The 57,500-nt window shown below is 45.3% G+C and carries 58 protein-coding genes and 1 tRNA gene (2 of these 59 only partly in view); 18 read left to right on the forward strand and 41 right to left on the reverse strand.

Annotated features, from left to right (window positions below):
- Positions 1-430, forward strand: partial view of a GntR family transcriptional regulator gene (locus tag B5066_RS15045; RefSeq protein WP_342351587.1) — the end only. 680 nt of this gene lie to the left of the window's left edge; 430 of the gene's 1,110 nt are visible here — the last part of the coding sequence; its start codon lies beyond the left edge, outside the window; the stop codon is at positions 428-430.
- Between the two features lie 87 nt (positions 431-517).
- Here B5066_RS15045 and B5066_RS15050 read toward each other — a convergent pair whose 3' ends face one another.
- Positions 518-1,900, reverse strand: coding sequence for a sugar porter family MFS transporter (locus B5066_RS15050; RefSeq protein ID WP_079476717.1), 1,383 nt, complete (start codon positions 1,898-1,900; stop codon positions 518-520).
- A gap of 304 nt (positions 1,901-2,204) precedes the next feature.
- On the opposite strand from B5066_RS15050, the gene B5066_RS15055 reads away from it, so the two are divergent.
- From B5066_RS15055 to B5066_RS15075, 5 genes are all read left to right on the forward strand, one after another.
- Positions 2,205-3,842 carry a xylulokinase gene (locus B5066_RS15055; protein WP_079476718.1) on the forward strand — a complete coding sequence of 546 codons (1,638 nt, stop codon included), beginning with the start codon at positions 2,205-2,207 and terminating at the stop codon, positions 3,840-3,842.
- 26 nt (positions 3,843-3,868) lie between these two features.
- Complete coding sequence (gene araA / locus B5066_RS15060; protein ID WP_079476719.1) at positions 3,869-5,293, forward strand: L-arabinose isomerase; 1,425 nt, start codon at positions 3,869-3,871, stop codon at positions 5,291-5,293.
- Between the two features lie 87 nt (positions 5,294-5,380).
- The gene (locus B5066_RS15065; protein WP_079476720.1) at positions 5,381-6,382 is read left to right on the forward strand and encodes a glycoside hydrolase family 43 protein; all 1,002 of its coding nucleotides are present in this window, start codon (positions 5,381-5,383) and stop codon (positions 6,380-6,382) included.
- Positions 6,375-7,625, forward strand: a complete 1,251-nt coding sequence (locus B5066_RS15070; protein WP_079476721.1) for an oligosaccharide MFS transporter — start codon at positions 6,375-6,377, stop codon at positions 7,623-7,625. The genes B5066_RS15065 and B5066_RS15070 overlap by 8 nt, the downstream gene beginning before the upstream one ends.
- 72 nt (positions 7,626-7,697) lie before the next feature.
- Positions 7,698-8,387, forward strand: coding sequence for an L-ribulose-5-phosphate 4-epimerase (locus B5066_RS15075; RefSeq protein WP_079476722.1), 690 nt, complete (start codon positions 7,698-7,700; stop codon positions 8,385-8,387).
- 225 nt (positions 8,388-8,612) lie between these two features.
- On the opposite strand, the gene B5066_RS15080 is transcribed toward B5066_RS15075, so the two are convergent.
- The 4 genes from B5066_RS15080 to B5066_RS15100 all read right to left on the reverse strand — a co-directional run bounded on the left by B5066_RS15080 (position 8,613) and on the right by B5066_RS15100 (position 12,092).
- Positions 8,613-9,356 (reverse strand): amidohydrolase family protein, encoded by a 744-nt coding sequence (locus tag B5066_RS15080; protein WP_079476723.1) that lies wholly within the window; start codon positions 9,354-9,356, stop codon positions 8,613-8,615.
- 24 nt (positions 9,357-9,380) lie between these two features.
- Positions 9,381-10,337 (reverse strand): arsenic resistance protein, encoded by a 957-nt coding sequence (locus B5066_RS15085; RefSeq protein ID WP_079476724.1) that lies wholly within the window; start codon positions 10,335-10,337, stop codon positions 9,381-9,383.
- 1,093 nt (positions 10,338-11,430) lie between these two features.
- Complete coding sequence (locus tag B5066_RS15095) at positions 11,431-11,745, reverse strand: DMT family transporter (protein ID WP_079476725.1); 315 nt, start codon at positions 11,743-11,745, stop codon at positions 11,431-11,433.
- Positions 11,745-12,092, reverse strand: coding sequence for a DMT family transporter (locus B5066_RS15100; RefSeq protein WP_079476726.1), 348 nt, complete (start codon positions 12,090-12,092; stop codon positions 11,745-11,747). The genes B5066_RS15095 and B5066_RS15100 overlap by 1 nt, the downstream gene beginning before the upstream one ends.
- Positions 12,093-12,128: 36 nt before the next feature.
- Between B5066_RS15100 and B5066_RS15105 the strand changes: the two genes are divergently transcribed.
- A complete protein-coding gene (locus B5066_RS15105; protein WP_079476727.1) occupies positions 12,129-12,962 on the forward strand; it encodes a LysR family transcriptional regulator in 834 nt (277 codons plus the stop codon).
- Between the two features lie 177 nt (positions 12,963-13,139).
- Here B5066_RS15105 and B5066_RS15110 read toward each other — a convergent pair whose 3' ends face one another.
- The 9 genes from B5066_RS15110 to B5066_RS15150 all read right to left on the reverse strand — a co-directional run bounded on the left by B5066_RS15110 (position 13,140) and on the right by B5066_RS15150 (position 21,244).
- Positions 13,140-13,361, reverse strand: a complete 222-nt coding sequence (locus B5066_RS15110) for a helix-turn-helix domain-containing protein (RefSeq protein ID WP_079476728.1) — start codon at positions 13,359-13,361, stop codon at positions 13,140-13,142.
- 10 nt (positions 13,362-13,371) lie between these two features.
- Positions 13,372-13,854, reverse strand: a complete 483-nt coding sequence (locus B5066_RS15115) for a DUF2975 domain-containing protein (RefSeq protein ID WP_079476729.1) — start codon at positions 13,852-13,854, stop codon at positions 13,372-13,374.
- 165 nt (positions 13,855-14,019) lie between these two features.
- The gene (locus B5066_RS15120; RefSeq protein WP_079476730.1) at positions 14,020-14,298 is read right to left on the reverse strand and encodes a hypothetical protein; all 279 of its coding nucleotides are present in this window, start codon (positions 14,296-14,298) and stop codon (positions 14,020-14,022) included.
- Positions 14,299-14,470: 172 nt separating this feature from the next.
- A complete protein-coding gene (locus B5066_RS15125; protein ID WP_079476731.1) occupies positions 14,471-15,076 on the reverse strand; it encodes a class I SAM-dependent methyltransferase in 606 nt (201 codons plus the stop codon).
- Positions 15,077-15,199: 123 nt separating this feature from the next.
- A complete protein-coding gene (locus B5066_RS15130) occupies positions 15,200-16,072 on the reverse strand; it encodes a DMT family transporter (RefSeq protein ID WP_079476732.1) in 873 nt (290 codons plus the stop codon).
- Positions 16,073-16,780: 708 nt separating this feature from the next.
- Positions 16,781-18,283 carry a malate dehydrogenase (quinone) gene (gene mqo, locus B5066_RS15135; RefSeq protein WP_079476733.1) on the reverse strand — a complete coding sequence of 501 codons (1,503 nt, stop codon included), beginning with the start codon at positions 18,281-18,283 and terminating at the stop codon, positions 16,781-16,783.
- 285 nt (positions 18,284-18,568) lie between these two features.
- Positions 18,569-19,231: a 3D domain-containing protein gene (locus tag B5066_RS15140; protein ID WP_158219216.1), complete on the reverse strand. Its 663-nt coding sequence runs from the start codon at positions 19,229-19,231 to the stop codon at positions 18,569-18,571.
- A 537-nt stretch (positions 19,232-19,768) separates the two neighbouring features.
- Positions 19,769-20,422 carry a hypothetical protein gene (locus B5066_RS15145; RefSeq protein WP_079476735.1) on the reverse strand — a complete coding sequence of 218 codons (654 nt, stop codon included), beginning with the start codon at positions 20,420-20,422 and terminating at the stop codon, positions 19,769-19,771.
- Between the two features lie 51 nt (positions 20,423-20,473).
- Positions 20,474-21,244, reverse strand: coding sequence for a hypothetical protein (locus tag B5066_RS15150; RefSeq protein WP_079476736.1), 771 nt, complete (start codon positions 21,242-21,244; stop codon positions 20,474-20,476).
- A gap of 419 nt (positions 21,245-21,663) precedes the next feature.
- Between B5066_RS15150 and B5066_RS15160 the strand changes: the two genes are divergently transcribed.
- A complete protein-coding gene (locus B5066_RS15160; protein WP_079476738.1) occupies positions 21,664-21,996 on the forward strand; it encodes a hypothetical protein in 333 nt (110 codons plus the stop codon).
- Positions 21,997-22,084: 88 nt separating this feature from the next.
- On the opposite strand, the gene B5066_RS15165 is transcribed toward B5066_RS15160, so the two are convergent.
- The 6 genes from B5066_RS15165 to B5066_RS15190 form a co-directional block, all read right to left on the reverse strand.
- On the reverse strand, positions 22,085-23,113 hold the full coding sequence (locus tag B5066_RS15165; RefSeq protein ID WP_079476739.1) for a LacI family DNA-binding transcriptional regulator: 1,029 nt from the start codon (positions 23,111-23,113) through the stop codon (positions 22,085-22,087).
- 250 nt (positions 23,114-23,363) lie between these two features.
- Positions 23,364-24,803, reverse strand: coding sequence for a sugar porter family MFS transporter (locus B5066_RS15170; protein WP_079476740.1), 1,440 nt, complete (start codon positions 24,801-24,803; stop codon positions 23,364-23,366).
- A 162-nt stretch (positions 24,804-24,965) separates the two neighbouring features.
- Positions 24,966-25,793: a sugar phosphate isomerase/epimerase family protein gene (locus B5066_RS15175; RefSeq protein WP_079476741.1), complete on the reverse strand. Its 828-nt coding sequence runs from the start codon at positions 25,791-25,793 to the stop codon at positions 24,966-24,968.
- A gap of 24 nt (positions 25,794-25,817) precedes the next feature.
- Positions 25,818-26,858 carry a Gfo/Idh/MocA family oxidoreductase gene (locus tag B5066_RS15180; RefSeq protein ID WP_079476742.1) on the reverse strand — a complete coding sequence of 347 codons (1,041 nt, stop codon included), beginning with the start codon at positions 26,856-26,858 and terminating at the stop codon, positions 25,818-25,820.
- A 13-nt stretch (positions 26,859-26,871) separates the two neighbouring features.
- Complete coding sequence (locus B5066_RS15185) at positions 26,872-28,068, reverse strand: Gfo/Idh/MocA family protein (RefSeq protein ID WP_425320083.1); 1,197 nt, start codon at positions 28,066-28,068, stop codon at positions 26,872-26,874.
- A gap of 99 nt (positions 28,069-28,167) precedes the next feature.
- Positions 28,168-29,184, reverse strand: a complete 1,017-nt coding sequence (locus B5066_RS15190) for a Gfo/Idh/MocA family protein (protein WP_079476743.1) — start codon at positions 29,182-29,184, stop codon at positions 28,168-28,170.
- 304 nt (positions 29,185-29,488) lie between these two features.
- On the opposite strand from B5066_RS15190, the gene B5066_RS15195 reads away from it, so the two are divergent.
- From B5066_RS15195 to B5066_RS16855, 3 genes are all read left to right on the forward strand, one after another.
- Positions 29,489-29,863 (forward strand): hypothetical protein, encoded by a 375-nt coding sequence (locus tag B5066_RS15195; protein WP_079476744.1) that lies wholly within the window; start codon positions 29,489-29,491, stop codon positions 29,861-29,863.
- 232 nt (positions 29,864-30,095) lie between these two features.
- Positions 30,096-31,739 carry a Na/Pi cotransporter family protein gene (locus tag B5066_RS15200; protein WP_425320084.1) on the forward strand — a complete coding sequence of 548 codons (1,644 nt, stop codon included), beginning with the start codon at positions 30,096-30,098 and terminating at the stop codon, positions 31,737-31,739.
- A gap of 244 nt (positions 31,740-31,983) precedes the next feature.
- A complete protein-coding gene (locus B5066_RS16855; protein ID WP_158219059.1) occupies positions 31,984-32,145 on the forward strand; it encodes a hypothetical protein in 162 nt (53 codons plus the stop codon).
- Between the two features lie 463 nt (positions 32,146-32,608).
- On the opposite strand, the gene B5066_RS15205 is transcribed toward B5066_RS16855, so the two are convergent.
- Positions 32,609-33,145 (reverse strand): YceI family protein, encoded by a 537-nt coding sequence (locus tag B5066_RS15205; RefSeq protein WP_079476746.1) that lies wholly within the window; start codon positions 33,143-33,145, stop codon positions 32,609-32,611.
- Between the two features lie 279 nt (positions 33,146-33,424).
- On the opposite strand from B5066_RS15205, the gene B5066_RS15210 reads away from it, so the two are divergent.
- Entirely contained in the window at positions 33,425-33,793 is a 369-nt protein-coding gene (locus B5066_RS15210) for a cupredoxin domain-containing protein (RefSeq protein ID WP_079476747.1), read from the forward strand.
- A gap of 85 nt (positions 33,794-33,878) precedes the next feature.
- Here the strand turns inward: B5066_RS15210 and B5066_RS15215 are convergent, their stop codons facing one another.
- Positions 33,879-34,865, reverse strand: a complete 987-nt coding sequence (locus tag B5066_RS15215) for an aldo/keto reductase (protein ID WP_079476748.1) — start codon at positions 34,863-34,865, stop codon at positions 33,879-33,881.
- 268 nt (positions 34,866-35,133) lie between these two features.
- Between B5066_RS15215 and B5066_RS15220 the strand changes: the two genes are divergently transcribed.
- Both B5066_RS15220 and B5066_RS15225 read left to right on the forward strand, forming a co-directional pair.
- A complete protein-coding gene (locus B5066_RS15220) occupies positions 35,134-36,186 on the forward strand; it encodes an EAL domain-containing protein (RefSeq protein WP_079476749.1) in 1,053 nt (350 codons plus the stop codon).
- A gap of 142 nt (positions 36,187-36,328) precedes the next feature.
- Positions 36,329-37,099, forward strand: coding sequence for an SDR family NAD(P)-dependent oxidoreductase (locus B5066_RS15225; RefSeq protein ID WP_079476750.1), 771 nt, complete (start codon positions 36,329-36,331; stop codon positions 37,097-37,099).
- A gap of 64 nt (positions 37,100-37,163) precedes the next feature.
- Here B5066_RS15225 and B5066_RS15230 read toward each other — a convergent pair whose 3' ends face one another.
- Together B5066_RS15230 and B5066_RS15235 are read right to left on the reverse strand one after the other, a co-directional pair.
- Positions 37,164-37,385, reverse strand: a complete 222-nt coding sequence (locus B5066_RS15230; protein ID WP_079476751.1) for a hypothetical protein — start codon at positions 37,383-37,385, stop codon at positions 37,164-37,166.
- Positions 37,386-37,437: 52 nt separating this feature from the next.
- Entirely contained in the window at positions 37,438-37,812 is a 375-nt protein-coding gene (locus B5066_RS15235) for a PilZ domain-containing protein (RefSeq protein ID WP_079476752.1), read from the reverse strand.
- Positions 37,813-38,166: 354 nt separating this feature from the next.
- Here B5066_RS15235 and B5066_RS15240 point away from each other — a divergent pair, with 354 nt between their 5' ends.
- On the forward strand, positions 38,167-38,949 hold the full coding sequence (locus tag B5066_RS15240) for a TerC family protein (protein WP_079476753.1): 783 nt from the start codon (positions 38,167-38,169) through the stop codon (positions 38,947-38,949).
- 986 nt (positions 38,950-39,935) lie between these two features.
- Positions 39,936-40,535: a hypothetical protein gene (locus tag B5066_RS15250; RefSeq protein WP_079476755.1), complete on the forward strand. Its 600-nt coding sequence runs from the start codon at positions 39,936-39,938 to the stop codon at positions 40,533-40,535.
- A 386-nt stretch (positions 40,536-40,921) separates the two neighbouring features.
- On the opposite strand, the gene B5066_RS15255 is transcribed toward B5066_RS15250, so the two are convergent.
- The 7 genes from B5066_RS15255 to B5066_RS15285 form a co-directional block, all read right to left on the reverse strand.
- A complete protein-coding gene (locus B5066_RS15255) occupies positions 40,922-41,764 on the reverse strand; it encodes a phytoene/squalene synthase family protein (protein ID WP_233133212.1) in 843 nt (280 codons plus the stop codon).
- 64 nt (positions 41,765-41,828) lie between these two features.
- A complete protein-coding gene (locus B5066_RS15260; RefSeq protein WP_079476757.1) occupies positions 41,829-43,277 on the reverse strand; it encodes a phytoene desaturase family protein in 1,449 nt (482 codons plus the stop codon).
- Positions 43,274-44,770 (reverse strand): phytoene desaturase family protein, encoded by a 1,497-nt coding sequence (locus tag B5066_RS15265; RefSeq protein ID WP_079476758.1) that lies wholly within the window; start codon positions 44,768-44,770, stop codon positions 43,274-43,276. Before B5066_RS15265 ends, B5066_RS15260 begins: the two co-directional genes overlap by 4 nt.
- Positions 44,771-44,913: 143 nt before the next feature.
- The gene (locus tag B5066_RS15270) at positions 44,914-45,768 is read right to left on the reverse strand and encodes a fructosamine kinase family protein (protein ID WP_079476759.1); all 855 of its coding nucleotides are present in this window, start codon (positions 45,766-45,768) and stop codon (positions 44,914-44,916) included.
- Positions 45,768-46,235 (reverse strand): low molecular weight protein-tyrosine-phosphatase, encoded by a 468-nt coding sequence (locus B5066_RS15275; protein ID WP_079476760.1) that lies wholly within the window; start codon positions 46,233-46,235, stop codon positions 45,768-45,770. Before B5066_RS15275 ends, B5066_RS15270 begins: the two co-directional genes overlap by 1 nt.
- Before the next feature lie 12 nt (positions 46,236-46,247).
- The gene (locus tag B5066_RS15280) at positions 46,248-46,685 is read right to left on the reverse strand and encodes a YaaR family protein (protein WP_079476761.1); all 438 of its coding nucleotides are present in this window, start codon (positions 46,683-46,685) and stop codon (positions 46,248-46,250) included.
- Between the two features lie 17 nt (positions 46,686-46,702).
- Positions 46,703-47,827 (reverse strand): M20/M25/M40 family metallo-hydrolase, encoded by a 1,125-nt coding sequence (locus tag B5066_RS15285; RefSeq protein ID WP_079476762.1) that lies wholly within the window; start codon positions 47,825-47,827, stop codon positions 46,703-46,705.
- Positions 47,828-47,929: 102 nt separating this feature from the next.
- On the opposite strand from B5066_RS15285, the gene prli42 reads away from it, so the two are divergent.
- Positions 47,930-48,010, forward strand: a complete 81-nt coding sequence (gene prli42 / locus B5066_RS16860; protein WP_156847924.1) for a stressosome-associated protein Prli42 — start codon at positions 47,930-47,932, stop codon at positions 48,008-48,010.
- A 75-nt stretch (positions 48,011-48,085) separates the two neighbouring features.
- Here the strand turns inward: prli42 and B5066_RS15290 are convergent, their stop codons facing one another.
- The 3 genes from B5066_RS15290 to B5066_RS15300 all read right to left on the reverse strand — a co-directional run bounded on the left by B5066_RS15290 (position 48,086) and on the right by B5066_RS15300 (position 49,782).
- Positions 48,086-49,102, reverse strand: a complete 1,017-nt coding sequence (locus tag B5066_RS15290; protein WP_079476763.1) for an aromatic acid exporter family protein — start codon at positions 49,100-49,102, stop codon at positions 48,086-48,088.
- A gap of 169 nt (positions 49,103-49,271) precedes the next feature.
- Positions 49,272-49,346: transfer RNA gene (locus B5066_RS15295), tRNA-Arg, on the reverse strand.
- Positions 49,347-49,419: 73 nt separating this feature from the next.
- The gene (locus tag B5066_RS15300; protein ID WP_244897377.1) at positions 49,420-49,782 is read right to left on the reverse strand and encodes a hypothetical protein; all 363 of its coding nucleotides are present in this window, start codon (positions 49,780-49,782) and stop codon (positions 49,420-49,422) included.
- Between the two features lie 170 nt (positions 49,783-49,952).
- Here B5066_RS15300 and B5066_RS15305 point away from each other — a divergent pair, with 170 nt between their 5' ends.
- Positions 49,953-50,189: a hypothetical protein gene (locus tag B5066_RS15305; protein ID WP_079476764.1), complete on the forward strand. Its 237-nt coding sequence runs from the start codon at positions 49,953-49,955 to the stop codon at positions 50,187-50,189.
- A 68-nt stretch (positions 50,190-50,257) separates the two neighbouring features.
- Here the strand turns inward: B5066_RS15305 and B5066_RS15310 are convergent, their stop codons facing one another.
- The 7 genes from B5066_RS15310 to B5066_RS15340 form a co-directional block, all read right to left on the reverse strand.
- On the reverse strand, positions 50,258-50,686 hold the full coding sequence (locus B5066_RS15310) for a BrxA/BrxB family bacilliredoxin (RefSeq protein ID WP_079476765.1): 429 nt from the start codon (positions 50,684-50,686) through the stop codon (positions 50,258-50,260).
- Positions 50,687-50,766: 80 nt separating this feature from the next.
- Positions 50,767-51,780 (reverse strand): metal ABC transporter solute-binding protein, Zn/Mn family, encoded by a 1,014-nt coding sequence (locus tag B5066_RS15315; protein WP_079476766.1) that lies wholly within the window; start codon positions 51,778-51,780, stop codon positions 50,767-50,769.
- 131 nt (positions 51,781-51,911) lie between these two features.
- Positions 51,912-53,150, reverse strand: a complete 1,239-nt coding sequence (locus B5066_RS15320; protein WP_079476767.1) for a dihydrolipoamide acetyltransferase family protein — start codon at positions 53,148-53,150, stop codon at positions 51,912-51,914.
- Between the two features lie 13 nt (positions 53,151-53,163).
- Positions 53,164-54,147, reverse strand: a complete 984-nt coding sequence (locus B5066_RS15325) for an alpha-ketoacid dehydrogenase subunit beta (RefSeq protein WP_079476768.1) — start codon at positions 54,145-54,147, stop codon at positions 53,164-53,166.
- A 1-nt stretch (position 54,148) separates the two neighbouring features.
- Positions 54,149-55,156, reverse strand: a complete 1,008-nt coding sequence (locus B5066_RS15330; RefSeq protein WP_079476769.1) for a thiamine pyrophosphate-dependent dehydrogenase E1 component subunit alpha — start codon at positions 55,154-55,156, stop codon at positions 54,149-54,151.
- 20 nt (positions 55,157-55,176) lie between these two features.
- Positions 55,177-56,592, reverse strand: a complete 1,416-nt coding sequence (gene lpdA / locus B5066_RS15335) for a dihydrolipoyl dehydrogenase (RefSeq protein WP_079476770.1) — start codon at positions 56,590-56,592, stop codon at positions 55,177-55,179.
- 204 nt (positions 56,593-56,796) lie between these two features.
- Positions 56,797-57,500 carry the 3' portion of a Leu/Phe/Val dehydrogenase gene (locus B5066_RS15340; protein WP_079476771.1) on the reverse strand. Its footprint extends 397 nt past the window's final position, so 704 of the gene's 1,101 nt are visible here — the last part of the coding sequence; the start codon falls outside the window, past its right edge; the stop codon is at positions 56,797-56,799.

Here is a 57,500-nt window from a genome sequence, read left to right on the forward strand (position 1 = left end):
TCGGCACTACGGCTTCCCGGTAGACCCCTCCCTGTTGATTACTTATTCCACCGACGAGAAGTTTTCCAAGCCTGCCCAGGCTATAGAACAAGTTTTAACGAACCAGACTGACCAGCCTACGGCGATCGTAAGCTATAATGATGAACTGCTTTTGCAGCTTCTTGATGTACTCCGTTATAAAAACCTGCAAATACCCGAAAATATTTCTGTCGTGAGCTTTGATGACTCTCACTTCGCACAGGTCTCCGAAGTGAAATTTTCTTCTATCGTTCATCCCAAAGAACGCATGGGAGAGGACGCAGCAAAATATATAACTACACTCATCGAACAGCCGGATGCTGCGCTCTCTTCTATTGTATATGAGCCGCACTTTGTCGACCGGCATTCTACCCGAAGCCTTTCAACCACGCCGGCCATAAAAACGGAATAGATACACTTTTTACTAAAGCTTGTCCGCACAGAAAGCCGCTCCCAACAACAGGGGCGGCTTTTTTTGAATAACAAATGCTTGTACATTCTATTTTTCAACTCGATACGCTTTTTTGGCCGGCTTCCATATGGTTTCAATTTCTTCCAAGGATTTATTTTTTGTTTCGGGGACGATAGTCATCACAAAAGCAAAACAAATAACATTTATGATCGCAAACATCCAGAAAGTAACCGCTCCCCCGGCATTATTGATAAGTACCGGAGTAAACTGCCCGATCGCCCAGTTAGCTCCCCATAAAAACATAGTTGCAATTCCTACCGCTTTGGCACGCATGTAATTTGGAAAAATCTCCGGAATCATGATCCAGGGAATCGGTCCCATAGATATGCAAAAAGCCGCTGTAAATCCCATGATGAATAACAGTGCCCATATTCCGTTACCAACGTCAAAATAGAAAACGCTTCCAATAAGCACCATAAAAACAGCCATTAAACTCGAACCTACAGCCATTAATCGCTTGCGTCCGGCCTTATCAATTAATAATATCGCAACTACCGTAAATATTACCTGCACTGTGCCGATCAAACTGGTAGCCAGAAATTCTGTATTATTCTCAAATCCCACCAATCGAAAGATAGTCGGCCCATAATAAGTCACCGCATTCATGCCAATCACCTGGTTGAACAGCGCCAGAAATATTCCTACAGCCATCGCTTTCCGAAGGCCTGGTTTTAACAGTTCCCGAACGGAAGTGCTTGATTCATTTTGTATCGATGTTTTAATTGCATCCAATTCCAGCTCAGCTGTGCGGGCGCCGTTGATTTTTTCTAATGTACGAAACGCTTCTGAATGCTGGCGTTTTTTCACTAAGTACCTTGGACTTTCTGGAATAAAAATAAGCATGAGGAAAAAGAGCACCCCAGGTATCACCCCGTATCCGAGCATCCACCTCCATCCTGTTTCTACTCCCCATCCATAGCTGCCGGAATTTGCCACCGCAAGGTTGATGTAAAATGTAGCAGAAATGCCGATAATGGTAAATAATTGATACATCGATGCCAGCCGTCCTCTTATCGCAGGCGGTGCACACTCTGCAATGTACGTAACGGATAAGGCAGAAGCAAAGCCTATTCCCAGGCCGCCAAGTACTCTTGCCAGAATAAGAGATGTTACGCTCATTGCAAGCGCTGACCATAATGCCGAAACCGCGAACATTACTCCGGAAAGCATTAATATCTTTTTCCTGCCGAAACGGTCACTCAAATAACCGGATAGTCCGACCCCGGCAACCCCTCCTACCATAACACTGGAAATAATAAATCCTTCCATCGCAGGGCTTAAATTATACAATTCCTGCAAAAAGCCGATGGCCCCTGAAATTACTGCAGTATCAAAACCGTATAGAAAGCCTGCCATTCCTGCAGCGCATGCTATCAACAAGACATACCAGACTGACTGCTTCTCCTTCATGATGTTCAATGTCCCCTTTCAATTTTTAACATGATAGCGATTACAAAAAAATTACCACATGTACGTATATGTTTCAATAAAATAAATAAATTAATTTTAAAAAACATACAAGCTGGCTCTGTTTCGCTATATTTTCTTCATTTTCGGCGAATAAAAAACAGAAAGCGGTTGCATTAGGCTTCATACCGTGTTTAAATAATACCTAACTTATACGTACAAGTTGAGTTGTATTCTTGAATTACTACTCAGGAGGTTGAAGTTCAATCACCTTGTTGATCATGATTTTACAAAGGAATGATGCTAAATGAACAAAGTGGGAAGGAAACAGGCTATTTTACAAGGAGAAACATCGCTTGGAATTGAATTTGGTTCCACCCGTATTAAGGCCGTGTTGATCGATAACCATGCAAACACTATCGCGACCGGCAGCTACGAATGGGAAAATCAACTAGTGAACGGCTATTGGACGTACAACCAGGTAGATATCATTACCGGTTTGCAGGCAGCCTACAGTGACATGAAATTCGAGGTTGAAAGCACCTATGGGATTACGATCCGCACGATTGGTGCCATTGGCGTTTCTGCGATGATGCATGGCTATATGCCCTTTGACCATACCGGCGAACTGCTCGTTCCGTTCCGTACATGGCGAAATACAACAACTGGAACGGCAGCGAGCGAACTGACCAGTCTTTTTCAACACAACATACCGGAACGCTGGAGCATCGCGCACCTCTACCAGGCCATGTTGAATGAGGAACCACACCTGCCTCGCGTTCATTTAATCACGACATTAAGCGGTTACATTCACTGGCTTTTGACCGAGGAAGAGGCTATTGGAGCTGGGGATGCTTCCGGCATGTTTCCATACGATGACATCGCCCAGGATTACAATGCATCCATGCTTCAGCAGTTCGATAAACTCGTTCAGCCAAAAGGATATCCCTGGAGGATCATAGACATCCTTCCGAAAGTTTTCCGTGCGGGGGAGCAGGCAGGTGCGTTAACCAGTGCCGGCATTAAGATCCTGGACCGCTCCCAAAACCTACAGCCGGGTATCCCCTTTTGTCCCCCGGAGGGCGATGCCGGAACTGGAATGGTAGCCACTAACAGCGTTCGAAAACGTATTGGAAATGTGTCTGTAGGCACCTCTGTCTTTGCGATGATCGTGTTAGATCAAAAACTTTCCAGAATACATCCGGAGGTTGATTTGGTGACTACTCCAAATGGTCATCCGGTAGCGATGGTCCACGCGAATAACTGCTCCAGCGATTTGAACGCCTGGCTTGAATTGTTCCGGGAATTCTCAGCGGCTGTAGGACAGGAAATCGAGTCCCATCAATTGTTTGAAGTGATGCTCCAAAAAGCGCTTGAAGCCGACCCCGACGGCGGCGGCCTGCTCAGCTACGGATATCTCTCTGGTGAAAATATTACGGGTCTTGAGCATGGGCGCCCATTATTTGTCCGCTCTCCGGAGAGTAGTTTTACCCTGGCTAACTTTATGCGGACACATCTTTTCTCGGCTTTTGGTGCATTGAAAATTGGCATGGATCTTTTAACCAATGAAGAGAATGTAGCAATCGATACAATATTCGCTCACGGAGGGTTATTCAAAACTCCTGTCGTCGGACAGAAAATTGTAGCAGCCGCCATGGATGCCCCTGTTTCTGTAATGAATACAGCTGGCGAGGGCGGTGCCTGGGGAATCGCTATCCTTGCCTCTTACATGAAAAATAAAAACCAGGAAGAGGATTTAGAAGATTATCTGCACAATCACGTTTTTCAAGAAATTGAAATGCAGGAAATTCACCCTGACCGGTTTGACGTAGAAGGCTTTGAAACTTTCATGGAACGGTATAAGCAAGGGCTGGTTATCGAACAGAAGGCTGTCGATTATTTACCCATGGCCGATGTCCAGGATGAAAAGGTAACCGTAGACTAAAATTTTAATAAGAATAGAGGGTTATGATGTCAATTATGGAAAAAAAAGAATTCTGGTTTATTGTGGGCTCCCAGCAGCTTTACGGAGAAGATACGCTAAAGGAAGTGAAAACCCAGGCCGAACATATCACGAATGCATTAAATGAAAGCGGTATTTTGCCCTACCCGCTTGTGTTAAAAGAGTTAGCTGTTAATACTGATGAGATTACGCGTTTGATGAAAGAAGTAAACTATCACGATGAGGTGGCCGGGATCATCACATGGATGCACACCTTCTCACCTGCCAAAATGTGGATCCGCGGCACCAAGCTGCTACAGAAACCATTACTTCATTTAGCAACGCAATTTCATGAAAGTATCCCTTGGAATACTATCAATATGGATTTTATGAACCTGAATCAGTCAGCGCACGGCGACCGCGAATACGGTTTTATCAATGCACGTTTAAACAAACAGAACAAAATTGTTACCGGACATTGGAATCATGCGGATGTCCAGCGGCAGATTGCCCAGTGGATGGATACAGCTGCCGCTTATAACGAAAGCTTTAACATAAAAGTGGCCCGCTTTGGGGACAATATGCGCAATGTGGCGGTGACAGAGGGTGACAAAATTGAGGCCCAAATCCAATTTGGCTGGTTTGTCGACTACTACGGGATCGGAGACCTGGTTCAGTATGTTCAACGCGTGACAGAGGAAGAAATCGAAGCGCTGTTTTCCAAATATGCGGAGCTTTATGACTTTGAATATGGAAATTACTCTAAAGACCAATGGGAAAACAGTGTCAAAACGCAGGCAAGTTATGAAATAGCCATAAAACGCTTCCTCGATGACGGCGGGTACGATGCTTTCACTACCAACTTTGAAGATTTGCACGGAATGAAACAGCTGCCTGGTATGGCCGTTCAGCGTTTAATGGCGCAAGGGTACGGCTTTGCCGCTGAGGGAGACTGGAAAACGGCGGCACTCGACCGTCTCATCAAAGTGATGAGCCATAACCAATCGACGGGATTTATGGAAGATTATATTTACGAATTAGCACCTGGACAAGAAGCCATTCTTCAGTCCCATATGCTTGAAGTGGACCCCACACTGGCAAACCATAAGCCAAAAATCGTAGTAGCGCCGCTTGATATCGGCGACGGGGACGATCCCGCACGCCTTGTTTTCGACGGCAAATCCGGAGATGGCGTGGTAGTGTCCATGGCAGATTTTGGTACGCACTACAAGCTGCTGATTAACGAAGTATCTGCCTCTGAACCTCCTGCGTCCGCACCGCATCTTCCAGTGGCACGGGTGCTTTGGGAAGTTAAACCGAACCTGCAGGAAGGCATGAAAACATGGATTGAAAACGGCGGCGGCCATCATACTGTTGTTTCTTTAAATGTGACCACAGATCAAATTATTAACTACGCAAAACTTGTAAACCTGGACTATGTAGTTATCAATTGAAGATTGGAAACTACATTTACATGAACATTTGAAATTCTTTTTGCTATCGCTCCCTGTTAATATCCTACTGTTTAAGGAGTGTGCTTTATGGAAAATTTGTATAACCCTATTGTGTTACAAAGAGCTGATCCTTTTGTATATAAGCATCATGATAGCTTCTATTACTTCACGGGCTCGCATCCTTCCTATGACCGGATTATTTTGAGACGGGCAAAGCATTTAAACGATTTATATGAGGCAAAAGAACATACCGTCTGGAAAAAACACAGCCAGGGGCCTCAAAGCCATTTAATATGGGCTCCTGAAATTCACCAGATAAACGAAAAATGGTACATCTATTATGCTGCCGCTCCAGACGATAACATTGACAACGATACATTCAATCATAGAATGTTTGTCATCGAAAACGAAGCAGACAACCCAATCGAAGGGGAATGGAAAGAAAAAGGTGAAGTAGACACAGGCTGGAGCACTTTTGCGCTGGATGCCACTACCTTTGTGCATAATGGAACCCAATACTACGTATGGGCGCAGCAGGATATGGATATCACGGGCCACTCCAACATCTACATTGCTGAAATGGAAAATCCCTGGACGTTAAAAACTCCCCCTGTTCTGCTCACAAAGCCGGAGCTTCCGTGGGAGATAAAAGGGTTCTGGGTGAACGAAGGCCCGGCTGTTTTGATTAGAAATGGAAAAGTTTTTATCACATACTCAGCAAGTGCCACAGGGATCGATTACTGCATGGGCATGCTGACTAGCAGCTCCAATGCGGATTTACTGGATCCGCGTTCATGGACTAAAAACTCGCAGCCTGTCTTTGAAAGCTATGCCCCAAATAAACAATACGGGCCGGGCCATAACTCGTTTACCGTCTCTGAAGATGGCAGCAGTGACATTTTGATTTATCATGCCCGTAATTACACGGAGATCGCCGGGGACCCCCTTTACGATCCAAATCGTCACGCTCGCGCGCAAGAAATTGCGTGGGACGAGTATGGCAATCCATCGTTTGGCACTCCAGCTCCGGATAACCGCTGGACACCGGATTCAGTGGAGGTCCTGATGGACGGGGGCCGCTATGAATAATTTAAAAAAAGGTAATTTTTGGAATTTCGGAGGCTTAAATTTTTTCTATTTTACAGTTTGGACTTTGATCATCACCTTTTTGCCCCTATGGTTAAATAATGAAGCAAACCTGAACACAGCCCAGGCAGGCATCGTTTTTGCCACTATGTCTGTAGTAGCCATATTTCTTGAACCAATTTATGGTGTCATTCAAGACAAGTTGGGATTAAAAAAGTACTTATTTGCATTTGTGGTCTTGTGTTTATTAATGATCGGTCCTTTTTTCGAATTTGCATTTCTTCCGCTTCTTGGTTTTAACGTAGCGTTTGGAAGTATTGTCGGTGGTGCTTTTTTAAGCTTATGCTTATACAGCGGTGTTGGCGTTGTGGAAGCTTATACAGAAAGGTCCAGCCGGGCCAATGACTTTGAATACGGCCATGCCCGTTTATTTGGATCACTGGCGGGTGGAGTTTTTGCTTTTGTCGGTGGAATAATGTTTGTCCGTGATCCGTTCAGTATTTTTTGGATATGTACTTTCTCCGCTGTTCTTTTGGGCGTGCTGCTTTGGATGGTGCGAGTGAAGAAATTGGATTATCAAAAAGATGAAACGGTCAAGGACGAGACCGCTTATGTGAACAAAGAAAGTATCCTCCAGGTTTTTAAAAGGAAGAGTTTTTGGGGACTTTGTTTACTGATCATCGGCAGTGCCAGTTTATACGATGTATTTGACCAGCAATTCCCTAATTACTTCGTAAGCTTCTTTTCAGAACCTTCGAATGGGGAGTCCATTTTTAGCAGGTTAGCTTCTGTTCAAATATTTTTAGAGGCTGGCTTCATGGTTTTAGCGCCCTGGTTCATTAATAAAATAGGAGCTAAAAACGGATTGATTTTGTATGGAGTAATTCTGTTCATACGAATTATAGGAACTGCTTTTTCCACCACTCCTTTGCTGCTCGCTTTTTGGAAACTGCTGGCAGCGATAGAAATGCCGCTCATGTTGGTGTCTATTATGAAATATATTGTAGGCGTCTTTGATGCACGTCTTTCAGCCACTGTTTACATGCTGGGCTTTAACGTAGCAAAGCAGCTTGGGGTCGCCTTCTTTTCTCTTTTCATGGGAAGCCTTTATGTTAGCTTAGGGTTTCAAAACGCTTATTTCATCATGTCAGCAATCGTTCTGGCATTCATCATCCCTGGCGCTCTGTTAATGAAAAGCGACCAAGCAAAATTAAAGAAAGAGTATCAGGCGCAAAAAGTTTCCTGAGTAGTTTTTAACTAGCTCAAGTAATAATATCATTTCAAATATACTTGTACGTACATTTAAGGAGGTTTTCTCTTGCTGGAACAATTGAAACAGGAAGTGTGCAAGGCGAATCAGGGGCTTGTTGATCATGACCTCGTTACGTTCACCTGGGGGAATGTCAGTGGATTTGATCCCGAGACAGAATTACTCGCTATCAAGCCTTCCGGGGTGCCTTATGAAGAACTCTCCCCCGCGGATATTGTATTGGTGGATTTAAAAGGAAATGTTGTCGAGGGCGATTTAAAGCCCTCCTCTGATACCCCTACCCACATCGAGCTGTATAAAGCTTTTCCAGGAGTCCGGGGTATTGTTCATACGCATTCCGACTGGGGCACGGCCTGGGCCCAGGCCGGTAAAAGCATCCCATGCTCGGGAACCACTCAGGCGGATTATTTTTACGGGGACATTCCCTGCACACGTCAACTAACAAAAGAAGAAGTGCAGAATGGTTATGAAAAAGAAACAGGAACAGTCATTATAGAAGCCATGCAGGGAAAAAATCCTGTGGAAGTACCAGGGATTGTTGTACATGGACATGCACCGTTTGCCTGGGGCGGTTCTCCCGAAGATGCGCTCCATAATGCCGTTGTACTTGAAAAAGTAGCAAAAATGACGTTTCTTTCCTACCAGCTTTCGGGTGAACTTCCTCTTGACGACTATGTGCTTCAAAAGCATTATGAAAGAAAACACGGGGAAAATGCTTATTATGGGCAGTCTAAATAAAAGTAATTAAATTAGTTTAACCGTCACCGTTTTTCGCTCTGCAGATATAAAAGGCCTCCGGATTTCATTTCCGGAGGCCTTTGTCTACAATCTAGAAGAAAAGTATGCTTTATCCAATGTAACGAATTGCGATAAATTAGTACATTGCGGTTCATTATCATCATGTTTCAAGCTGGTACAGAACTTAGAAGCAAAGGCAAAGCTTTCTTTAAATTAAGGTCTGGTTTATTTCAAATACCATTGCCGTGCGTTCGAATACAGAATTTTATCGGCTGCCTTCTCATCAAACAGTTCCTGAATCATTTTCACATCGGCGTACTTAAACGGCCTCTCCGCTCTCGTGGAGGGGAGATCCGTGCCAAACATGAGCGCATCCGGATTCGTATTGTAAATGGATGCTAATGCGTTCCCAAGGTTTAAATCCACACGCCCAAATCCAGTTGCTTTTACCCGCATTCCTTTATCCACCAATTTCAACAAATAAGGCAGTCCCTCCTCTGACAGCCCTAAATGATCAATTGATACCGCAGGAAGCTTGGCAATCGTCGATTCAATCTCCGGAAGTCTGGCGGCATCCATATAAAGTTCGCAATGCCATCCTGCTATTTCATACACTCTTCGGGCAAAGTAGTCCAGGCGGGAAATGTCTTCGGGCCCGCCCCTTCGGATATTAAACCGAACTGCCCTTACTCCGTGATGGTGCAGTCGAACAATCTCCTCATCGGTGACGTTAAATGGCAGCTGCGTCACCCCGTAAAAGGCCGGGCCCATTTGTTGAAGGGTTTTTACCAAATAACCCTGGTCGAGTCCCTGGAAGGATCCGGAAACTATCGCCCCTCCCAACACGTTGAGCGCTCCCGTGTCCTTTTCATAGTCAACTACTAGATATTCCGGCGGCAGATAACCCTGATTTTTCGCTACAGGAAAATCAAAATCAATAATATGGAAATGTGCATCAAACGTTCTCACCGCCTCCCTCCTTTTCCTCTAGTGTTAATTTAACAGGCGTTTACGAGAAGAAAGAAGAAGCTGTGCCACCATCGCAAGCACCAGCAGCTCGATCAGCGGGCCAATCACCAGAGCCAGAGCCGCCAGAGGCTGTCCTGGAAACGCTGTGACGGCGATCGCCAGAGCTACTGGCGAATTTCGTGCTACCGTAGTCAATGTGAGGCTGACCGTATCTGCATACGAAAACCGGAACAACCGCCCTGCCGTCTGGGCTACCGTTACATTAATCACAAAAAATAGAAGAACCGGAAGCACCAGTACAGTAATCACGCTCAAATTATTCAAGAGCGCTGCTCCCTGCGCAGCAAACATCGCAGCCACTGCCAGGGATAAAAAAATTATCTGTGCGTGGGAAAAGAACGGAAGCAGCTTCTGCTCCAGGACATCCGGGCGTTTTCTCCATATGTACTTCGTTCCCTGTGCCAGGAGAAACGGCAGAAGCAGCACTAACAGCACGCTTTCGATGATCGTCGCAAGTGCTACTGTTTCAATTGTTCCCGCAAAAAGGAAAAGATACAGCGGCAAAAGCAGAAACTGTAGAATCATATTCAAAGGAAGAATGGATGTCGACAGTGAAAGATTTCCTTTCGCTATAGATGTAAAAACAAGATACCAATCGGTACAGGGAGTTACCATCAACATGATAAACCCGAGCCATAAAGCCGGATGTCCGTCCAGAAACAACGCACCGAGCCCCCAGGCAAGCAGCGGGGTCCACACAAAATTAATCCCTAGGCTAACACCTAGAAAAGTCCGGTGGGTAAAAGCCTGCCGAAGATCCTTGAGCGGGATGGCCAAAAACAAGCCGTACAGCATCACCAGCAGAAAAGGCACAACCAGCACTTCCGCATAGGCAGCAAGCACAGCTGCCTGCCCGAGGACGAGGCCTGCAATTACCGCCGCCAATATCAATAGAGTCTGAAACTTCTCGATGATATTCATAGACTTTTCCCCTACATAATAAAATCAGTCCGGCACTATATTTTCACATAGCCAGTATATCAAAAAATGGCAGCGCACTTTTCCGGAATTATGATTTTTCACTCCATGCTTATTTTTATCTTTAGAAAAATTTACTAACAATAAACCGCAGGCAAAAAACCGAAAAGACCATACTGTCAGCTTGGAATTATCTTTATTTTCAATATTTTATGATTTTTAAACTGTTTTTCTGAATTGTTAAAGGGTGCCCCGATTTGTATGGCCCGCATAACAATCCGCCGTACCATATGGATAACAAAGGTTGGCAGCGGTATAAAAAAACAAATACCACATGTGAACCTCATTAGTAGAACATCTACTTGTTTTTCCTCTTTTTAGAACCATTGATAGCTAAAAATATTACCACAAACAATGCAATCCATGAGCCTATCCCCATAATCTAAACCTCCTTAACACTCGATTAAGTATCTTATAAAATCTAGATTATACGTAATTTCTATTACTGCCCCTCCTAATTTAATTTTCTTTCCGCCAAACGGGGAACATTCTGCTTTACCGGCACCATTGAATTCGATCATGCTTTTAAATAATTCATAGTCCGCTGGTTGTTCCCATGGAATACACACCAGCTGTTTCGTTTACTCATAGCCCGCAGCGGTTATTTCATCTGAAAAATGGGTGATTGCCGTTTTCTCCGGCGCCGCTGCTAAATGATGTTTAGAAGTGCTGAAGGCAATAATAAAGATCCCGTGATCGGTAAATATCAGCTGATTCCATGCAGTTTTCGAATTCAGCTGTGGAAATTGCTCCTATGGCTACTCCAGAACTTTCTTCGTCCGTCTACGGTGCTCTGAATTTTCTATTTTCTTCAGGTGTTCTGAAAAATTCTCTATGTGTACCCCTCCAGTTAAAATTTTTTTGCTACTCAAGCTTTTTAAAACAGTTTCTATTTATATTTTACCATTAGATAATTAAAAAGAATCCACGACGCGCTTATCAGCGGGCTGGCTAATATTATCTCTAACCTTTAGGATATAAATAAGAGCAGAGGTGAAATACACCCTTGCTTTTTATTGCCTTTTGTCCGGTTTATTTAACTTTGAAGATGCAGCATTAAAACGCCAGCAGCAATCAATACTAAAGATACGAGTTTTTTTCTCGTAAGCGGCTCGTGGAAATAAAGAGCACCAAGTGTTGCCGTTGCTGCGACCATCGCCCCCGACCAGATCGCATACGCGATACTGATGTCCATATATTGAATACTCAACGTCAAAAAATAGATGCATCCAAGAAAGAACAAATAGGCGGCAGCGCTTGGCAGTTTTTTCTGAAACCCTCTGGATAATTTCACCGCCACGTTAGCGATAACAGCAAACACTAAGCTTGTGATTAATAATAATGCGCCCATCACCAAGCTCCTTTATTATAATTTTGCCGTTCAGGAATGTTCAGGCCTACCGTTCCCGCCACTACACATACTACTCCAGCGGCTTTGATAATAGACATGCTTTCCCCAAGAAAAACGGAACCGATCAAAACAACCAGCACCGTACCGCCTCCTGCCCATAAGGCATTGACAATTCCTAACTCATAGTTTTTAGTAAGAATAATGTAGCAGCTGAGCGCGACAATATAACAAAAGGCGACCATCAGCGTCCCTTCCAGATTGGCAAAACCATTAGCCACCTTCATGTAGGCGGCGCCTATCACTTCTAAAATAATAGCAAAACTCAGTAAAGTATAGTATTTTAGCATGGAAACTCCTTTTACTTTCAGAATGGATGTGGACAGATGAATATACGCATGCTGGATTATTTCCTGGCTGTCGCCCAGGAAAAAAACATTTCCAGAGCTTCTAAAAAATTATTTATTTCCCAGCCAGCCTTAAGCAAACAAATTAAACAATTAGAATATATGCTGGGATTCACCCTTTTCGTGCGTTCCTCTCACGGCATGACGTTAACCCACAAAGGAGAAAAGCTATATGAAGATATCGAACCTCTCGTAAGCCAGCTGCAGTCCCGTATGAAAAAACATACAGAAAGCAGAATTATTCACATTGGAGCTGATCCTTTACTGGCTTCGCATTACTTTCCTCAGCATATGGAAACCTTCATGCCTTTTCGCATACAGCTTACACACATCAAGGAAGATACGGTCGATCTGCTGCCACTCCTTCGTGCAGGCAGCATCGACGCGGCTATTGTTCAGGACCGCCCCTATTACCAGGGCTTATCGTCTGCTTTATTATTTCATGATGAATTTTTTGCAGCAATCCCTGCCAATCATCCGTTGGCTCAGTTTGACCGTCTTTCTATGACTCAATGCTTTCAATACGCGCAAATCCTTACCCCATTCACCCCTTTATATCAGCGAATAACCCGCTTGATGGGGGACTTGAATGTTCAGGCTCCTTCTATTATTGAAGTTCCTTATAACGCTATCGTAGGATTTGTAGCCCAGGGGTACGGCATTTCCTATCTTCCTTCTATGATCGTCCAGAAAGTTGACTATCGAGGAGTGGTCTTTATCCCTTTGGAGGACGCCCCTCTCCACCGTGACATGTATCTTTTTGCTACCGACCGGTCCTATCTGGAAATACTGCAGAAAGGCCTCGATCTATAAACAGCGTAATGGTAAATTCGAAACACGCATAATGCTTATCCTTCATATAGATATAACCAAAAGTTATACCTGCCCAAAGACTCTCTTTCCTTATTAAATATAAGGAGCCCTGCACAAAAGCAATACAACACAAAGAACGCCTGCGGGTAAAGCTGCAGCCGTTCTTTATATTCGAAATTAATTTCTCGACTCCCCATCTTCCCGGTACTCTAAAATATCTCCCGGCTGGCACTCCAATGCCCGGCAAATGGCTTCCAGGGTCGAAAAACGTATAGCTTTTGCCTTGCCATTTTTAAGTATAGAAAGATTTGCCATCGTAATGCCGACCTTCTCTGAAAGTTCGGTTACGCTCATTTTCCTTTTCGCAAGCATCACGTCGATATTAATGATCACTGCCAATTCATTCACCTCAGACCGTTAAATCATTTTCATATTGTATATCTATAGCGTGCTGAAATAATTTTTGAAGAACAGCAGCAAAGACTGCTACTACGGCAGGAGCAAATACAAACCCTGCTCCAATAAGGATAACTCCCGGGGCGTCATCTAATTCCGCGAAGATGTAAAATAACGGCATCCCCGCTACATACAGACCGCTGATAACTACCGCGCAGTACTTAATCATTTTCAACGCATTGAGAGCTAATTCCGAAAACGCTTTGTTATTGTCAATGTAATTCAGCAGCTTGAATGCCTGATACAGAGCGATAAAAAAAGGAATTGCTGCCGCATACATTACAGCTAAAATTCCGTACATCACGTAAGCAAACCCTGTTTCGCTTCCCGCTGCTTCTCTCGCAATCACAGGCAGGCCAAACAAACATAAAGCAAGTACCGGAAGTCCAATACAAATTACAGCTATTTTTAAAAAAAGCGTAGAGCCTTTTTTCATGACAAGCACCTCCTTGTTAATGATTTTATTTTATCATTGTTTTTATTGATAATCGATAAATTTTTATTCCTAATCGAATATAAAACACAAATAAAGCAGGACTCGTTTTCATCCAGCCCTGCTTTACTGCAATAAATATTCTTTATCATTTATTCTAGAAGTCAACTATAAATGCTCTTTAATTTTTTGGATAACCTGGTTCGTAGCATCTTCCCCGTCCTCTGCCCGGATCGGGTCTACTTCAATGTAATTGCTGCGGTTAGTTAACTCTTCTGCCCAGCCAATGAAAAGATCTTCTTCATCATCCTTGTCCACAATGGAAATTTCCCAGTGAACGTTTTTGTCCTGCTGCTTCAACTCAAAATAATACTTTGCAATCGGCATTAATTCTGCCCTTGCTTCACCGTCAAACTGTTCTTCTAAACTTTTTGGCTGTTCAGCCATTAAAAATACTCCTCCCATTTGAATGCTTAACTGCGTGCAAAATACTTTGAAACAGCCCAAATATGCCTGCTTCTATTCCTTTATTTCCGTTTATACTTATTATTAATCGTTAAATATGGAAAACAAAACGACAAGCGATTCATTTAAAATTAATCAATACTGCTTTCTTAGATCACTCAGCCGGTTTAGCCCAAACCAAATACAAATATCCCCACTGAGCCTGTTCATATTTTACGATGTGTAGTCGTGATGCCTCAACTAACTTTATAATATCCCGGTCTTGATGGCATCCAAATGCTTTAAAGAAGAAGGGATTCAGCTGACGCTGCAACCATTGAAAGCTCTTACGGTTCATGAGCCCGTGCTCAAGCAGCAGAATTTGTCCTTCATTTTTGCACCATTTATTTAAGAGATTCAATACCCGGATTGGATCTTCGTAGCAGCATAAGGAACCTGTGGAAAGAATCGTGTCAAATCTGTTGGCCGGAAAAGAGAGAGTCTCAACTTCAGACAAAATAAACTCAGCGTTCACCCTGTACTCTTTTGCACCAGCCATGGCCCCTTTGAGCATCTCCGGACTGAAGTCAACGTCGGTATATGCGGCATCGCCGGGCAGAAAAGCATAGTTCATTCCTGCTCCCACAGCTATTTCCAGCGTTTCACCTCTGACAGACCCACATATTCTTTTTCTCCATTTATTACTTGCCTCTTCTTCTCTCTGCTTTTCCTGCTTCCAGGCCCGCCTGTTAAATTTCTGCACCAATTTCTCGTTCTGCATTTATCAGCCCTCCTGTTTTTGTACCTGGACGGACAGCATTTCGAACCAATTGTTGCTGTAATACGAATGGTTTCCTTATATCTATTATACGCTTTTCCACCAGACTGCCGGGATTTTATTGTTCTACAGCTGATAAGCTTTTCGCTGCTGAATTAAAAATAGCCCAACACCGAACAGCACAACTAGTCCGCCCAAAACCTGGAGGGCAACGACTTTTTCCCCGAGAATGAAAAAAGCCAGAATGGTGGCCCCGACTGGTTCTCCTAAAATGGTCATCGAAATAGTAGAGGTGTTAATGAAGTTCAGCAAATGATTGTAAATGACGTGGGCAATCGTCGGAAGGATGGCAAGAAGGACAAATATTTGCCATTCTTCTGCTCCGTATCCACGTATCGAAATTCCGGAAACTGCGTTAAAAACGTGTAGGGAAACGCCGGCCACAAAGAATACAATAAAGCTGTACAGCCAGTGGGAGACCTTTTTTACTACACGCTGGCCAATGAGCAGGTATACAACAACCGCTATTACGCTTAAAAAAGAGAGCAGATTGCCAAGCAATGCGGTACTGCTGCTTCGCCCCAGGTCTCCCAGGCCAATAACTACTACCCCCAGCATCGACAGGCTGATCGTGACTAACTGCGGTACGCTGACTTTCTCCTTATAAATCAAAAAGCCTCCAGCTAAAGCCACTACTGGTTGCAGGGCTAAAATAATAGTAGAGCTTGCTACTGTAGTCAGCTTTAACGACCCAAACCAGAGCGCAAAATGCATACCAAGAAAAATACCCGAAAAAATAAACAGTACCCATTCCTGTTTGTTAATGTTTTTGACGTCGTGCCTATTCAGCCAGACAAACGGCAATAAAAACAGGCTAGCAAGATACATGCGGTACATGCTTAAAACGGCAGCCGGAGCATCGGACCATTTTACAAATATTGCTGCGAAGGAAATGGCGACAACAGAGACTACCAATAAAAACGCTGTGGATTTATTCATCCTTTTTTCTCTCCCTCCTTTATCATTTTCTCTTTATGTTATATATTAAATCGTATCAAACGGGCATTTAAAATTCCGGTATATTATTGCCTATTTCCAGTTACTTTTTTCCGGTGCTTAATTACCCATTATGATTCATGATAGTAGCCCTGATCAGTCTAGAATTTCTTTTTGGAAATCATGAAATTTTATTTGAACATTTATAGTATTTAATAATTTATATTTCTTAAAAATATTATAAAGAATTCTATTCTGTGTAAAAATTAAGGAGAATTCGTTGTGAAGAAAATGCTTTCCGGCTTGCTGGCACTGGCTGTCATTATTGCTCTCAACTGACTCGCTGCCTTCTTTTTTCTGCTGCTTTCATTGAATTTTCGTTTCTCACCGGCCTGGCTGCGGTGATTGTGATAGGCTGGTTTACTTCTTCCGGCAGTTTTTCATTGGAGCACGTTCGTATGCAGACCCAGGGAGATGCTGGGATTAGAATGGAGACAAAGTCTCGCAGCGGCCTCCGGTTTTCGGTGCTCTTTTTTGCTGCGTTGATCTATACTCTCCTCACTTTATTAATTACGTTCTATCATTACTGGGATTTTTTTAATACATATTAGCTTTTTTCTTTACTTTCCATACTACCGGCCTTAAACCAAAAAAGCCTTTTCTCAGCTATTCAAACTGAGAAAAGGCTTTTGGTATTGACCAGATTCAACTTTACGTCATTTGCGGCTGTTTCTGGTTCTTCAACCCAAGCGTGTCTTCGGTGGATTTGTGAATTTCTTCGATCATTTCTGGTTGCTCTGAAAGGTTTATGCCGTACGAAGGGATCATTTCTTTTAGTTTCGGCTCCCATGTATCGAGATATTGCGGGAAGCATTTCTCAATGATTTCGAGCATAATGGATACTGCTGTAGATGCGCCTGGCGACGCTCCGAGAAGGGCTGCTATAGATCCATCTTCCGCATTGATGACCTCTGTTCCGAATTGCAGCGTGCCTTTTCCTTCTTCCGTGTCTTTAATGACCTGCACCCGCTGTCCGGCTACAAGCGGCTCCCAATCCTCTGTTTTCGCACTCGGAACAAATTCTCTTAGTTCTTCCATCCGCTGCTCCTTCGAAAGCATTACTTCCTTGATTAAATACTTAGTCAACGGAATATTTTTGAGACCCGCAGCCATCATCGTAAACAAATTATCTGGTTTGACAGAACCCAGTAAATCCATTAGCGATCCAGTCTTTAAAAACTTTGGCGAGAAACCGGCAAACGGCCCGAACAAAAGCGTTTCCTGGTTATTAATATATCTGGTATCCAGATGCGGTACAGACATTGGCGGTGCTCCGACGGGAGCTTTGCCATACACTTTTCCGAAATGTTTGGATACCACGTCCGGGTCCTGACAGACCATAAACTGGCCGCTTACCGGAAAACCACCAATGCCTTTTCCTTCTGATATACCGGATTTTTGCAGCAGATGCAGGCTGCCACCGCCGCCGCCGATGAATACAAAATCCGCCTCGTGCAACTCCAGAGTTTCTTTTTGATGATTGCGCACCTTTACTTCCCACGTGCCGTCTTCATTTCTCGTAATATCATCTACGTCATGGTTATACTTCATTTCTACATTATTCTTTTCCAAATGGTTAAACAGCTGACTTGTTAATGAGCCGAAGTTCACGTCTGTTCCATCTTCAATTTTAGAAGCAGCTATCGGCTCCTGAATTTTCCGGTCTTTCATCATTAGCGGCATCCACTTTTCAAGCACTTCTGGATTTTCGGAAAATTCCATTCCCGAAAACAACGGGTGTGCCGACATTTTTTCGTAACGTTTCCGTAAAAAGGAAACGTTATGGTCACCGCGCACATAACTGATGTGGGGCAGAGGCATGATGAATTCACGCGGGTTTTGAAGCAGATCACGTTTTACCAGATAAGACCAAAACTGCTTGGATACCTGAAACTTTTCATTGATACTGATTGCCTTACTGATATCAACAGACCCATCGGGCTGCTCTTTTGTGTAATTTAATTCACATAACGCCGCGTGCCCGGTCCCTGCGTTGTTCCATACATTGGAGCTTTCCTCTCCCGGTTTCTCCAGTTTTTCAAATACTTTAATGTTCCAGTCAGGGGACAGCTCTTTTAGCAGTGCACCTAACGTTGCACTCATAATCCCGGCCCCGATTAAAATGATGTCTTTTTCTCCCTGTGGTTTATTCATTATCTTTCATACTCCCTACATAATAGAAAAAGACGTCTCCGTTTAGCGGAAATCTTCCGCCGGTATTTTATTCACGTCAGGGAGGCATCTTTTTCAGTAATTTTTCACCAAATATAGATTATCATTATTAAGTCCAGATTAAAATCATTATTGTTACTATAATAACCGTTTATTACCTCAGAAAAACAATCAATACCATAATAAGGGCCTCTATGATCTTTTTTGCACTAAAAAAACCGGAACCGGGAAATGCTTCCCAGTTCCGGCTAGCTTCTTTTATGGTAATTAGTCGACTACTGTTACTTCAACGTCCTGACGGCCGAATGCGAATGCATCGGATTTCGTTGGTACGTGAATGTCAATGCGGTCATCATTGATGGCACCGCCTGTGTCCGCTGCTTCATACGTGCCCATACCTTCGATTTTCACTGTGGAACCGAGTGGGATTACATCCGGGTCAACAGCGATGACGTTAGCGTCACGATCGTTGTTCAGGTTAACGCCAGTTGCAGTAATGCCGCTGCAGCCTGCACATTCAGCTGTATACGCCGTAGCTTCCATTGTCATGGTTTCACCTTCACTGCTGCTGTCGGAAGACTCGGAAGTTGATGCTCCTGCTACTTCTTCCTCAGAAGAATCAGAAGATCCGCCAAGTGCTGCCTGAGTTTGCGGGCCAGCTACGCCGAAGTAGTCGCCTGCTGGAGAAGAAATATCGTTAGCTTCCTGAAAGTCTTTCACGGCGCTGAGCGTTCTAGGTCCGAATGTAGAACCAGTATAGCCGTGGAAGTAGCCTTTTTCTTTCAACGTGTCTTGAAGCTCTGCTACAGAGGAGTTAACGTCACCGTAGGACATCGAACCGTGGTCGCTGATGGATGCGTCTGCTGCCTGTGGTGCTCCGAATACGACGCCTGCTGTAATTGCTGTACCGAATAGTGTTTTTTTCATCATAAATAATTCATCCTTTGTGATCATAATATTGTTATTCGCCCTGATGACGAAGTCCATTGAAAAGTTTGCCTATATGTTTACTTGTCTTTGTGCCAACACTGCATGGATTGCCAGGTCGTCTTACCGTCGTTTACTTTTTCTGTGCTTTCTCTCAAACACAACGCTACCGATTATGCCTTGAAAAAGTACAAATGGCAATAACATTAATTTAGTTGTAATCTAACCTTAATAGTTTTTCATATTATGTAAAAATGTTGGGTCTTCGTACGTGTATTTGCCGAAAAAAAACCGTATTTCCACTCATTACTAAACAAAATGCGTTTTAAATATTACGCGTTTATTACAAAAAGCACGTTTTTACGTAACATTATCTGCAGCATAAAGAGAAAATTACTTTTAAATTTTTCAATTACAGGGTAAATTCATTAATTTTTACGCCCGGCTGCAGCCGGCAATATTAAAAATCCCTGCAGGCTTTTCTTCTTAGAAGCCTGCAGGGAGCCAATTCTATTCAACTACTATGCAACTGTAAATTCATTATACCTGTTTATATGAAGTAACCTCTAGTTCTTCATCCACGGTGGCTTCGTATGTTTCTACTTTCGTTTTTCTGCCGTCATTGTTCAGCACTTCGATTTTTACATGCCACAGCCCGTTCTTTTCTTCTGTGGAAGTAATACGCTTTGGTTCGGCTACATAGTTTTCGAAAAATGCATTAACGCTGTCCATCACTTCAGTAAGCCGAGGGCCGTTCTGTTTTGATTTTTTCTTTTTAGAAGGCGACGATTTTTCTTTGGAGGCATGATTTGTCGTACTTTCTGCGTTCTTTAATTGTGGCCTGCCTTCTTTTTTAGAAACCATTCTTGCTTTTTTAGGCACCTGTCCTTTATCTTTCTTCTCTGAAGACGAACCTGATGTGCCGGAAAGTTTTGCTTTCGATTTTTCTACGTTCTGCTTTACGCCGTCTTTCGTTTCCCCAGCTTTTTTAAGTGGTTTTTTCAATAAGGAAGCTGTGCCCCCACTTTTATTTTCATCCTCCGACGAATTGTTTTTCTCCTTTTCCGATTCTTCCAAAGACTCGTCCTGACCATCTTTCTTTTTCATTCCTTTTGTGACCATCGGAATAGCGCCTCCGATCAAACTTCCGGCTGCCATTAGTCCGTAGGTAACTTTATCTTTTTTATCAGTCATTATGTTTGCCCCTTTCTTTACTGTTCGAACTTGAATAATTCTTTTAAGCCTCTATCTGTCCGCACGAGGTTTAATGGATAAAAATTTTTCCCCGGTTATGCTGTTATCCCCGGCGCTTTCTTTAATTTCTCTAACTAAATCCTCCCAGGCATTTTGCATAACATCGTTTTTCACTTGCTGCTTGAGTTCTTCTTTGACCTCTGTGTACATTTCATCCTTCCATTCCAAGGCTATGCTACGTGTAATATCATGGACGAGCGTTTTCTGTGCAGCTTCTGATAGAAACGAGGAGGAGGCCGGTGCTTTATTTTCTGGCAGTGTGTGTTCATTCGGGTCTTCGTTATTATTTTCAGCGGGCGTTTTCTCCGTTCCTTGATACGCTTCACTAACCTGCTTCATAATTTCCTCAATCATCCCGTTTTTATTTTCCGCTGTTACTTGCAGCCCACTGTCTACCGCCAATTTTTTTACAGCCTGCTTTTCCATGGAGTAAAGGTTAACCTCTTCTTCATTTCCCTCTTTATTCGTAATAATGACCCCGGCGTAGTTTTCTTTATTTTTTTGGCTGGCAGGCTCTTCTTCTGTAATACCTGGTTTCTTATTTTGAACTGTCAGCTTAGATCCGGCCGCCTGATTTAGGATTTCATTAACCATATCCTGCTTTTTCGTTGCTTTAATCTTTAAGCCGCTGTCTTTTGCCAATGCTCTAATGGCTTTAATACTTAAAACGAGAAGATTGATTCTTTCTTCTACTCCTCCATTATCGACGATGACTACTGCTGATTGCTGGTCTTCGCCGGAAATTGGTTTACGTACAGCCACCGTTATCTCCTCTTTTCTCCCCGCTTCCGGGATTTTTCATGAAACCAATTTTTCAGCCAAACATGCTAATGTTCAAAAAACCTCTATAATTTAACAGTCTTTACCTTATATACCCTGGAATCAAACTTAATAAGTACAAAACTTTCTTCTACCCGTATTTTTAAAAATATCACTGAAGAATAAATACTAATCCCTTCAATAGTTAAGTAATCTCGAAGGGGCCAGATATAGTAACTTACATACACCGGGCCAACGGTGTAGCGGATAACCACTTCCATTCCTGCCTGGATCCCTCTAAAAACATACATGCTTAAGCCTTCTGCCATTCTCCTCTTGTACTTTTATTTTTGCTTTCTGCCGGGAACAGGAAGCTTAGAATTCAAACAATATTTTATCGGGCAGAAAGAAGGGCGGCTATTATGGAAGAAACCAAGTATCGGGCAGTGATGCTGCAAAAGGACGGGACATTGGTAGAACGGCACTATACGAGGAAACAATTATTTGAAGGCGGAAAAAGCGTGAACCTACGAGAAAGCCATTATCATGTGCTTTCTGACGTTTGGGCTGTCGGGTTTTATGAACTACCGGAGGAAATCGAGGAGGTATGGGCTGAAACAAAAGATGCTTCTTTTCCGCTTCCTGCCATCTTTTTCAGCTACAACCAGCATACCGGAGCCATGGCCAATATGAGTGAGACTCTGGTCGAGCAAACAAAAGAAGAAATACAGAAAGCTGAAATCAGTAAACAATAATTCGTGCAAGCAGAAAAAGCAATGCCTCTCCTTTCCCGGACCGGCATTGCTTTTTATTGGAAGTACGCAGGGAATTTAAAGAGGTTTTTCATTGCGCTGGCTCCTGCATGCTCATTGTATTATTCGCTGTAGTCTTTCGTATTTTAATGTCCGGCGTTAAAATAATCGTGCGGCTGGATTGTTTTTTTCCTTTAATCTGATCTACAAGCGTCTGGGTAACAATTTCCCCCATTTCCACAATTGGCTGTGAAATCGTAGTCAGCGGGGGATAGCTTAGAACGGCGATGAACGTATCGTCAAAGCCTACTACAGAAAAATGCTCCGGTACATTTTTTCCTGCTTCCCTCGCGCCCTGGATGCCGCCGATAGCCAGAAAATCCGTTAAGGCAAATGCTGAGCTGACCGTACTGTCTTTTTCCAAAGCGTCTTTGACAGCTTGCGCTGCCTGCTGGGTCGTCATTAATCCTTCAATAATTTTAATATTATCTTTATCTGTTTCTGCTTCCTCGAAAGCTGCACAAAATCCTTTCAACCGATTCTGCTCACTTGAATTATCTAAATCCCCGACCAGCAAAAGAGCTTTTCGGTGGTTCAGCTCCAGCAAATGCTGGGCAGCTACATAACCGCCGCGAAAGTCATCCACCAATACAGTACTGACTGAGAGAGTCGGAATGTCCCGGGACACAAGCACTACGGGAATGTTCTGCTCCATGAATTCCTTGAGTGCTTTCATATTGTGCATCCCCGTGCCTAAAACTACCCCGTCCACCTTTTTTTGGTTCAGCCACCACAGGTATTGAACTTCTTTCTCCGGATCATTATCGGTGTTGCATATGACTACGCTGTACCCGTTTGCGTGCCCCGTGTCTTCAACACTTCTCGCCAGCTCCGCGAAAAAAGGATTCGCAATGTCCGGGATCACCAGTCCGATGGTATGCGTGTGCTTTCCTGTGAGTGCGGAAGCTACCATGCTCGGGTGATAACCTACCTCTTCAATGATTTTCAGTATCCGTTTTTTCGTTTTCTGTCCTACATCAGCTTTATCGTTGATTACTTTTGAAACCGTAGCAATCGAAACCCCCGCCCGCTCTGCCACATCGTATATGGTTGGTTTCATTTTTCTCCTCTTTCCCAGTTTTTTATTTCCTTCTTTCCTTCACTGTTTAGATTTATTGACGGTTTATTATAAACAAATAAATATTAGATATACAATTACTCCACACTTATGCCCTGGCAGCCGCAGGCTTCTCTTCCCAATATTTTCTATTACGAAAAGCCGGAGGACCTCCGGCTTTTCAAATTGGTTTTTTCTTTTGCCTGAAGCATTATTTCAGTCTTTCCAATGAATCATAGTTATTTTTATGACTTTATGACGACTTCACCTGCTTATCTGATTTTGCCTGCTCGCTTTTCGATTTTCGATCGAACCAAATCTGTTCAATTTCTTCGAGCGATTTATTTTTCGTTTCAGGAACGAATTTCCATATAAAGAAGAAGGCGAATGTGCTGACGGCACCGTAAATCATAAACGAGCCGACACCAAAAGCTGCATTCAGCGGCGGGAAGGTAGCTGAAGCTGTCAGGTTAGCACCCCAGAGGAGCGTCACCGCTAAAGACATAGCCTGGCCTCTGATTTTGTTTGGAAATATTTCTGAAAGCATTACCCAGGTAACAGCCCCCCAGGTCATTTGGAAAAAGGCGACAAATCCTAAGATGAATATGAGCGTCGCGACCCCATAGACGCCTGAGAAAAATAGTGTCGCTACAGTGAACAAACAAATCGCACAGCCCGCTGATCCGAGCAAAAGCAGAAATTTCCTGCCGTTTCTGTCAATCAGGCGAATAGCAATTAAGGAAACAACGACGCCGATAGCCCCCACTAATATAGTTTGCAGCATTGAAGCAGACTGTCCGGCACCGAGGCTTTCAAAAATACGCGGAGCATAGTAAAGGATGATGTTGATGCCGATAAACTGCTGCAAAACGGCAATGGTAAAGCCTACAGCCAGAACTAATTTTCCATAGTAAAACAAATTAACCTTCTGGGTTTTGGTATTAAGTGATTCCTGGATGCTTGAAAGTGTACGGCTTGCGGCTTCCTTGGACCCCTGTAATTTTTCCAGTACGTTATATGCCTGGGTATCTGCATTTTTAAGTGCCAGGTATCTTGGCGTTTCCGGAATAAACAACAGTAGTAAGAAAAACAGCGCTGCCGGCACAAGCTCCGAGGCGAACATCAGTCTCCAGCCAGTGTCATCAACCCATGCGCTTGACTGCCCCCGCACGATTCCCCAGTTGACGATATAAACTACAGTCTGTCCGAAAACGACAGCCATGTTGTACAAAACAACGAGCTTGCCCCGGATATGCTGGGGGCTCATTTCACTGATGTATACCGGTGCGATCGCTGAGGCAAGACCTACACCAATACCACCGAGAATACGGTAAAGGTTAAATGTAATTAACAAAGATAATGTCGGCTCTCCCCGGGTGAAAAAGAACAACTCCGGATAAGCAGAGCCCAGGGCTGATAAAGCAAACAAAGTCGCGGCAATGATCAACGTATTCCGCCGGCCGATACTGTTTGCGATCAATCCTGATATCAAGGCCCCGATAATACAACCTGCAAGTGCGCTTGAGACAGTCAAACCATGAACCAGTGATCCAAGCCCTAAGCTGTCTACCAGATATAGCTGCACTGATTGTTCTGCTCCGGCAATAACTGCTGTGTCATACCCGAAAAGCAGTCCGCCCAGCGAAGCAACGAGCGCCACTGAAACAATATAAAATCTTTGGCTGTTTTTCATTCAAATGTAAGAAGGGAATGATGCTCCCTTCCTTCCTCCTTTCTTTCCTCAAAGGAAATAGGCTCAATATGAGTCTTTGTTTTCGTCATTTCGAGAAAGAAGTTTATAAACCGCCAGCATACCCCTGACTGTTGAAAGCAACTTGTGAGAATTATCTGATCTTTATGCAAACATTTTGTCCGATGCCTCTTTTACATACTGGTAGGACCGCTCTCCTAAGCGGTATTTTTCCATTTCCCAGTAATCGGGCCGAAACAGCTCCAGGCCGACCATACGTATAGGCCCTGTTTTTTGTATTCTTTTACCAATTTCTTGTAATGGAATGACGCCAAGGCCTGGAAAAATGCGGTCTTTGTCTTCAAGCTCTTCGATTTTTGCATGCTCTGCATCATTAATGTGAAACACAAATATTTTTTCCGTCGGTATGTGGCCGATAGCATCCAGAGAGGAACCGCCAGTATAAAAGTGAAAAACGTCCAGTACGAGGCCTAGATTCTCACGGTCCACTTCATCCATAATTTCTTTAGCAGCTTCCATAGTTTTAATCGAAAAATTTTCGATGCCTATAAATTCAAGTGCAATGTTTACCTGATATTTACGGCCAATATCGCTCATTTCCTGAAGCATCTGTACGCTGTCTTTTACAATTTCTTCGTTTGAAACCTCCGGCGGCCTTGGGCTCGGTACAGCAATAACGTACGAGGAACCAGCAGCCTGGGCGATCCGGCACCATTTTTCCGTGTCTTTTAACACCTGCTCCCGTTCTTCTCCCTTTTTCAGGTTAAAGAATTCGATGGCATTAATGGCGTCTGCCTTAACGGATGACTGTTCGAAAAGCTTATTCAGCTCATCGAGTGTGCGATGCTTTAAAAATGCTTCGAGCTTATACGTTCTAAGCTCTACCACATCGTAGCCTGCATGCTCTGCAACCAGAATATCTTCCTCCAAAGTGCATTGATCCGTCGTAGAACCGTTTAAACCATACAGCATTGTCTTTCCCCCCTCTTCTATCCTTTACAGCACGTATACTTTGTCCTGGTACAGCTCCTGCATATTGATCCGCTTTCCGTTATTCATATAGGAACGGGTGGCAGCGAGCGCTACCTGCATGTTGATTTTCGAATCCACGGATGTCACCCGCGGCTGCTCTTCGCCTTTGACACATTTGATAAATTGTTCCAGCTCCTGCACATATGCTTCCCGGAACCGCATCTGGAAATTCGGTACAATCTCATGATTGCTGCCTGTGCTGCTTTGAACCGTGACGTCGCTGTTCCGCAGGGAGCCCACAAAAATGGCCCCTTCCGTTCCAATAATTTCGGCGCGGATGTCGTGGCCGTACGGGGAGTTCCGGCTTGCTTCCACATCACCCGCCCCGCCGTTTTCAAACTCCAGGTACGTAATGGCCTGGTCGACATCGTTGTATTCTTCCATGAATGGATTCATCAAAATCCGTCCGTGACCGGACACCGAGGAAATTTCCGAGCTCATTAAATACCGGGCGATATCATAATCATGAATCGAGCAGTCCAGAAAGATACCGCCGCTGTTTTTGATAAAGGAGGCCGGAGGAGAACCGCTGTCGCGGGTGAATCCTTTAAAATACATCGGCCTGCCAATTTCCCCGGCATCAATCCGCTGTTTGGCATCAAAGTATCCCGGGTCATACCGGCGCATAAAGCCCACCTGGCAGATGACGTCTGCTTGTTTCACCACATCAATGACCTCATCTGCTTCTTCAATCGTGGAGGTGAGCGGCTTTTCCACAAATATCTGTTTGCCGTGCGCCGCTGCCTTTTTAATCATTTCTGCATGCGTGCTCGTCGGTGTCACAATAACGACCGCGTCAATGTTCGGGTTTTGGAACACGTCTTCCGGGTGCGCGGTCCACGCAGGCACCCCAAGCTGGTCGGCAGCTCTTTCTGCATGCTCGGCAATCGGGTCGCAAATCAGCGTGAGCTCTGCCCCCTTTACTTTATTCATCATGTTGCTTGCGTGAAACATCCCCAGTCTTCCAAGACCTAACACTGCTACTCGTACATCCTGCTGTGCCATTGCATGTCCTCCTTTAATTAATTTCCACGCCCTCGGGTTTATAAATTTCAGAGATAGAGATCCATCCCCTTTTATTCACGGAACGTTCAACCGCCTCCAGGACAGCCTGGTTCATAACCCCATCTTCAAAGTTTGGTGCAGCGCTTACTCCCGCTGAAATATTGTCCATTAGAGAAGCTATTAAATTGACGAAGGTATGTTCATATCCGAGGATATGGGCTGCCGGCCAATAATTCCCCGCAAACGGGTGTGCTGCTTCCGTGCAGTTTATCGTTTTAAATCCCTGCAGCCCGGCTTCGTCTTCTTCAAAGTAAACCTCCAAATTGTTCATGTTTTCCATGTCCCAGCGGATGGAGCCTTTTTCTCCGTTAATTTCAAAGCGGTTGCCCGCACGGTTGCCCCGGCTGAAGCGGGAAGCTTCAAATGTTCCCATCGCCCCGTTTTGGAAGGTGGCAAGAAAAGCGGAAGCGTCATCTACCGTTACTTCGCCCCATTCGCCCTCACGAATTTCTGTCTGGAGATTGTGCACGGTGTCCCCAAGCGGACGCTCTTTAATAAAGGTCTTCATCATTCCAGCCACTTCATCAAATTCGCCCACCAGAAATCTGGCAAGGTCAATAATATGGGCCCCAAGATCACCAAGCGTACCCGAGCCTGAAATATTTTTCTGCATGCGCCAGGTGAGCGGGTAGTTTGGATCCATCAGCCAATCCTGCAAAAACGTGGCACGGATGTGATAAATACGCCCAAGTTTTCCGCTGTCAATCAGCTGTTTGGCAAATTGAACTGCCGGCGCAAACCGGTAATTATGGCAGAGCATATGAGTGACATTGTTTTTCTTTACTGCATCGCGCATCCGGACCGCTTCTTCTACGGACAAGGCCAGCGGTTTTTCGCAGAGTACATGCTTCCCGGCTTCCGCTGCCGCAATGGCAATCTCACTGTGAGTATCATTCGGGGTCACAATATCAACTAAATCAATATCGCTTCGGTCGACGAGGGAACGCCAATCTGTCGCATGCCGGGCCCAGCCCATCTTTTCAGCGGCCGGCCCAACTCTCGAGGAGTCCCTCCCAACGATCGTGTCCAGTTTCGGTGTTACCGGGCTGTCAAAATAGAAAGGGACGTCCCGGTATGCATGGCTGTGCGCCCTCCCCATCATTTTGTAGCCCACCATGCCAACATTAATCGTTTTCTTTTCTTCTCCCACTTTTTCTCCACCTCCATGTATTCTCTTTGTGCCGGGAGCTGCTGTTTAATGTATATACTCCCTTTAATTTACTTAAGCGCTTAAGTAAATATTAAAAAATTATGCTTCCTTTAGAGCTTTTATCCGGCTCGAAAAATCTATTTCTTCGCCCGTTCTGGCGCTTTCATAAATAGCATTGATAAGCATAGTTAATTGATAAGCGTCATCAACATCCACAGGAGGGGCTGTTTTATTAACCAGCGCGTCAACAAACAATCTGTCCTCTTCAATGTATCCGCCCTTTTCATAAAAAGGAACCTGCGTGTAATCCTCGGCTATCATTTGCTGCTCCAGTCCGGGGGACAGGCGCACCGTCTCAAGCTCTGCGGTTGTAGCTGTAGAATATTTTCCGTAAATTTCGACTGCTTCAAATGGGAAGCTCCAGCCCGAATGGGCAGAAGATACAAGTGTGGCAATACTGCCATTTTCAAACGTTACCAGCACGGCAAAATCATCAAATTCATTATCAGAGATGTTCTGTCTCGCCTCACAGCGAACGGTTTTTACCGGCCCGAAAAAATACGGCAGCAGGTCGATTTGATGAATCGTCGTTTCATACAGGAAGCCGCCTGTTTTGTTTGAGTCTGCCGTCCAAGCCGGCTTGAGCAGCTCACCGCGGTTAAGCTTGAACTGCCCGAGATAAGGGTCCAGCTCTCCTGCCTCAATCCACTCCTTTACCTTTTTATAGGTATTTGCGTACCGGCGGTTCATTCCTAAATTGTAAATCCCCTTCGATCCTTTTGCCGCTGCCCGAATCTTTTCCGCGCCTTCCTCGGTTACAGCCATCGGCTTTTCACTAAACACATTCAATCCTTCTTCGAGGCATTTAATAACGGGCTCTACATGTGTTGTATTTGGCGTAGTTACATATACCGTGTCGACCCCTAAGCTGATCAATTCGTCCAGCGTTTCGACGGCCTGAACATTTCCTTCAAGAGAGCCCGCTAATTTTCTGGCATTATCCAGCACAATATCTGCGACTCCAGTAATTTCTACTCGTTCATCCTCCTGCAGGATAGAACCGTGCACAGAAGCAATGAAGCCCGAGCCTAAAAACCCTACTTTGATTTTTTCCATGTGTGAACCTCCCGAAAATAGAGTAAGCGCTTTCGTAATATATACTTATTGTAATTAAATCATCTCTATATGTAAACCCTTACAAATAAATTTAATACATTCATTTGAAATTATGTGTGCTTTTCCTTTCCTCTTAGTGCTGTGTTAGCGCCTGGTCTATAGCGGAATTTTTATAGTATATTTTTATTTGCTGAAAAAATCTATACATGAATATAAAAATCAATCCGCTATTAACTATCAACCTCTCAAAAGTTTTGTCAGCATTCTGCTTCGTTTTTATGTTTTTCAATAAACAAGCCATTCTTTGCCGAAAACCCTGAATTACGTTGCCTATATTGCACTTGCCGCTCCTGCACTTAATGCAGATCCAAAACTTAAACGCTTCTTTGATGGCACATACTGCATCACCTCTTCTCTTCCAGACGACAAAATGGCAATGCCTGTGGAAGGAATGGATGCTGCATTTATTCCGGAAGTATTGACAGCTGCATCAAAAATCCGCATTTCTGGCGAATTACGTGAAAACGGAATTATCTTAGGGACGCCGGAGAGTTTGTTTTTATATGCTGATGAACTATGGGTAGCTATGCATAAAGATATAGAAGCATTGTTCCGTGCTTGCATCCTTTTGCCATGCAAGGGGTTTTTATTCGTTTTCTTCTTGACGTCCAACCATTAAAAGCTGACTGGGAATTTTATAATATTGGTGTTTCTTCGCACCGTTCAGCTTACTAGTAAAACATTGTTTTCCCCGTAATCATTGCTGAAGCATGTTTCATATGCTCCCCCTCCCCGCCTTTACAAAATCTTAATAATTCCTTTATTTACATTACAGGTGATTATCCTTTAAAACTATAGAGGGTATTGCAGTGTCCCGTGTTCGATAGACTTCAAGGGGAGGAATCATTGTTTTGGATATACAATCGCTTTTGTTTACATTTCTCGGTGGCTTAGGAATCTTTCTGTTTGGTATCAAGTTTATGGGGGATGGCCTGCAGAAGATTGCCGGTGACGGACTCCGGAACCTGTTGGATAAATTTACGAGCAACCCGTTTTTAGGTGTGCTCACAGGTGCGGTAGTTACGATTCTTATTCAGTCGAGTTCAAGCACCACTGTTTTAACTGTAGGGCTGGTCAGCGCAGGATTTATGACACTGCGGCAGGCCATCGGTGTCATTATGGGAGCAAACATCGGTACTACGGTGACGGCTTTTATTATCGGAATTGATTTGGAAGCTTACGCTCTTCCGATTCTATTTCTAGGAACAGTACTGATCTTTTTCTTTAAAAATAAAAAAACGAACAACATTGGCCAGACCTTGTTTGGCTTTGGTGCCTTGTTTTATGGCTTAACTTTGATGGGCGAAGGAGTAGCGCCCTTAGAGAATCTTCCGGCCTTTAACGACTTAACCATCAGTATGAGTGAAAATCCGTTGCTTGGTGTCCTTGTCGGCGTCCTCTTTACCGTCGGCCTGCAAAGTTCTTCAGCAACAATCGGCCTGCTTCAGGAGCTGTTCAGCCAGGGGGCCATTCCGCTAGAAGCTGCCCTGCCAATCCTGTTTGGTGACAATATCGGAACCACCATAACCGCAGTAATTGCGGCCATCGGAGCTTCGGTGGCGGCCAAGCGGGCAGCGATGGTGCACGTGATCTTCAACATGCTCGGGGCAGCAATTGTGCTGATACTGCTCGTTCCATACACCGCCTTTATCAGCTATCTTCAGGGCGCCCTGCAGCTGAATCCGCCCATGACAATCGCGTTTGCCCACGGTATATTTAACCTGGCCAACGTATTGATTCAGCTGCCTTTTGTCGGAATCCTGGCGTACATTGTCACTAAGCTGGTGCCAAGCCGCGAAGAGGAGATAGATTATCAAACAAAGCACCTTGACCCGCTCTTTATTCAACAGTCGCCATCCATCGCCCTCGACCAGGCGAAGCTGGAAACACTCCGTATGGCTGAGTATGCAGAAAAAGGGCTGAAGCAGAGCGAAACGTATGTAGGGACCCAAAATAAAAAGGCTGCGGAAAAAATCGTCCGCTACGAAGAAGCCGTCAATAACCTGGACAAAAACATTACTAATTATTTAACAGGTATTTCTTCAAGATCTCTTTCTTCTGAAAGCTCACGCCAGCATTCTGTTCTAATGGATACTACGCGCGACATTGAACGCGTGAGCGACCACGTGGAAAACTTAATGGAACTCGTTGATTACCAGGTATCGAATAAAGTGACACTTTCGCCGGAAGCCTACAAGGACTTAAATGAGATGTACGAATTAACCACAAGCACATTTTCCCGGTCCATTGAAGCACTCGAGAAGGACGACCGGGAAATCGCCGGGCGGGTACTGACTCAGGAAGAAGACATTGACCGAATGGAACGGCAACTGCGCAAAAAGCACATTATACGTCTCAATGAAGGACAGTGCTCCGGCTCTGCGGGCATCGTTTTTGTTGATATGCTGAGCAATTTAGAGCGTATCGGCGACCATGCTGTAAACATTGCAGAAACCGTGCTTGATGATGATCGTGAAACCCAGCAAAGCAGTTAAAAATCAGGCAGCGTCCCTAATTTTAGTTGGGGCGCTGCTTTCTTTTGTCCTGATAAACGAACGTGAGCACCACAAACTGTTTAGGGGGCCGTGGCCTTCCATTAATTTCTTCATTTTTATGTTCACGCTTATAATTTACCATTTTTAAACATATAAACCACATTTCATCTAAATACCTATTGTAAAAGAAATAAAAATCTAACATACTAATTTAAATGATAACTTTTAGAAAGAGGGGCTTGAAATGAAAAAGAAAAATAGTACAGATTGTCCAAAAGTACTGGCCGAGCTGGATGAAAAACAAGCACGTCTTGATAAGTATCGCAAAGAAATACGAGAAGGCAATAACAAAGAAGTTACAGATCTCGGGGATTTAAGCAGACCTCTCCATAACAAAAAAAGATAAACTGGCCTCTATATATCTTGATTTGCTGCATTTTGAAGTTTACAGGTATACGATTGAGCCGGTTTTCCACTCATAGCCTCCGCTTCTTCTGCATTAAAAAGAGCCTTCCCGCTTTTACTGGGCAGGGAATGCTCTTTTTGTTATTGTTAATTTTACATACAGGCGCTTTTTCTTTTTTATATATTTAGTTTTAAGCGTACTTTCCAGTTTTATCATCAGTACCCTCTTCTCTCTTTGAAAGGAGCGACTGAGCCTATGTGGAATTTTATCAAATTGTATTTTGGACTTGCTGTCGGCCTGGCAGTCTTTTTTGCACTGGTTTTACTAGCTGCCGGCGCCTACGGATAAGCCCCCTCTTAAACCGGAGGATGATATTCATCCACAATAAAAGGACTTTTAGACCTCCTGGAGAGATGTCTAAAAGTCCTTTATTTTTATAACACATGTACTTTCTGTTCTAACTTTAATCCTGCTTGTGCAATTCCATCTCAATATTAATTTTCACGTCTTCGCCAACGAGCACGCCGCCCGTTTCAAGTGTAGCGTTCCAGGTTAAGCCAAATTCTTTACGGTTGACAGTAGTTTGGCCGCTGAACCCGGCTACCATATTTCCGCTCATCGGATCTTTGCTTTGGCCCTCAAACGTGACGTCTAAGGTAACCTCTTTCGTCGTGCCTTTAATCGTAAGATCGCCTGTCACATCATATTCGCTTTCACCTGTTTTTTTAACTTCCTTGCCGACAAATGTCATTTTAGGATAGTTTTCAGCATCAAAGAAATCCGCAGACCGTAAATGGCCATCACGATTTTCATCACTGGTATTAATGCTTGCTACATCAATCACCACTTCAATTTCTGCATCTGTTAAGTCTTCCACATCCACTTTTAACGTTGCGTCAAATTGATCAAACGTGCCCTTCGCTCTTGAGATCATCATGTGCTTTACCGAAAAGCCAATTTCACTGTGCACGGGGTCGACTGTCCAGACTGTTTTCGCCATAAGTAACTCCTCCTAAAAATACATTTATATAAACTAATGAAACTACAGATAGTATAAAGGTATCAAGTCTTTAAATCTACTTTTTCGACTTTGAAATAACAAATATTCCGTTATTTCCAAATAATTGTTCTTATTTTCGAGGAAGTTTTTGTCTTCTACTATGATTTTACTTTACAATAATTGAGAAGGCAGTTACCTATTTGAACCCAGCTGCAGGGCTCTTTTCTTCTGGCCTTTTCGAGTAATACCAGTATGTTAATGTTGAAAGGAGATTTTACGATGAAGTTTTCCGTACCAGCACTTTTTCTTGGCTTAACTGTTTTTCTTTCCGGGTGCGGCGGCAGTGATGGAGGCAATGGGTCTGAAAGCACTAGTGAAAACGCCGAGGCTCAAACCATGGATGTCATCGCTACTGACTTCGAGTTCGATCAGGAAGAATACACGGTTGACGCCGGTGAGCCTGTAAACGTCAGCTTAACGAGCCAGGAAGGCGGCCACGGCCTTGCTATCGACAGCTTTGACATAGATATTCAAGGCGAAGGCGAAGCAACGTTCACGCCAGAAGAGCCGGGGAGATATAACATTTACTGTAGCGTGCCTTGCGGCGAAGGCCATGCGGACATGACCGCTACACTTATTGTCCAGTAAGCCCAGACAGTTTTATTTAGTTTCCTATTGGATAAAAAAGCCGCCGTTCCTGAATCCAGGGACGGCGGCTTCGATTAGTCGGTTTTTATTCTTTGATAGGAAGCGGCGCTTCGGGCGACACCAATCTTTCTTGGCGCAGCTCCTGCCAGAACCCAGCCGGAATATTAGCGTTTAATGCTTCAAGGTTGTCCTGAATCCGCTGTGGGCGGCTTGCTCCAGGTATTACAGCTGCCACTGCGGGATGGGCCGCTGAAAATTGCAGGGAGGCTGCAATTAAGCTGACATTGTGGCGCTCGGCAATAGTCTTCATTTGCTCGACACGGGAAGCAATTTCAGGCGGAATATCCGAATATTCGTACGTCGAGCCGCCAGCCAGAACACCTGAACCAAATGGCGCACCAACAATAATGCTGACATTCTGTTTTTCAGCCGCCGGCATTAAGCGCTGCAGGGCGTGCTCATGGTTAAGCAGCGTGTATCGTGTTGCCTGCAGACTGATATCCGGATTGGAATTTTCAAGGTCAAGGGCAAGTTCAATTGGTTCTGTGCGGTTTACTCCAATCCCCCAGGATTGGATGACTCCCTCTTCGCGAAGTTTAGTCAGTTCACGGAAGGCGCCTGTTCTTGCTTCCTCAAATTTGGCAAGCCATTCGTCTCCCTGAAAATCCGGGGAAATATCATGCACATATACAAAGTCGAGTCGATCCATCTGCAGACGCTCCAGGCTCTGCTCAATCGACCGGCGTGTACCTTCTGCAGTATAATCATCAATAACTTTGTTTTTGCGGCCATTGGCAAACAGCCCTTCTTTTTCTTCTGTTTCGTCTAAAATGTACCGGCCGACTTTTGTACTTAATACATAATCGTCGCGATTATGCTTAGCTAAGGCTTTTCCTGTACGCAGCTCCGCAAGCCCTGCTCCGTAAAAAGGCGCGGTGTCGAAGTAACGGATGCCGTGCTCCCAGGCTGCTTCAATTGTCTCTATAGCTTCCTCCTCCGGAATTTCGCGGTACATATTCCCAAGCGGCGCTGTTCCAAAGCCAAGTTTTCCTTCCTGCTTTAAGTTTATCATTATCGGTTTCCTCCTTTATAAAGGTTCTTAACAGTCGTATTTAACTTTACTGGCTGCCATACTTCATCTGAAGTGATCCAGCTTCCTGACAATGATCACTTTAAATTAGTTACCGTTCACGGGAGGGTTTAAACATAGATGTCTCATTCAAAAACTTCAGGCTGGCTTCGTCTCGGCCCGTGTTAATGCTGCCTTCTCATTGCTCACTTGAATATCCAGCTTATAAACCGATATTATTATAAAAACTACATCAATTTGGAGGCTACGTATGAAAAACGGTTGCGATATTTGTATGCCCGGACAGCAGGGCTATACTTTTATTTTCGAAAACGGGCAGTCACCTGCCATTCTTAATCCTTATTTTGCTGAACACAAGAACTACCAGTGGCAGCAATTAGAGGACCATATAGCATGGATGGAAGAAACTATTGCTTTTGATTTACTCGATTACCTGGAGGTGCATTACAATCCCAACGAGATTTTTGTCTACCGGGCCACAAAAGATGCTCCGCTGGAGAACACAGCAGCCAGGCAGCCCCTCCGTTCACTTCATGATTATAAAGAAACAGCCTGGATCGACGACATTATCGATCAGGAGCAAATCCAGTCGCACTACCAGCCTATTGTCCAGCGCGAATACGGAAGCTATACCATTATCGGCCACGAACTCCTTTCCCGCGGAAAAGGAGCAGACGGAAGCACGATTGCCCCATTTTTTCTGCTTGAAGCAGCCCGTATCCGCAACCGCCTGTTTGCGCTTGACCGTGTCTGCCGCATGGCTTCTGTTAAAAATGCAGCCACCATTAAAGATAAGCTGATTTTCATCAATTTTATTCCAACTGCTATTTATGTACCCGAGCACTGCTTATCAACCACGATCCGCCTGATAAATGAAAGGGGAATCGCGCCGGAAAATGTCGTTTTCGAGGTTGTAGAAAGCGATGAAGTCCAGGACATTGGGCATTTAAAAGCGATTCTTAACTATTACCGGAAACATGGCTTTAAATACGCTCTCGATGATGTCGGCACCGGGGCCAATGATCTCAAAAAGCTTTCCTACCTTGAGCCGGATATTGTGAAACTGGCCAGAGAGTATTCTGACGGAGTAAGCAGGGATCACGAAAAGCAAAAAGTTGCGGCGGCATTACTCCAGGTCGCTGCCCATACTGGTTCTCAGCCGCTTGCCGAAGGAATTGAACGTAAAGAAGACGCCGACTATTTAGCAGAAATGGGGTACGAATTGTTTCAGGGCTACTATTTCGCCAAACCGCAGGCCCAGCCGTTGGACGCCCTTCCACGCACCTTGAATACTAACCATTGATTTTAAAAGCATGTGTCCGGCACATGCTTGAAGGCAGTATGCCCTACTCCCTCTTCTTTGTTTTAATTCTTTAGTCACAGGGAAAAGTTACGATGCCACACTTATTATAAATAAATCCTCATATGGAAGGGGTGCTTTTCTCATGAAAAGACTTGAAGGTTACACATCTATAATAACTGGAGGCGCAGGGGGTATTGGTAAAGCTGCGGCTAAGAAATTCCTTCTAGAAGGCGCCAATGTCATGCTCGTGGATATGAATCAGGAATCGTTGGACAGCGTTAAAGCTGAACTCGATGAATATGGCCCTGTAGAAACGACAGTGGCCGATGTTACGAATGAAGATGACGTAAAAAATTATGTAGATCAAACAGTGAAACAGTTTGGAACAGTAGATGTCTTTTTTAACAACGCAGGCATCGAAGGCAAAGTAGCTCCTATTCCAGAGCAGAGCGCTGACGATTTCATGAAGGTAATGAACGTCAACGTATTAGGGAGCTTCCTCGGATTAAAATACGTGATGCCCGTCATGGCGAAGCAAAACAGTGGCAGCATCATAAACACTTCCTCTGTTGCAGGGTTGATGGGGTCCCCGGGCGTTAGTCCGTACACCACCTCCAAGCACGGTGTAGTGGGATTGACCAAAACAGCGGCTCTCGAAGTAGCCGACTCCAACGTTCGTGTTAACTCCATTCACCCATCGCCGGTAAACACCCGGATGATGCGTTCACTCGAGAAAGGATTTAACCCGGACGATGCGGAATCTGCCCGCACCGAGCAGGAGCAGGCGATACCAATGAACCGCTACGGAGAATCTGAGGATATCGCAAACCTTGCATTATTTCTTGCTTCTGATGAATCCAACTTTATTAGCGGTTCCCAGTATCGCATCGACGGCGGAATGGCAGCTAAGTAAAAATTCACTTGTACAGAAGGCCCCGCGGCTTCAGCGCCGGGGGCCTTCTATCTTCCAGTCCGAATTATATATCTATAAATTGGTTACCCTTTTCTGTCACTACCGGATCTATATATTCCACCTTTTCATCTTTTTCATCTGTAACTTTTTCGGCTTCAAGCATTGCTTCTTGGATCAAATAATCAAAGTGGACTTCTTCATTGGAGTCGTCCGGGGAAATCGTCCCTTCTTCCTTAGCAGCAATGCGGGCGATCAGCAGCAGCTCTTTTAATAAATCGTTATTCATACTTCTCCTCCTCCACTACTGACATGTGTTGCAGGTGAAAATTATAAGGTTTTTAATTTTGGCGCTCTTTATGCGCAAGGTTTAACTGGTGCACCGTCCACACCAGCTCATTTTTTTGATCATTGACTTCATCCGGAAAAAAGGCTCCATACATATAGCCTTCGCTTTGTTTTTCTTTCCGCTTTATACATCCGTGAAGAGTGAAATGTTTATAGAGCGCGCGAAAGGAAAAGGTTAAAAGCACACGGTCAGTGACTGGCAGGTTCAAACGGGAGAAAAAACGCATGCCCCCTCCGGAAAGATCATAGATCGCCATACTCCCTTCCGCGCTGTTCACGGTAACGCTATCCATCTGATAAATAAAAAAGGTCCCATGCAGTGGTTGAATTTCAAAATAGTAGCGTAGATTTTTTCTTGAATCCGGCATATCCTTCTCCTTTATCTTCATACGGAATATGTGCTTTATCAATAGTATATAGACTCTATCTTTCGATTTCAAAAGCGTTTTTCCAGCTTCCTCTCTACATTTTTAATAAAGATTGACTTTGTGCTTGCTTCGGAATATGATTAGTATAGATTAAAAGGGGAGTAGCTTTCCTGCATCCGCATCGTCATGACGGGCTTTAGCGCCCCGGTGCTGATGGTAGTTATCAAACTATAAGCGAGACCTTTTCTTCTTCGTAACAGTTACGGGGAGGAAAAGGTTTTTTTACGCCTTTTCCTTCGGATCATTCAGGTAAAAGGCTATTAATATGCCTTTTCTTATAAGGGGAGAAAAGGAATGGATGCAAGTTTATTAATGGAATACAGTTGGGTGCTGGTCATTCTGGTTTTGCTTGAAGGCGTGCTGGCAGCAGATAACGCGATGGTATTGGCAGTAATGGTGAAGGACCTTCCTGAAAAACAGCGGAAAAAGGCCTTGTTTTACGGGTTGTTCGGAGCTTTTCTATTTCGCTTCGGATCACTTTTTATCATCAGCTTTTTGGCGGGTGTCTGGCAGGTGCAGGCGATCGGGGCCGCTTATCTTCTATACATTGCCATTAACCATATTATCAGGCATATGGTCCGCCACCACCAGCACCAAAACGAGGTTGCTGTAACGAACGAAACTAAGTCGCCCGGCTTCTGGAAAACTGTTTTAAAGGTAGAGCTTGCAGATATTGCGTTTGCCGTCGATTCGATTCTTGCTGGTGTCGCTCTTGCTATTACCCTGCCTGCCTCCGGTCTCCCGTCTATTGGAGGCCTTGATGGTGGAATCTTCGCGGTTATTTTGTTCGGTGGATTGATCGGGGTTGTTATTATGCGTTTTGCTGCCGGTAAGTTTGTTATCCTGCTGGAAAAACGCCCTGGCCTCGAAATTACTGCCTTTGTTATCGTTGGCTGGGTTGGGGTAAAGCTTGCCGTCTATGCTTTGAGTCATCCGGCACTGCACATCATTCCGGAAGCTTTCTCCCATTCGCCGCTTTGGAAGGCTTCCTTCTATATCATTCTCGTTGTGATCGCAGTTAGCGGCTGGTTTTTATCCAGTCCGAAAATAGAAGATGAAACAGCAAAAGAACGTTAAATAATTAAAATTCTATTCAGTATTATTGCAATTAGCTTTGCATATAAACCAGGCGCCTTTAAGCAGATAAAAGCTTGAGGGTGCTTTTTTACAAATTCTTCAAGCCTAGCCTGGACGTTTATTTATATAGATTGAAGGTAAAAAGAGATGAGAATAAAATTTAATTTTACGGCTGACAATAATGATTATTCTTTTGGTGGCCTGTCCACCCAGGAATTTGCTTACAGGCACCCAGAAAAAACAGAAGCATTTATATTAATCAGCAGCTTTCCAAAGATAATAAGAACGCTTTTGTTGGCCGGAATGTCCTGACTGGGCATCTGGAGCACGTATGAAAATTTGCTTGGAACGCTTGGCGAAGGCCTTGCTTTCACCCGTACAAAAAAGTAGGCTCAGCAGGCACGTATTGAAAAAATATCAAAAGCGGCGATTCAGATGTTTTTGAGGAAATGTACTTGAAGGGCAGGTGTTATAATAGCATTTCCCTTCTTCCTTATATTACCTGCCCTGTTCTGACGATATTTGGCAGCAATGATATATTTGTAAACAAGCATCGGCAGGATTTCAAATCCCAGCTTTAGAGCATGACTAATGTTCATATCCAGAGTAAGGTGCACCAGCTTCCTACCAGGGCTGTTGAAGAAGTGAATGCTGGTATTAGAAACTATGTAAGTAGCAGCATTTGCACAGGCAGTTAATAAAATGTTTAATGAACAAGCATAAAGGATATATGTTTATAGTTCATTCTTAATTATCAGGCGCGGCGGTAATGGTTGGATAATAAGCTAACCCATGAGCCAGCAGAAGAAAGCTTTTTCTTTGCTGACTCTTTTTTAATTCCCTGGACCGCTGCCGGTGAAGTTAGCATCGAAATCTGAACTTAAAGGAGTTCCCGGTAACCAGATGGGGCTTTGCCCAGCACAGTTAATTATTAACAGCCTTTTCTTACAGGCTGGCCTATTTAAAATCGAAAAGGAGTAGATATCATGGGTAACACTTCCAGCAAGAAGACACTTCCAATTATCGCGCTTTCAGCCGCAGCTATCGGAGGCGGGGTTTACTGGTATACGAAAAGCTCCGGAAGCACCAGCCAGAGCGGGAGCAGCGAAGGCATCAAGGATAAAGTAAATAAAGCGAACCAGGAAATTGATACGGACGAACTGAAAAGCCGTTTCCAGCGCACTGTGGAGCTTGCCAAGCAGGCGACGACCCAGCTGCAGGAGATTTATAATGATTACGGCAAAGACATCATCGAACAGATTCAGCAGGTGAAAAAAGATTCCGAAGGCGTGGTGTCCACGGCAAAAGAGGCCGGCGATGAGCTGAAGGACGTAGCCGATACCGCCAAAGAGGCAGAGCAGGAGCTCGAAGGAGTAAAAGATCAGGCAAAACAGGGTGCAGAGCAGGTATCTTCTTCTAATTCTTCCTCTGATGATTCCAATAACTCTGATTCTGAGAACAGTGCCAACCAAAACATCCAGGAATCTCCCGAGGAAAAAATAAAACGAAAAGACGATCAAGCGGACATTGAGCCGCAGGAAGAAGGAAAAAATCAGCGGGACCCAAACAGCAAAGGCAATAACTAAACTTTCTTTCCGCAGAGAAAGCAAAAGAGCTTCTAAAAATAGCTAAACCACCGGGCGCCCGGTGGTTTTCTATATTTACCGGTCATATATCGACCTTTTCTGCATGCTCGCCGTTGTCTACGTGCGTAACGCCGAATGGCTTTTTCCCATGCCCGTTATAAAAAACATCCAAATCATGAAATATACGGTGAATCGTTTCCGCCGTCTGTTCTTCTTCGATATCAGATTGTTCCTTCTGCTGAAAGCGCTCGCTCCAGGCAGCAGCGTTACGAAGATCCCTGGCTAAATCTGGATTACCCCTGCTGCCACTATGTATAGGCAGAATAAAACCGCCGGATATAATAGCATCCCGCGGTTTACATTTAAATATTCACCTGCATTGTATCTTAGGAAGAAATTCTCTTTAAGATGCTCCATTTATCCCGTTTAGAAACGTAAGCCCGCTCTTTGAAAACCTGATAATTATTTTTTCGTACCGACTCTAAAATTGCCTGATACATATAGGCAGCTCCCTTAACAGGATATCTGGCATCCTTTGGGTACTGATCAATTGATTCGAGTGCTTCTGCATAAAGCTCCTCTGCCCTAGCGGCGGTTTCTTCCCATGCCTGTACAAATGACGAATCCAGACGGTGCTGGTAAAGCTCCTTCTTAGTATATCCATGCTTTTCCAGTATTTCTACAGGGAAATAAACGCGCCCCCTATCCAGGTCTTCTCCAACATCCCGCAGAATATTTGTCAGCTGCATCGCCTTTCCAAGAGCAACGGCCCCCGGCTTCAGATGCTCAAACCGCTCCGGAGAAAGGATAGGCAGAAGCATCAGCCCCACAGTTCCTGCTACATAATAGGAATACCCTTCAACTTCTTCCAATGTGTAATAAAAAAATTTTTCCAAATCCATATACTGCCCCTGAATCATATCCAGAAAAGGCTGTACTTCCATATCGAACCGTTCGAACGTGTCCCTAAGTGCAATCCATTGCAGCGATGGCTGGTAAAAGGGATCACGCAGGAACTGGTGAAACATAGTTTCAAATTCTTTTAATTCCTGTTCCGGGTTTTCTCCTTCATCCACAATATCATCTACCGTGCGGCAAAAAGCGTAAACGGCCCATACACCCTGTCTTTTTTTAAGAGGCAGAATATCAAATGCCTTCGAAAAAGTTTTGCTGTGCATTGTGATGATACGATGGCATTCCTCGTATGCTTTTTCTAACGTTGGTTTCATACTTCTCATCCCCTCTCCCGCATTTCAGAAGCCAAGCGATGGCTGGTCCCCTGCCGGGTGTATATCAGAAAACATCCTGCTTTCTTCCTACCTTAAGATGCTCTGCTAACAATTTTGCTCCCTGCATGACAATCGGCACACCGCCACCAGGGTGCGTCGAAGCGCCTACCGCGTATACGTTGTTGTACGAAAACGGCTTAAGCTGCGGCCGGAACGCACCTGATTGAGTAAAACCTGGTGCAATTCCGAAGCTTCCTCCTTCATACAACCCGTATCTTTCAGCATCCTTAGGCGTTCGAACCTGCATCCACTGAATCGAAGAACGCAGGTGCGGGAATCCTTTATTTTCGACCGCTTCTAAAATAGACTGAATAAACTCGTCCTGCACCTCCCAGTCGATGTTATCTCCTGATGGTACGGGAACAAGTAGATACAGCACACTCTTACCTTCCGGGGCGAGGGTAGAGTCTATTAAAGACGGGTGGAATGCATAAATACTCGGGTCTTCCGGTAATTCTTTCGTGTCAAAAACCTGCTTCATTTGATGATCAAAATTATTTCCCATGAAAAATTGGTGTATAGAAGCCTTTGTATATATTTTGTCTAATCCTAAATAAATTAGCAAGCATCCTGATGAAGAAGTGTATTTTTTTTGTGGTTTCTTTTCCACCAGCTGTTCTGCTGCCGGCAGTTCACAATTACAAATCAGCCGCTCTGCCGGCTCTACCCGCTTATCCGTTTTTAAGGCGGTGAACGTCTTTTCTTTCGCCTGGATGCTTAGTGCTGTCTCTTCAAATCGAAATATTACTCCGCGCCGTTCAAGTTCTTCCCTGATTTTTTCGATCAGTGTGGCATATCCTCCCCGGATATACCAGATGCCGTGATACTGCTCACTGAAGGAAACCAGAGAGTAAATACCGGGGGTAGTGGCAGGATTTCCGCCAATATAAAGAGTCTGAAGCGAATACGCGTCCCTGAGCCTGGCATCTTCAAAATAATCCGCCACCTGGGATCTAACCGGCTGATAGGCTTTCATCTGCCACAGAGAACGGATGTTACCCGCAGTGAAAAATTCCCGTTTACGCATAAATGAACGGGATAAAAAATCTTTTTCTCCCTGCAGGAAATTCTTCTTCATATCCCGTATAAATCTTTCAAAGTTTTCTTCTTCTCCAGGGAAAACACGAGCCATCTCATTTTTCTGCTTGTCGGGATCACTCCATTTATAAAATTCCGTGTCATCAGCAAAAACCATCCGATACAGTGGATCAATACGTTCCATAGATAATACTTCCGGGTCCATGCCTGCTTCGGCGAGTATTGCTTTGATTGTCTCCGGCAGCAGTACAATGGTTGGTCCTTCATCAATTTTAAATCCATCCTGCTTCACCCATTTGATTCTTCCGCCGGCTTCTTTGTCCTTTTCCACTATTGTTACTTCCTCACCCGCCTGCGTTAAATAGAGTGCTGTTACCAGCCCGCCAATGCCGCTTCCAACAATAATATTTTTCATTGCGCCCGCTCCCTGGCGTATTTAGCCGTTAGTGCCTGGGCAGTGATTCTGCCGGATACGATAATTGTCGGCAGGCCGCTGCCAGGATGCGTTCCTCCTCCCACCAGCCAACAGTTCCTTACGTCTTCGAACTTGTTATGCGGACGGAAATACATCATTTGATTTAAGCGATGGGAGAGGTTGAACACAGCTCCTTCGTATACATTACTGTCGATCTGCCAGTCCGTGGGTGTATAAATCTTTTCCACTTCAATATGATCCCGGAGGCCTTTAAACGGTGATCGGCTTTCCACCTGGTCAAGCACCAGGTCCCGAAAGCTCTCTTTGTTGTTTTCCCAGTCGATGCCGCTCTGGTTGTTTGGCACTGGGGCAAGCATATAAATTGGTGACTTTCCTGCAGGGGCGAGCGTCTTGTCGGTCACGGCGGGATTATGAATATAAATGGACGGGTCGTCTGAAACAATCTTTTCATGAATCATTTCTTCCACATTTTTTTTATAATCATTGGAAAAAACGATTGAATGATGAGCCGCTTCGGGATAAGTGGCGTCAACGCCTGCGTAGAGCATAAACGCTGAGCAGGAAAAGTCTTTTTCAGCCACTTTTTCTTTTTTCCACTTATTCAAAGGCTCATCGAACAGTTCAGTAGCTGCATAGGCGAAATCTGCGTTCACCACTACTTCGTCCGCCCCGAATACTTCCCCATTTTCAAGCTCAACCCCTGCAGCCTGCTGTCTTTTCGTCCGTATTTTCCTGACCGGCGCGTTTAAGTAAAGCCGGCCCCCATCCTCTTCAAACGCCTTAGCCATTGCTTTAGGTATCTGATTCAATCCCCCAGTAGGGTGAACAATACCATATTCATGCTCCATATAGGAAAGAATGCTGAATGCCCCGGGGCAGTCCCAAGGCGACATTCCCAAATATTTGGACTGAAAGGTAAAAGAAAGCTTCAGCCGCTCATCGGAAAAATACTGGCTCAGCACATCGTACACCGATTTGCCAAGCGCCAGGTGCGGAAGGGCTTTAAGCGTCCGGGGTTTCATGTAGTCGAGCAGTGAGCCGTGCTCGTGCTCAAGCACCGGCAGAAGCGCCTCCCACCGTTTCCCCAGGTCATGCATAAAGCGGTCGTATCCCTTTTCGTCACCAGGAAAGGAAGCAGCGATCCTCCGTTTCATTTCCTGTTTATTGGAGGTCGGCCGGAAGCTCGAATTCTCAAAGAACAATTCATACATTGGGTCCAGATAGTTCCAGGAAATATAGTGCGCCAGATCCCTCCCGGTCGCTGAGAAAATTTCCTCGACGATATGCGGCATACTTAAAAATGTTGGACCTTTATCAAAACGGTAACCATCTACATCCACATGGGATGTACGACCACCTACTTTGTCATCTTTTTCAAACAAACTTACTTGAAACCCCTGGCTTTGCAGCAGCATGGCAGCGGTAAGTCCTCCGGGGCCCGCCCCAATAACCGCAATATGTGTGTCTCTCACTCCAAAAAGCCCCTCTCTGTCAAAACCTTATGATCACGTCCAAAGTTTTATTCCCGTTTTTCTGCACTCTCAACCTGCCCAAAAATCCGAAAAATAGACATTGTAGAGGCATAAAAAAGACCTTTCCAAAAGAAAGGTCCGGCTCAGCGGCTTCTGCTGTATAATGCAAGCACCCTGTCCACCTGGGTCCCGTACATTTCTCCAAATACATTTAAATGGACAAGCAAATAATATAGCTGATAGAGAGGCATCCGCTCTTCAAATTCAGCTTCGATCGGCTGAACAGTCTCATAAGCCTCATACGTCCGTTCAGAAAAACCTCCAAACAGCCGGGTAAAAGCAAGATCAAATTCATAGTCCCCGTACCAGCAGGCAGGATCGATCAAATACGGACGCCCTTCTTCGCCTGTAAGCCAGTTGCCGGCCCAAAGATCTCCGTGCAGCTTGACCGGCTGCCGGTCGTCCGGTATCCACTCCCCAAGATGATCCAGAATGTAGCGCAGGCGGCGGGCCCGTTCCTCCGTCAGTTTGCCCAGGGATCTGGCGATTTCCATCTGTGGCCGCAGCCGGTGGTCCCTAACAAAACGAACCCAGCTCGTTTCCCAGGAGTTCTCCTGGGGCAGCTCCCCGATAAAATTATCCTCTTCAAGACCAAAATAATCTCCGGAGGATTGGTGAAGGTGAGCTAGATCGAGTCCCAGCCATTCATCGGTGCGGCTGTTCCCTCTTCCCTGAATGATATCCATAATAATAAACTTCTTTGACCAGTGCAGAACGTCGGGAACATGCACTGCTTCCGATTCACGCAGAAATTCGAGCCCGCGTTTTTCCTGGCGGAAAAAATCATAAGGAGCTTCTTCATGCCATTTCATAAAATAGGAGCGGCGGTTTGTGTCCACGCGGTAGGCAGAGCTGATGCTTCCTCCGGAGAGGCTTGCTATATTAGTTACTTCTGCCTGTGGGTCTACATACCGTATCGCTTTTTGAATATGCTCCATTATACATTCTCCTGCTCTTTAATCCATTGTAGTAAATGGAAAGTACTCGTATTAACCAGTTCAAACACGTCTTTAAAATTATTCTCAAAATAAGGATCCGGCACGTCTTCGCCTGGGCGTTCCGGATGAAAATCCAACAGCTTCCATACCTTCCCGCTTCTTGCAGAAACCTGAAAGTCTTCAAGCATCTCAAGGTTCTGCTCATCCATAGCCACAATATAATCGGCTTCTTCCCCGGCCCCCACGACCCGGGACCGCCCAGGGCCTGCAGGGACTCCATGCTGTTTAAGAACACCGACTGTGCCTTCGTGCGGCGGCGCTCCTGCGTGCCAATCACCAAGCCCGGCTGAATCCACTATTATTTTATTCTCCATTCCCGCTTCCTGCAAATGCTTCTGAAAAAGAGCTTCTGCCATTGGCGAGCGGCAGATGTTTCCTAAACAGATAAATAACACCTTTACACTCATAGCTTCTCTCCTTTACCCATAGAGATGTATAATCATGCCTTTAATTTCCCCGGCCATGTCGAGAAGAGAGAGGGGCTTTTGTTCCTGCTGCAGCATCTGGTCTGTCATTTCCACTAATTTTTTATCAATTTTTTCAATCAGCTGATGGGTTTTAAGCCTGCCGTCACTGCCAAAGGATCTTTCCTCATGCAGGTTCAATCCGTGGTCCTTCAGCTCCGTGAGGATTTCGCGCACAAGACGCTTATATTCTTTTAATTCCGGAATAGTCTGGTGCTCCATCAGGCGGCGCCCCTGCTGATCGAGCTGTTCGAGCATGATTCCCATTTGCCGGCTGAATGTTTTAGCCTGCTCGGTCTGCATCATTTCTGAAAATGGATTTTTTTCGGCTTTTCTTTCCTTTACGTTAGGCAGTGGTGCCTTTACATTCCCCTGAAGACGCTGAATATCCAATCGTCCGCCTTCCCCCTTTATTCTTCTTCTGCCGGCTCCGTTACGATAGCCGCCATAAATGCTGGTACTTTTACAAATTCTCTAATAAGCAGGCGTTCTTCAGTAGTGTGTATATTTTCATAACCAACGCCCAAATTGATCGTAGGAATACCGTAACTTGAAATTACATTTGCATCACTCCCGCCGCCGCTTCTTACGGTTCGAGGCTCCACATCAAGCCGGTGGGCAGCCTGGACGGCCCGCTGCACCACGTCGTCGGATTCAGCCAGCACATAGCCTTCATACATTGGCTGTATATCCACAGAAGCCTGTGCGCCCATTTCTTCGGCTGCTTCTTCGAAAGCCTCCCGCATCGCAGCTACCTGCCGGCTCAACTTATCTGGTTTAAAAGAGCGCGCTTCTGCAGAAATTACAACTTCATCGCACACGACGTTGGTCTGGGTGCCCCCGGCAAAGCTTCCAATATTAGCTGTGGTTTCTTCATCAATTCGTCCGAGCGGCATTTTGGTTATTGCTTTAGAAGCGACACTGATGGCCGATATGCCTTTTTCAGGCTCCACTCCCGCATGCGCCTTTTTTCCGTAAATAGCAGCATGCATTTTCGTCTGGTACGGTGCAGCAGTGACAAGAGTACCTACAGGCCCGTCGCTGTCGAGCGCATAGCCCATATCAGCATGCACGAGACCCGTGTCAAGATGTTTTGCTCCCACCAGTCCGGATTCCTCCCCGACTGTAATAATAAATTGAATATCGCCGTAGGAGGCCTCTTCTTCCTGAAGAACTTTTACCATTTCCATCATGGAAGCAATTCCTGCCTTATCATCTGCACCGAGAATGGTCTCTCCCATCGATACAATATAATCGTCCTGCACCTCGGGCTCAATGCCTTTCCCCGGTTCGACCGTATCCATGTGGGCGGTGAAATAAATCACCGGCTTTGTGCTGTCCGTGCCTTTCAGCGTACAGACCAGGTTTCCTGCTCCATGACCGGTGAGGGATTTTGCATTATCTTCTTTCGTTTCAAGCCCCAGCTCCTGAAATTTCCGTTTAATGACATCGGCTATTTTGGCTTCGTGTTTCGTTTCTGAGTCAATTTGTACCAGTTCGATAAATTCCTGTATTAAACGTTCTTGATTTGCCATCACTATTATAACTCCTTTGCGGATTGCTTAGGTTTATTACATATTTTTTCGCCTGCTGTGTTATAATTTGAGCATTAGTTTCCATTGAAAGCGGGGGTTAGAATGCAGAAAGTCATTATTTACATTATGATCTTTGCGCTTGTCGGCAGCAGCCTGTTAATGGGCGGAGCAGTAATGTTTTAAATCAATACCTCTGCTCTGCTTGTATGTATAGGAGGAAGCAGAACTTCCGGGCGCCCATGCCCGGGGTTCTGCTTTTTATTTATTCCTTCGTGCCTTCTGCCTGTTTAATCGCTTGCCCGATATGGTGTGCGTCCGCTTCGGGTCGGGTTTAAACATTTTTTTAATGAGCAGGTATTCTTCAATTTCATACAAAATGTAAAATAAAGAAGATCGTATTTCGAATTCATGCCTCGTCTTTGGCAGCTCCATCTGCTGGATTTCAAGCTTCATCTCGTCAAGACGATATAAGAAATAGCCGGCAGTATTGCCCGGAGAGACGGCGTCGCTTAACTCATCCATATAATCAGCCATTTTATGCCCCTGGGGCACAGACTGGTCGATGGAAGAAATAAACGGCAAAATACTTTCGAGTACCGAAAACTGCTTTTCTCTCATGCGGAAGTAGTGGTAGAAGTAGTCATCATCCCGGAGAAAATGATTGTCTATGTCCCGCAGAGCTTTTCCTTTAGCTTCATCAATAATTTTAGCTGCTTCCGAAAATTCCCCGCCGTCCCAGATGTTATCTCCAAAGCGAAGGTAGTTTGCGTATTCCTCCCAGATTTTGCGGAAAGCGTCTTCGAGGCTTAGCTGGTCCTGGGCCAGGCTTTTTTCACTGCTCGGCATGTACAGGTTCATGATTAAAGCTACCCCGATACCGATAAAAATAATTGCCAGCTCGTTCATCCATATGCCTGCGCTCACCTGTCCCTCTGTATAAAGGTGCAGAACTATCACGCTGCTTGTAACGATTCCCCGGGCGGCATTAGCCGCTACGCTGAGTGGAATGCTGATCAGAAACAGCATCGCAACAGCCACTGGATTGTAGCCGATTAGTTCAAAAAATACACTCGCTACTCCCAGGCCGATCACGCAGGAGACGAGTCGTTCAATACTGACTGTCAGAGAGCCTCTTTTGGTCGTGGTAATACAAAGAATGGTAATGACGCCTGCCGATATGTAGTAATCGAGCTGCAGCAGCTGGGCAATGTATACGGATATAGCAGTACCTACTGCTGTCTTCAGCGTCCGATAGCCAATTCGGAATCTCCCCATCTAAAAAACCTCTCTGTTTGTTCATTCGTATCTGTATTATATCGTAAACCCGGGCGCAGGGAAACTGACTAAGATGTTTCAGCCCTGGTCCTCTTGCACGCGCCCATTACATTCCAAACAGCATATAAAAAAGCAAAGGAATAGCTCCTTTGCTCACACATTTATTCATTGGTGCGCCTACCAGGACTCGAACCTGGAATGCGAGAACCGGAATCTCGAGTGATATCCCTTTCACCATAGGCGCTTTTGTCATATGTTTTAACAAGACAATGAATACTATACCAATGAACGAATAGTAAAGTCAACCCATTTTTAAATTATGTTTCTTCGGAAGAACCCTCCAGCATTTTTTCAAACTGGCCGTTGATATCTTCTTCACTGTAGCCTGCTTCCTGCAGCCGTTTAGTGAAATGCTGGGAATACACTTTGGAACGTTCATGCATCTTGCCGAACTTTTTTGCCTCCTGCTTTTTTTTCGTACGTTTCTGGCGGTCTTCGGCATTGGACATGAGGCTTTCCGTAATAAATAAAGCTTTCCATACCTGCTCCTCTTCGTAGCCGGAGGCGTTTGTATCAAGCTCATCGATGACATTCTGGTAGTAATCGCGAAACTCATCATACGAAATTTCCTCGTCCATATTTAAGTATTCCTGAATTTTTTCATAATACGTTTGAATCATTTGTCTCCGCCCTTTTCATTTATGTAGTCCGACACAGTATACCATGAATCTAAACCTGAGCGTCAAGACGCCTCTGCTGTCTTTTCTTATTTTTGCAAATGACGTTTAAAGCAAAAGCGATGAAGGGAAGAACCCTTTATAGATCTTACACGAAGAAAGAGGGATAACAAATGGCAGAAGTAACATTCAAAGCTAACATAGGCGAACCTCAGACAACAATCGCCTCCAACGGTAAAACCTTATGGTACAGCGTAACTAAAGAAGAAGGCCCGTCCACCAAAAGCAATGACTTTCGGGTTGGCTTTGAGACCTCTCAGGAATTCGAGCCCAAAACAAGCGAAATCGTGTTTCCGGATGTCGATACTACTGTAGAGCAGGACGGCAATATTTATCATTTAGAAAAGTAAGTGCCATAGGCTCCTCGGCCAGAGAGGAGCTCTTTTTTTGCAAAAAAAAGCGCCCCGGAGGGCACTTATTATTTTGCGCAGTATTGATCGAAAGCTTCTTCGAGTTTTTGAACAACCTGAATCGGTTCATGGCCTTCGATTTCATGACGTTCCACCATACGAACGAGTTCGCCGTCTTTTAGGAGCCCAAATGACGGAGATGACGGTGGAAACCCTGTGAAATAAGAACGGGCCTGTTCTGTTGCTTCTTTGTCCTGACCTGCAAATACGGTAACAAGCCGGTCGGGCTTCGTATCATAATTCGTCATGTAAGCTGCTGCCGGACGGGCAATGCCTCCAGCACAGCCGCATACAGAGTTTACCATGACGAGCGTTGTGCCTTCTTTATTCAACACCTCATCGACTTCTTCAGGCGTACGGAGAGACTGGTAACCAGCTTCTTCGATTTCGTCTCGGGAAGCTTGTACTATATCATTGACGTAAAAATCAAAATTCATTAAAATCCTTCCTTTCCTTCACCGAATACCTATATTGTAGCGGATAGGGAGAGAAAATCACAAGTGAGAAGCTCGAAAAGTTATTCATTCAGTGCTTTTTCAAGATTATCGACATTCTGATTCATCAGCGAAACGTAGGTAGCCCCGTCAGCAACTTCTTCTTCACTGGCGGACTCAAGGTTGTTTAACGTATAAACCTCCGCCCCGATTTCTTCCTGAAGAACATCCGTCGTATCGGATGGAATATTTTCTTCCACCATAATAGCATTCAGATCATTTTTTTCTGCTGTATCGATAATTTCATTGATTTCCTGCGTGGACGGCTCGCTCTGGGCATTCACTCCGTTAATAGCTATCTCTTCGAGTCCGTACCGTTCCTCCCAATAGCCGTAAGCTGCATGGGAAACGATAAATTGATCTTTGCTGCTTTCTTCTGCAAGAGTTTGGAATCGCTCGTTGATTTTATCGAGTTCTGTTGCCAGTTCCTCATAGTTTTCTTCATAAGCCTGCTCATGATCAGGATCTGCTTCAACGAGCTGTTCTTTAATTACAGTAGCCGCTTCCTTCGCCTGAACCGGATCGATCCATATATGAGGATCTGTGCCCCCGTGATCATGGGCATGCTCTTCTTCACTGTGGCTTTCTTCTTCATGCTCTGCATGCTCTTCGTCGGTTTCCCCTTCTTCGTGGCTGTGGCCTTCTTCATGACTATGGCCTTCTTCTGCGCTTCCCACTGCTTCTGCCACCTTGGCTATCTGCACGTCCTGGTTGCCAATCGTGCTTTCCACTTCGTCGGCAAAGCCTTCCATTCCGCTCCCGGTCATCACGAACAAGTCACCCTCTGCTATGTTTGTGAGCGTCTGCGGCGTCGGGTCGTATGTATGTGCATCCGAGCCCGCCGGTACAACGTTTTCTACTTTTACGTGCTCCCCGCCGATTTGCCTGGTGAAATCCTCCCAAGCAAAGAGCGTCGTATAAACTTCGACCTTATTTTCATTTTCGGATCCCTGATCGCTTTGGTCATCTGCTGCTCCACAGGCACTTAAAGTAAAAAATGCTGCCCCAGCAGCTCCTAAAATAAAATGTTTTTTCATTATCGCACCTCTTCATCGTAATGATTACGTTTTGTATGTATATTGATTTTAGCGCAGGGAAATAGTTTTGTAAATAAGAGTGATTCTTTTTTAAGCATGAAAAAAAGAGACTCCCTAAGGGGAAGCCTCTGTTAAATGTTTTCGGTCCCTTTATAATTTTCCAGCCGCTGCTTTAAATCGGCTAAAAACCGCCCGCACAGAAGACCGTCTAAAATACGGTGATCCAGGGAAAGACACAGGTTAACCATATAGCGTATTGCTATCATATCACCCTGCATAACAACCGGACGTTTAACAATTGATTCCACGGAAAGAATGGCGGCCTGTGGATGATTGATAATCGGCATGGACTGCACAGAGCCGAAAGATCCGGTATTATTCACCGTAAACGTTCCGCTTTTCATTTCTTCTGCTTTAATAGTTCCCTGGCGGACCTTGGTTGCCAGAGACTGCATGTCCCGGGCGAGACCACGGATATTTTTTTCATCTGCCCGTTTGATGACTGGCACGTAAAGAGCCTCCTCGCTGGCCACAGCCATCGAAAGGTTTACTTCCTTGCGCTGGATAATCCGGTCACCGTCCCAGGTGGAATTAAGGCTTGGAAACAGCTGCAGGGATTCGGAGACAGCTTTCATGAAAAACGGCAGGTACGTAAGCGAAAAACCTTCTTTTTGCTTAAAGTCATCCTTCACGCTGTTCCGGTACGCCACCAAATCCGTAACGTCTACTTCGATCATCGTCCAGGCATGGGGAATTTCCTGTTTGCTCTTCACCATGTTGTCTGCGATAACTTTTCTTGCTCCAGTTACCGGAATAATTGTGTCACCTTCACGCTCCTCCTGATTTTCTGAAGGCTTCGTGGAATAGATAGGAAACGGTGAAGGCGCAGCTTCTTCCTGCTTGGTTTTTTCCGCACCTTCCCGGATCGCTTTTTCTACGTCTTTTTTTGTGACGCGTCCTTGTTTGCCGGAGCCTTCGATATTTTCAAGGCTCAGCCCGTTCTCCTGTGCGAGCCGCCACACCACCGGTGAATACCTCTTTTTCATCGATTTTTCTTCCTCCCCGCCTTCTTGTCCCGGGGCCGTTTCTGCATAAGAAGCCGAAGCTTTTTCTACTATGTCCGGCTGCGTTTCTTCTGTTTCCATATAGCATATAAGCGTCCCCACAGCTACTGTTTCGTTTTCTTCAGCAACTAGCTCGCTGATTTCTCCAGTATAAGAGCTGGGGATTTCTGCACTTACTTTATCTGACAGCACTTCTGCGATGGGGTCGTATTTTTTCACTTTATCTCCCGGCTTTACGAGCCACTGGGAAATCGTACCTTCTGTGACGCTTTCCCCAAGCTGCGGCATCGTTACTTCTTTGCGCATCCTTGATACCCTCCTAAAATTTCGCCAAATCTCTTATCGCCTTCGTGATTTTATCCGTATTCATTAAAAATTCTTTTTCAAGTGTCGGAGCGTAAGGCATGGCCGGCACATCGGGAGCTGCCAGCCTCCGGACCGGGGCGTCCAGGTCAAATAAGTTGTGTTCAGAAATGATTGCCGACACTTCACTCATAATGCTTCCCTCGAGGTTGTCCTCAGTGACAAGCAGTACCTTTCCTGTCTTAGCTGCTGCTTCTTTGACGGCTTCCCGGTCGACTGGATAAACGGTTCTTAGATCCAACAGATGCACATCTATGCCTTCGGCGGCAAGCGTATCAGCAGCCTGGCTGGCCAAATGCACACAAAGGCCGTATGTAATCACGGTGACATCCGTGCCTTCACGTTTGACTGCCGCTTTACCGAGTGGTACGGTGTAATCTTCTTCCGGCACCTCGTCCTTGAGCATTCGGTACGCACGCTTATGCTCGAAAAACAGCACTGGATCGTTGTCCCTGATGGACGCCTTCAGCAGTCCTTTTGCATCGTACGGCGTGGACGGAATCACTACTTTCAGGCCCGGCGTATTGGCAAACAGCGCCTCCACTGACTGCGAATGATAGAGGGCGCCGTGCACTCCGCCGCCAAACGGCGCCCGGATGGTGAGCGGACAGTACCAGTCATTATTAGAGCGATAGCGGATTTTGGCTGCTTCAGAAACAATTTGGTTTACTGCAGGCATAATAAAATCTGCAAACTGCATTTCTGCTACCGGGCGGAGGCCGTACATCGCTGCCCCTATGCCTACTCCGGCGATCGCTGATTCAGAGAGCGGCGTGTCGATAACGCGTTCGTCGCCGTACGTGCTGTGCAATTCTTCGGTCGCACGGAACACCCCGCCCTTCAGACCGACATCCTCGCCCAGGACAAACACGTTCTCATCCCGCGCCATTTCTTCTTTCATCGCTGTATTGATTGCCTGAATATAAGACATCACTGCCATATTAGTTCCCTTCTTCCTCGTAAACATACTGTCCAAGCGTTTCTACTGCCGGATACTCCGCTGCTTCAGCGGCGTCAGTGGCGGCATCTACCTCTTCGCGAATCCGCTGCTCCATGGCCTGTTCTTTTTCTTCGGTCAGGATGCCTTCGGTCCGCAGGTAGTTCGCAAAAGCTACGACCGCGTCGGTCTGCTTTTCCTCGTCCATTTCTTCGACCGTCCGGTACAGTTTATCATTATCATCGCTTGAATGCGGTGTAAGTCTTGCCACCATCGCTTCAACGAGGCTTGGTCCCTTACCGGCACGTGCCCGGTCCACTGCTTCTTTTACAGCCTGATACACTTCAAACGGCCTTGTCCCCTCTACGGTTACCCCCGGCATGCCATATCCTTTTGCACGGTCAGCAACATGTTCGCAGGCGAGCTGTTTGCTGAGAGGCACGCTGATAGCATATTTATTGTTTTCACAGAAAAATACGACTGGAAGATCATGAACGCCGGCAAAGTTCATGCCTTCATGGAAATCTCCCTGATTGGAGGAGCCTTCGCCAAAGGTAACCATCGTAACAAAATCTTTGTTTTTCATTTTAGCTGCGAGTCCAAACCCGGCAGCGTGGGGGACCTGGGTAGTTACCGGCGAGGACTGCGTCACAATCCGGTTCTTTTTCTGTCCAAAATGGCCGGGCATCTGCCGCGATTCAGAGTTAGGGTCTCCCTGTTTAGCGAAGGCCGCGAGCATTAAATCCTTCGCCGTCATCCCAAACGCCATCACAAGGCCAAAATCCCGGTAATACGGAAGCAGGTAGTCCTTATCACGGTCAAGCGCCATCGCTGCCGCTGCCTGTGCCGCTTCCTGGCCCTGGCAGGATACGACAAACGAAATTTTACCGGCGCGGTTCAGCAGCCACATTCTTTCATCAAGACGTCTCGCCTGCAGCATGATCTCATACATTGTGAGCGCTTCTTCGTCGCTTAAGCCTACTTCCCGGTGGGTACTGTATTCTTGAATCATATTCGTTGTTCCTCCTTATTTCATCCGTAATGAATGGCTTTTCCGTCTATCGCCAAAGCGCCTTCTGCATAGATTTCCGCCAGTGTCGGGTGGGCGTGCACGGCTCCTTGTATTTCAAGATAAGAAGCATTCATATAAACGGCAAGGGCGCCTTCGTTAATCAATTCGGTCGCTTTACGTCCCACAATATGGACACCGAGGACGTCTTCAGTATCTTTATCCACGATCATTTTTATAAAGCCTTCCGGATCGTTTTCTACCAGGGCTTTGCCTATTGTCTGAAAAGGGACGGTGCTCGTTTTGATTTCCAGGCCGGCGTCTTTGGCTTCATGCTCTGTCCATCCCACCGAAGCCATTTCCGGCTCCGAGTAGACGCAGGAAGGCACATGCTTATAATCCAGGGGCTCTGGATGGTTCCCGAGCATGTGCTCTACAGCAATAATTCCTTCACGTGAAGCCACGTGGGCCAGCTGCATGCCACCGATGACGTCCCCGATGGCGTACATGTGCGATTCCTTCGTTTGATACATGCCGGATGTCTGGATGAAGCTGTTCTGCACTTCGACTTCCGTGTTGTGGAGTCCCAGGTCTCCCGTATTACCGGTTCTTCCTACAGCGACGAGCATTTTTTCAGCCCCCAGGGTCTCTCCTGCCAAGGTACGGACAGCCAGTTCTTTGTTCTTCGTAAGCGAAGCAGGATCGAGCTCCGTATTTGTATAAATCCGGACGCCCTTTCGCTTCAATCGCTTTTCTGCTTCTTTTGAAACGGCGTGGTCCATCATTGGCAGCAGGCGTTCTCCAAGCTCTATCATCTGTACTTCCACGCCGAAGTCCTGAAGCATGGACGCCCATTCAACGCCAATCACCCCTCCACCGACAATGATAATTGACGAAGGGAGGGTTTCCGCTTCGAGCAGTTCCTCGGAGGATAAAATATATTCCCCGTCAATATCGAGTCCCGGCACAGTCGCCGGACGGGAGCCGGTGGCAAGCATAATTTGTTTAGGCTGCAGCATAATATTTTCCCCTTCGGTTTCTGTTTCTACTGAAATGGTACTTGCCGTTGGTGAAAATATAGAAGCCCCGAGGATGCGGCCGTGCCCGTAATATACATCCACCTCGTGCTTTGCTAACAGCTGCTGAACCCCTTTATGTAATTGTTGTACAGTCTGGTTCTTTTTCTCCCGGACTCTTCCGAACTGCAGCCGCACATTGTCTGCTTCGATGCCGTATGACAGGCTCTCCTGCATTGTTTTGTACATCTCTGCGCTTTTTAAATACGATTTACTCGGGATACATCCACGGTGCAGACATGTGCCACCAATGTCCCGTGCTTCTACTACCGCCGTCGATAATCCTCTTTTTGCCGCGTGGACAGCGGCAACGTATCCGCCTGTACCAGCTCCTAATATGACCAGGTCATATTCTTTAGCCATAAAAATTCCTCCTGCGGGCTTTCACCCAGGATTTTATTCGTTCATCTCTATTTTATTTTAATGGATTTTTCCGTTTCATCATAGCACGAAAATAGATCTGGTGAAGAGAAGTTTTACCGTTCGGGGATTATTATAGCATATTCCAAGGGCCGTCCCTAAGACAGATACCGGGCTGACATTAAAAAAAGCAGCGCTCAGGCTGCTTTACCGATTCGTTAAAATATGCCGGGAGTGAGGGAGAAACTGTTTTCTTGAGCGATTGACGGATTCGATTCGTTCTTCAGCCAAACGGTTTGCCGCCTGATATGATGGAATGCCGTCACGTTTCGCAATTTCAAACACCCGGGCAATGTTATCGTAGATGCCATCGACTTTTTTCAGGGCCCGTTCCCGGTCGTACCCATACAGTTCGTCAGCAATGTTAATTACGCCTCCTGCATTTATAATATAATCCGGTGCGTAAACGATTCCCTGCTCTTCTAAACGATTGCCATCTTCTTCTGTCTGCAGTTGGTTATTGGCAGCACCCGCTACAACTTTGGCCTGCAGGCGTGGAATAGTACGGTCGTTCAGTCCACCACCTAAAGCACACGGACTGAAAATATCACACGCTACATCGTAAATGTCCCCCGGGGCCACCACTTTTGCTCCGTAGGCTTGAACGGCTCGCTCCACCGAAGCTTCCCGGATGTCCGTGACAATTAAAGAAGCTCCTTCTTCATGAAGAAACCGGCACATTTCAAACGATACGTGGCCGACGCCCTGGACCGCAATTGTTTTACCAGAAAGCTCATCAGTACCAAAAGCTTCCTTTGCCGCTGCTTTCATCCCCTGATATACACCACGGGCAGTAACTGGCGAAGGATTTCCGCTCGAACCAGAAGCTGCAGACAGGGAAATACCGGTCA

Origin of the sequence: Marinococcus halophilus, from assembly GCF_900166605.1 — a bacterium.
Lineage (GTDB): Bacteria > Bacillota > Bacilli > Bacillales > Marinococcaceae > Marinococcus > Marinococcus halophilus.

What these genes read in the sequence shown, in the direction of transcription:
- B5066_RS15100 (WP_079476726.1), bottom strand. Translation starts at nt 12,092, where the DNA reads ATGCTAAAATACTATACTTTACTGAGTTTTGCTATTATTTTAGAAGTG.
- B5066_RS15310 (WP_079476765.1), bottom strand. Translation starts at nt 50,686, where the DNA reads ATGAATTTTGATTTTTACGTCAATGATATAGTACAAGCTTCCCGAGAC.
- B5066_RS15170 (WP_079476740.1), bottom strand. Translation starts at nt 24,803, where the DNA reads ATGAAAAACAGCCAAAGATTTTATATTGTTTCAGTGGCGCTCGTTGCT.
- B5066_RS15065 (WP_079476720.1), top strand. Translation starts at nt 5,381, where the DNA reads ATGGAAAATTTGTATAACCCTATTGTGTTACAAAGAGCTGATCCTTTT.
- B5066_RS15085 (WP_079476724.1), bottom strand. Translation starts at nt 10,337, where the DNA reads ATGAATATCATCGAGAAGTTTCAGACTCTATTGATATTGGCGGCGGTA.
- B5066_RS15105 (WP_079476727.1), top strand. Translation starts at nt 12,129, where the DNA reads ATGAATATACGCATGCTGGATTATTTCCTGGCTGTCGCCCAGGAAAAA.
- B5066_RS15175 (WP_079476741.1), bottom strand. Translation starts at nt 25,793, where the DNA reads ATGCTGTATGGTTTAAACGGTTCTACGACGGATCAATGCACTTTGGAG.
- B5066_RS15215 (WP_079476748.1), bottom strand. Translation starts at nt 34,865, where the DNA reads ATGATAAACTTAAAGCAGGAAGGAAAACTTGGCTTTGGAACAGCGCCG.
- B5066_RS15240 (WP_079476753.1), top strand. Translation starts at nt 38,167, where the DNA reads ATGGATGCAAGTTTATTAATGGAATACAGTTGGGTGCTGGTCATTCTG.
- B5066_RS15165 (WP_079476739.1), bottom strand. Translation starts at nt 23,113, where the DNA reads ATGAAACCAACCATATACGATGTGGCAGAGCGGGCGGGGGTTTCGATT.
- B5066_RS15220 (WP_079476749.1), top strand. Translation starts at nt 35,134, where the DNA reads ATGAAAAACGGTTGCGATATTTGTATGCCCGGACAGCAGGGCTATACT.
- B5066_RS15180 (WP_079476742.1), bottom strand. Translation starts at nt 26,858, where the DNA reads ATGGCACAGCAGGATGTACGAGTAGCAGTGTTAGGTCTTGGAAGACTG.
- B5066_RS15125 (WP_079476731.1), bottom strand. Translation starts at nt 15,076, where the DNA reads ATGCAGAACGAGAAATTGGTGCAGAAATTTAACAGGCGGGCCTGGAAG.
- B5066_RS15120 (WP_079476730.1), bottom strand. Translation starts at nt 14,298, where the DNA reads ATGGCTGAACAGCCAAAAAGTTTAGAAGAACAGTTTGACGGTGAAGCA.
- B5066_RS15095 (WP_079476725.1), bottom strand. Translation starts at nt 11,745, where the DNA reads ATGGGCGCATTATTATTAATCACAAGCTTAGTGTTTGCTGTTATCGCT.
- B5066_RS15130 (WP_079476732.1), bottom strand. Translation starts at nt 16,072, where the DNA reads ATGAATAAATCCACAGCGTTTTTATTGGTAGTCTCTGTTGTCGCCATT.
- B5066_RS15190 (WP_079476743.1), bottom strand. Translation starts at nt 29,184, where the DNA reads ATGGAAAAAATCAAAGTAGGGTTTTTAGGCTCGGGCTTCATTGCTTCT.
- prli42 (WP_156847924.1), top strand. Translation starts at nt 47,930, where the DNA reads ATGCAGAAAGTCATTATTTACATTATGATCTTTGCGCTTGTCGGCAGC.
- B5066_RS15305 (WP_079476764.1), top strand. Translation starts at nt 49,953, where the DNA reads ATGGCAGAAGTAACATTCAAAGCTAACATAGGCGAACCTCAGACAACA.
- B5066_RS16855 (WP_158219059.1), top strand. Translation starts at nt 31,984, where the DNA reads ATGAAAAAGAAAAATAGTACAGATTGTCCAAAAGTACTGGCCGAGCTG.
- B5066_RS15055 (WP_079476718.1), top strand. Translation starts at nt 2,205, where the DNA reads ATGAACAAAGTGGGAAGGAAACAGGCTATTTTACAAGGAGAAACATCG.
- B5066_RS15235 (WP_079476752.1), bottom strand. Translation starts at nt 37,812, where the DNA reads ATGCCGGATTCAAGAAAAAATCTACGCTACTATTTTGAAATTCAACCA.
- B5066_RS15145 (WP_079476735.1), bottom strand. Translation starts at nt 20,422, where the DNA reads ATGACTGATAAAAAAGATAAAGTTACCTACGGACTAATGGCAGCCGGA.
- B5066_RS15070 (WP_079476721.1), top strand. Translation starts at nt 6,375, where the DNA reads ATGAATAATTTAAAAAAAGGTAATTTTTGGAATTTCGGAGGCTTAAAT.
- B5066_RS15160 (WP_079476738.1), top strand. Translation starts at nt 21,664, where the DNA reads ATGGAAGAAACCAAGTATCGGGCAGTGATGCTGCAAAAGGACGGGACA.
- mqo (WP_079476733.1), bottom strand. Translation starts at nt 18,283, where the DNA reads ATGAATAAACCACAGGGAGAAAAAGACATCATTTTAATCGGGGCCGGG.
- B5066_RS15230 (WP_079476751.1), bottom strand. Translation starts at nt 37,385, where the DNA reads ATGAATAACGATTTATTAAAAGAGCTGCTGCTGATCGCCCGCATTGCT.
- B5066_RS15205 (WP_079476746.1), bottom strand. Translation starts at nt 33,145, where the DNA reads ATGGCGAAAACAGTCTGGACAGTCGACCCCGTGCACAGTGAAATTGGC.
- araA (WP_079476719.1), top strand. Translation starts at nt 3,869, where the DNA reads ATGTCAATTATGGAAAAAAAAGAATTCTGGTTTATTGTGGGCTCCCAG.
- B5066_RS15330 (WP_079476769.1), bottom strand. Translation starts at nt 55,156, where the DNA reads ATGATTCAAGAATACAGTACCCACCGGGAAGTAGGCTTAAGCGACGAA.
- B5066_RS15275 (WP_079476760.1), bottom strand. Translation starts at nt 46,235, where the DNA reads ATGAGTGTAAAGGTGTTATTTATCTGTTTAGGAAACATCTGCCGCTCG.
- B5066_RS15325 (WP_079476768.1), bottom strand. Translation starts at nt 54,147, where the DNA reads ATGGCAGTGATGTCTTATATTCAGGCAATCAATACAGCGATGAAAGAA.
- B5066_RS15225 (WP_079476750.1), top strand. Translation starts at nt 36,329, where the DNA reads ATGAAAAGACTTGAAGGTTACACATCTATAATAACTGGAGGCGCAGGG.
- B5066_RS15270 (WP_079476759.1), bottom strand. Translation starts at nt 45,768, where the DNA reads ATGGAGCATATTCAAAAAGCGATACGGTATGTAGACCCACAGGCAGAA.
- B5066_RS15250 (WP_079476755.1), top strand. Translation starts at nt 39,936, where the DNA reads ATGGGTAACACTTCCAGCAAGAAGACACTTCCAATTATCGCGCTTTCA.
- B5066_RS15115 (WP_079476729.1), bottom strand. Translation starts at nt 13,854, where the DNA reads ATGAAAAAAGGCTCTACGCTTTTTTTAAAAATAGCTGTAATTTGTATT.
- B5066_RS15290 (WP_079476763.1), bottom strand. Translation starts at nt 49,102, where the DNA reads ATGGGGAGATTCCGAATTGGCTATCGGACGCTGAAGACAGCAGTAGGT.
- B5066_RS15210 (WP_079476747.1), top strand. Translation starts at nt 33,425, where the DNA reads ATGAAGTTTTCCGTACCAGCACTTTTTCTTGGCTTAACTGTTTTTCTT.
- B5066_RS15050 (WP_079476717.1), bottom strand. Translation starts at nt 1,900, where the DNA reads ATGAAGGAGAAGCAGTCAGTCTGGTATGTCTTGTTGATAGCATGCGCT.
- B5066_RS15255 (WP_233133212.1), bottom strand. Translation starts at nt 41,764, where the DNA reads ATGAAACCAACGTTAGAAAAAGCATACGAGGAATGCCATCGTATCATC.
- B5066_RS15140 (WP_158219216.1), bottom strand. Translation starts at nt 19,231, where the DNA reads ATGATGAAAAAAACACTATTCGGTACAGCAATTACAGCAGGCGTCGTA.
- B5066_RS15315 (WP_079476766.1), bottom strand. Translation starts at nt 51,780, where the DNA reads ATGAAAAAACATTTTATTTTAGGAGCTGCTGGGGCAGCATTTTTTACT.
- B5066_RS15260 (WP_079476757.1), bottom strand. Translation starts at nt 43,277, where the DNA reads ATGAAAAATATTATTGTTGGAAGCGGCATTGGCGGGCTGGTAACAGCA.
- lpdA (WP_079476770.1), bottom strand. Translation starts at nt 56,592, where the DNA reads ATGGCTAAAGAATATGACCTGGTCATATTAGGAGCTGGTACAGGCGGA.
- B5066_RS15320 (WP_079476767.1), bottom strand. Translation starts at nt 53,150, where the DNA reads ATGCGCAAAGAAGTAACGATGCCGCAGCTTGGGGAAAGCGTCACAGAA.
- B5066_RS15300 (WP_244897377.1), bottom strand. Translation starts at nt 49,782, where the DNA reads ATGATTCAAACGTATTATGAAAAAATTCAGGAATACTTAAATATGGAC.
- B5066_RS15285 (WP_079476762.1), bottom strand. Translation starts at nt 47,827, where the DNA reads ATGGCAAATCAAGAACGTTTAATACAGGAATTTATCGAACTGGTACAA.